At 67.8% G+C, this 43,236-nt stretch carries 40 protein-coding genes; 19 read left to right on the top strand and 21 right to left on the bottom strand.

Annotated features, from left to right (window positions below; genetic code table 11):
• Positions 1-129: 129 nt before the first annotated feature.
• Positions 130-753 (top strand): 2OG-Fe(II) oxygenase, encoded by a 624-nt coding sequence (locus tag DMX10_RS24345; protein ID WP_111263510.1) that lies wholly within the window; start codon positions 130-132, stop codon positions 751-753.
• A gap of 12 nt (positions 754-765) precedes the next feature.
• Here the strand turns inward: DMX10_RS24345 and DMX10_RS24340 are convergent, their stop codons facing one another.
• On the bottom strand, positions 766-1,323 hold the full coding sequence (locus DMX10_RS24340) for a DUF6160 family protein (protein ID WP_111263509.1): 558 nt from the start codon (positions 1,321-1,323) through the stop codon (positions 766-768).
• 192 nt (positions 1,324-1,515) lie between these two features.
• On the opposite strand from DMX10_RS24340, the gene DMX10_RS24335 reads away from it, so the two are divergent.
• Positions 1,516-2,016 carry a DUF523 domain-containing protein gene (locus tag DMX10_RS24335; RefSeq protein WP_111263508.1) on the top strand — a complete coding sequence of 167 codons (501 nt, stop codon included), beginning with the start codon at positions 1,516-1,518 and terminating at the stop codon, positions 2,014-2,016.
• On the opposite strand, the gene DMX10_RS24330 is transcribed toward DMX10_RS24335, so the two are convergent.
• The gene (locus tag DMX10_RS24330; protein WP_158545626.1) at positions 2,013-2,681 is read right to left on the bottom strand and encodes a transporter substrate-binding domain-containing protein; all 669 of its coding nucleotides are present in this window, start codon (positions 2,679-2,681) and stop codon (positions 2,013-2,015) included. The genes DMX10_RS24335 and DMX10_RS24330 overlap by 4 nt on opposite strands.
• Before the next feature lie 136 nt (positions 2,682-2,817).
• Between DMX10_RS24330 and DMX10_RS24325 the strand changes: the two genes are divergently transcribed.
• Entirely contained in the window at positions 2,818-3,252 is a 435-nt protein-coding gene (locus DMX10_RS24325; protein WP_111263506.1) for a DUF4399 domain-containing protein, read from the top strand.
• Positions 3,253-3,853: 601 nt separating this feature from the next.
• Here DMX10_RS24325 and serA read toward each other — a convergent pair.
• The gene (gene serA, locus DMX10_RS24320) at positions 3,854-5,083 is read right to left on the bottom strand and encodes a phosphoglycerate dehydrogenase (protein ID WP_111263505.1); all 1,230 of its coding nucleotides are present in this window, start codon (positions 5,081-5,083) and stop codon (positions 3,854-3,856) included.
• Positions 5,084-5,260: 177 nt separating this feature from the next.
• On the opposite strand from serA, the gene DMX10_RS24315 reads away from it, so the two are divergent.
• From DMX10_RS24315 to DMX10_RS24300, 4 genes are all read left to right on the top strand, one after another.
• The gene (locus DMX10_RS24315) at positions 5,261-6,652 is read left to right on the top strand and encodes an FAD-binding oxidoreductase (protein ID WP_111263504.1); all 1,392 of its coding nucleotides are present in this window, start codon (positions 5,261-5,263) and stop codon (positions 6,650-6,652) included.
• Between the two features lie 52 nt (positions 6,653-6,704).
• On the top strand, positions 6,705-7,370 hold the full coding sequence (locus tag DMX10_RS24310; protein WP_111263503.1) for a fumarylacetoacetate hydrolase family protein: 666 nt from the start codon (positions 6,705-6,707) through the stop codon (positions 7,368-7,370).
• A gap of 63 nt (positions 7,371-7,433) precedes the next feature.
• Positions 7,434-8,357: an SdiA-regulated domain-containing protein gene (locus DMX10_RS24305; protein WP_371921726.1), complete on the top strand. Its 924-nt coding sequence runs from the start codon at positions 7,434-7,436 to the stop codon at positions 8,355-8,357.
• Positions 8,358-8,448: 91 nt separating this feature from the next.
• Positions 8,449-8,796, top strand: a complete 348-nt coding sequence (locus DMX10_RS24300) for a NirD/YgiW/YdeI family stress tolerance protein (RefSeq protein ID WP_111263502.1) — start codon at positions 8,449-8,451, stop codon at positions 8,794-8,796.
• Positions 8,797-8,973: 177 nt separating this feature from the next.
• Here DMX10_RS24300 and DMX10_RS24295 read toward each other — a convergent pair whose 3' ends face one another.
• From DMX10_RS24295 to DMX10_RS24265, 7 genes are all read right to left on the bottom strand, one after another.
• Entirely contained in the window at positions 8,974-10,005 is a 1,032-nt protein-coding gene (locus DMX10_RS24295) for a histone deacetylase family protein (protein ID WP_111263501.1), read from the bottom strand.
• Between the two features lie 38 nt (positions 10,006-10,043).
• Positions 10,044-11,402, bottom strand: a complete 1,359-nt coding sequence (locus DMX10_RS24290) for an APC family permease (protein WP_111263500.1) — start codon at positions 11,400-11,402, stop codon at positions 10,044-10,046.
• A gap of 274 nt (positions 11,403-11,676) precedes the next feature.
• Positions 11,677-12,720, bottom strand: coding sequence for an extracellular solute-binding protein (locus DMX10_RS24285; protein ID WP_111263499.1), 1,044 nt, complete (start codon positions 12,718-12,720; stop codon positions 11,677-11,679).
• Positions 12,721-12,737: 17 nt separating this feature from the next.
• The gene (locus DMX10_RS24280; RefSeq protein ID WP_111263498.1) at positions 12,738-13,526 is read right to left on the bottom strand and encodes an ABC transporter permease; all 789 of its coding nucleotides are present in this window, start codon (positions 13,524-13,526) and stop codon (positions 12,738-12,740) included.
• Positions 13,523-14,437, bottom strand: coding sequence for an ABC transporter permease (locus DMX10_RS24275; protein WP_111263497.1), 915 nt, complete (start codon positions 14,435-14,437; stop codon positions 13,523-13,525). The genes DMX10_RS24280 and DMX10_RS24275 overlap by 4 nt, the downstream gene beginning before the upstream one ends.
• Positions 14,434-15,483 (bottom strand): ABC transporter ATP-binding protein, encoded by a 1,050-nt coding sequence (locus tag DMX10_RS24270; RefSeq protein WP_111263496.1) that lies wholly within the window; start codon positions 15,481-15,483, stop codon positions 14,434-14,436. The genes DMX10_RS24275 and DMX10_RS24270 overlap by 4 nt, the downstream gene beginning before the upstream one ends.
• 345 nt (positions 15,484-15,828) lie before the next feature.
• Entirely contained in the window at positions 15,829-16,809 is a 981-nt protein-coding gene (locus DMX10_RS24265; RefSeq protein ID WP_236205513.1) for an AraC family transcriptional regulator, read from the bottom strand.
• 160 nt (positions 16,810-16,969) lie between these two features.
• Between DMX10_RS24265 and DMX10_RS24260 the strand changes: the two genes are divergently transcribed.
• Positions 16,970-17,893: an SdiA-regulated domain-containing protein gene (locus tag DMX10_RS24260; protein ID WP_111263494.1), complete on the top strand. Its 924-nt coding sequence runs from the start codon at positions 16,970-16,972 to the stop codon at positions 17,891-17,893.
• Positions 17,894-17,945: 52 nt separating this feature from the next.
• Here DMX10_RS24260 and DMX10_RS24255 read toward each other — a convergent pair whose 3' ends face one another.
• A complete protein-coding gene (locus DMX10_RS24255; RefSeq protein WP_111263493.1) occupies positions 17,946-19,187 on the bottom strand; it encodes a tetratricopeptide repeat protein in 1,242 nt (413 codons plus the stop codon).
• A gap of 145 nt (positions 19,188-19,332) precedes the next feature.
• Positions 19,333-20,004: a ribose-5-phosphate isomerase RpiA gene (rpiA, locus tag DMX10_RS24250; RefSeq protein ID WP_043245808.1), complete on the bottom strand. Its 672-nt coding sequence runs from the start codon at positions 20,002-20,004 to the stop codon at positions 19,333-19,335.
• A 113-nt stretch (positions 20,005-20,117) separates the two neighbouring features.
• On the opposite strand from rpiA, the gene ilvA reads away from it, so the two are divergent.
• The 4 genes from ilvA to DMX10_RS24230 are packed head-to-tail and all read left to right on the top strand — an operon-like array spanning position 20,118 to position 23,885.
• Positions 20,118-21,662, top strand: a complete 1,545-nt coding sequence (gene ilvA / locus DMX10_RS24245; RefSeq protein ID WP_256604855.1) for a threonine ammonia-lyase, biosynthetic — start codon at positions 20,118-20,120, stop codon at positions 21,660-21,662.
• Between the two features lie 50 nt (positions 21,663-21,712).
• Positions 21,713-22,156 (top strand): DUF2269 family protein, encoded by a 444-nt coding sequence (locus DMX10_RS24240; protein WP_158545625.1) that lies wholly within the window; start codon positions 21,713-21,715, stop codon positions 22,154-22,156.
• Between the two features lie 2 nt (positions 22,157-22,158).
• Positions 22,159-23,415 (top strand): SDR family oxidoreductase, encoded by a 1,257-nt coding sequence (locus DMX10_RS24235; RefSeq protein WP_111263490.1) that lies wholly within the window; start codon positions 22,159-22,161, stop codon positions 23,413-23,415.
• Positions 23,412-23,885 carry a DUF2269 domain-containing protein gene (locus DMX10_RS24230; RefSeq protein ID WP_111263489.1) on the top strand — a complete coding sequence of 158 codons (474 nt, stop codon included), beginning with the start codon at positions 23,412-23,414 and terminating at the stop codon, positions 23,883-23,885. Before DMX10_RS24235 ends, DMX10_RS24230 begins: the two co-directional genes overlap by 4 nt.
• A gap of 6 nt (positions 23,886-23,891) precedes the next feature.
• Here DMX10_RS24230 and DMX10_RS24225 read toward each other — a convergent pair whose 3' ends face one another.
• A complete protein-coding gene (locus tag DMX10_RS24225) occupies positions 23,892-24,545 on the bottom strand; it encodes an HAD family phosphatase (RefSeq protein ID WP_111263488.1) in 654 nt (217 codons plus the stop codon).
• Positions 24,546-24,689: 144 nt separating this feature from the next.
• Here DMX10_RS24225 and DMX10_RS24220 point away from each other — a divergent pair, with 144 nt between their 5' ends.
• The 3 genes from DMX10_RS24220 (at position 24,690) to DMX10_RS24210 (ending at position 28,579) form a co-directional block, all read left to right on the top strand.
• Entirely contained in the window at positions 24,690-25,169 is a 480-nt protein-coding gene (locus DMX10_RS24220) for an RNA pyrophosphohydrolase (protein WP_111263513.1), read from the top strand.
• A gap of 22 nt (positions 25,170-25,191) precedes the next feature.
• Entirely contained in the window at positions 25,192-27,471 is a 2,280-nt protein-coding gene (ptsP, locus tag DMX10_RS24215) for a phosphoenolpyruvate--protein phosphotransferase (protein WP_111263487.1), read from the top strand.
• 73 nt (positions 27,472-27,544) lie between these two features.
• Positions 27,545-28,579: a sensor domain-containing diguanylate cyclase gene (locus DMX10_RS24210; RefSeq protein WP_111263486.1), complete on the top strand. Its 1,035-nt coding sequence runs from the start codon at positions 27,545-27,547 to the stop codon at positions 28,577-28,579.
• Here the strand turns inward: DMX10_RS24210 and DMX10_RS24205 are convergent.
• Positions 28,576-29,322 carry an NRDE family protein gene (locus tag DMX10_RS24205; RefSeq protein WP_111263485.1) on the bottom strand — a complete coding sequence of 249 codons (747 nt, stop codon included), beginning with the start codon at positions 29,320-29,322 and terminating at the stop codon, positions 28,576-28,578. The genes DMX10_RS24210 and DMX10_RS24205 overlap by 4 nt on opposite strands.
• A 118-nt stretch (positions 29,323-29,440) precedes the next feature.
• Between DMX10_RS24205 and DMX10_RS24200 the strand changes: the two genes are divergently transcribed.
• Genes DMX10_RS24200 through DMX10_RS24190 form a run of 3 tightly spaced genes read left to right on the top strand, consistent with a single transcriptional unit; the run spans position 29,441 to position 31,824 of the window.
• On the top strand, positions 29,441-30,223 hold the full coding sequence (locus tag DMX10_RS24200) for a sulfite exporter TauE/SafE family protein (protein ID WP_111263512.1): 783 nt from the start codon (positions 29,441-29,443) through the stop codon (positions 30,221-30,223).
• Between the two features lie 9 nt (positions 30,224-30,232).
• Positions 30,233-31,033, top strand: coding sequence for a prolipoprotein diacylglyceryl transferase (lgt, locus tag DMX10_RS24195; protein ID WP_111263484.1), 801 nt, complete (start codon positions 30,233-30,235; stop codon positions 31,031-31,033).
• Positions 31,030-31,824 (top strand): thymidylate synthase, encoded by a 795-nt coding sequence (locus DMX10_RS24190; RefSeq protein WP_111263483.1) that lies wholly within the window; start codon positions 31,030-31,032, stop codon positions 31,822-31,824. The genes lgt and DMX10_RS24190 overlap by 4 nt, the downstream gene beginning before the upstream one ends.
• A gap of 205 nt (positions 31,825-32,029) precedes the next feature.
• Here the strand turns inward: DMX10_RS24190 and DMX10_RS24185 are convergent, their stop codons facing one another.
• The 3 genes from DMX10_RS24185 to DMX10_RS24175 form a co-directional block, all read right to left on the bottom strand.
• On the bottom strand, positions 32,030-33,397 hold the full coding sequence (locus DMX10_RS24185; protein ID WP_111263482.1) for a GTPase/DUF3482 domain-containing protein: 1,368 nt from the start codon (positions 33,395-33,397) through the stop codon (positions 32,030-32,032).
• Positions 33,390-34,778, bottom strand: a complete 1,389-nt coding sequence (locus DMX10_RS24180) for a DUF2868 domain-containing protein (protein WP_111263481.1) — start codon at positions 34,776-34,778, stop codon at positions 33,390-33,392. The genes DMX10_RS24185 and DMX10_RS24180 overlap by 8 nt, the downstream gene beginning before the upstream one ends.
• A 98-nt stretch (positions 34,779-34,876) precedes the next feature.
• Entirely contained in the window at positions 34,877-36,028 is a 1,152-nt protein-coding gene (locus DMX10_RS24175; RefSeq protein WP_111263480.1) for a glycerophosphodiester phosphodiesterase, read from the bottom strand.
• 157 nt (positions 36,029-36,185) lie between these two features.
• On the opposite strand from DMX10_RS24175, the gene DMX10_RS24170 reads away from it, so the two are divergent.
• On the top strand, positions 36,186-36,698 hold the full coding sequence (locus DMX10_RS24170) for a dihydrofolate reductase (RefSeq protein ID WP_111263479.1): 513 nt from the start codon (positions 36,186-36,188) through the stop codon (positions 36,696-36,698).
• Between the two features lie 88 nt (positions 36,699-36,786).
• Here the strand turns inward: DMX10_RS24170 and DMX10_RS24165 are convergent, their stop codons facing one another.
• From DMX10_RS24165 to DMX10_RS24150, 4 genes are all read right to left on the bottom strand, one after another.
• The gene (locus tag DMX10_RS24165; RefSeq protein WP_111263511.1) at positions 36,787-37,245 is read right to left on the bottom strand and encodes a metallophosphoesterase family protein; all 459 of its coding nucleotides are present in this window, start codon (positions 37,243-37,245) and stop codon (positions 36,787-36,789) included.
• Between the two features lie 43 nt (positions 37,246-37,288).
• Entirely contained in the window at positions 37,289-38,668 is a 1,380-nt protein-coding gene (locus DMX10_RS24160; RefSeq protein WP_111263478.1) for a nucleobase:cation symporter-2 family protein, read from the bottom strand.
• A 339-nt stretch (positions 38,669-39,007) separates the two neighbouring features.
• The gene (gene ilvD, locus DMX10_RS24155) at positions 39,008-40,849 is read right to left on the bottom strand and encodes a dihydroxy-acid dehydratase (protein WP_111263477.1); all 1,842 of its coding nucleotides are present in this window, start codon (positions 40,847-40,849) and stop codon (positions 39,008-39,010) included.
• Positions 40,850-41,093: 244 nt separating this feature from the next.
• Complete coding sequence (locus DMX10_RS24150; RefSeq protein ID WP_111263476.1) at positions 41,094-43,124, bottom strand: hemopexin repeat-containing protein; 2,031 nt, start codon at positions 43,122-43,124, stop codon at positions 41,094-41,096.
• Positions 43,125-43,236: the final 112 nt, after the last annotated feature.

Below are 43,236 nucleotides of genomic sequence, written 5' to 3'. Positions count from 1 at the left end.
GGCCATGATGGCGCGGGGGCTATTCTCCGTGCTGCTGCCGGGGCTTGTCGAGGCGCGCAGGGGGTGGAGTCAGAAATTTATCAGAACGCTGTAGGCGGCGTTCTGTGGCCTGATTAGAATGCGCCGACCATGCCCAATCCCCACGTTTTCATCCCCTTCGAGCCCACCAGTGACGACATCGCCCAGCGCGGCTGGTCGCTGCAGCGTGGCGCCATCGACGCCGAACTGGTCGCCGCCCTGGCCCGTGAATGCCGTGCCAGGGCGGCGGCGGGCGAGCTGAGCCCGGCGGGGATCGGCCGTGGCGACGGCCAGCAGGTGCGCGAAGGCATCCGTGGCGACCGCATCGACTGGCTGGAGCCCGGCCAGGCCGAGCCCTGTGATTGCTACCTGGCGCTGATGGACGAGCTGCGCCTGCGGCTGAACCGCGAGCTGTTCCTGGGGCTGGAGGATTTCGAGGCGCACTTCGCCCTCTACCCGCCGGGCGCCTTCTACCGGAAGCACCTGGATCGCTTCCGCGACGATGATCGCCGCGCGGTTTCGGCGGTGCTCTACCTCAATCCCGAGTGGCTGCCCGGCGAGGGCGGCGAGCTGCGCCTGTACCTGGGCGACGGCTCGACCCACGACGTGCTGCCCGAAGCCGGCACCCTGGTGGTGTTCCTCTCCGGCGAGCTGCCCCACGAGGTGCTGCCGGCCAGCCGCGAGCGCCTCTCGCTCACCGGCTGGTTCCGCCGCCGCGGTGACGGCCCGCTCTGACGTGCACGGGGCTCAGTGGCCCCAGACCTTGATGGTGCCGCGCAGGTCGACGATGTCGCGGATCTCGATACTGCCCAGGCTGCTGTCGCCCACGTACATGTCGGCCCCGACCCGCATGCGGATGCGCTGGGCGGGCAGGCCCGACTGAATCAGCTGGTCGTTGATGGTGGTCAGGTCCGGCAGGGTGAGCACCAGCTGGTCCTTGCCGCTGGCGTTCTTGACCACGTCGATCATCAGGGTCGGCTGGTCGACGCCGAAGATCGGCAGGGTCAGGCCGAGCTGCGCCGGCCCCAGGGCGAAGCTGCCGCCGGCGCCATTGGGGCAGGCGCTGGGGCTGTCGCAGCCGTTGTCGATGCGGATGTTGCGCAGCGAGGCGCTGTTGCCGCTGTCCGTCCAGCTCAGTTTGTCGATGCGTGCCATCACGTCCAGGCGGATGCTGATGCCGGCCTGGCCGGTGACGTCGGCCATCTGCTGGTTGTCGAGGGATTCCATGGCGGCCTGGCCGGTGGTGCACAACAGCAGGGCGGAGCAGGCGAGGAGCGGGTGCAGGATCGTTCTTGTTATGGGCATGACGGCTGTCCTTCGCGGGTTGGCCGGCGCAGTCTGGTGAGGCGCCTGCCGCTGCGCCAGTGCCCGCCGGCGCTTCCCGCCTAAGGATGGGCCAGCCAAAGGCTGGCGTCGGCCCGCGCAGCCGGTGGGTGTTACGTGCGGTGACCGTCGCGGCGCGGCGCGCTAGGCTGGCGCCCCTCGAGGAGTGATTTCATGCAGAAGATTCTGGTCAGCCGCTGCCTGCTGGGACAGCGGGTGCGATATGACGGCGGCGCCCACGGGCCCTTCGATTTGCTGCAGCGCTGGCAGGACGAGGGGCGCATCGTGCCGGTGTGCCCGGAAGTCGCCGGCGGCCTGCCGACGCCGCGTGCGCCGGCCGAAGTGCCCGGCGGGCAGGGGGCGCAGGTGCTGGAGGGGCGGGTGCCGGTGCTGACCGACGGCGGCGAGGACGTCACCGCCGAGTTCGTCGCCGGGGCGCGCATCGCCCTGGAGCTGGTGCGCCGCCACGGCATCGGTGTCGCGGTGCTCAAGGCGCGCAGCCCCTCCTGCGGCAACGAGGAGGCCTATGACGGCACCTTCAGCGGCACCCGCGTGCCCGGCGAAGGCGTGACGGCGGCGCTGCTGCGCGCCGAAGGCGTGCGGGTGTTCAACGAAACGCAGCTTGAGGCCGCAGCCGCCTGGCTGGCGGCGCGGGAAGCCGCAGCAGCCGGCTAGGGCTGCTCGGGGTCCGCTTCGGGCTTGGATTCGGGCTGGGGCGACGGCTGCGGTTTCTCGCCCTCCGACGCCGCCTGGGAAGGCGCCTGGCCCTCCAGCCATTTGCGCGACAGTTCGTCCAGGCGCCCGCTGCTCTTGAGCTTGTTCAGGGCATTGTTGAGGGCACTGCGGAACGCCGGGTTCTCCTTGAGGAAGGGGATCGCCTGCTCCTGCGGGCCCTTCTCGCTGCCCTCCGCGCTCTTGTCCTGGGCCTGGCTGGGCGCCAGCGACTGGGTCAGCCCGCCGCTGTCGGTGCCGCCGGCGATCTGCTGGCCGCCACCGACGCCATAGGGCTCGCTGAACTCCAGTTGCTGATCATCACGGGCGGCCTGGGCCTCGCGGCTGAGCACGATGTCTACACTGCCACTGCGCAGGCCATCGAGCAGCTTGTCGCGCGGCACGGGGATGAAGTCCGCCTTGACGTTGAGCTCATCGGCCAGGGCGTGACCAAGCTCCACCTCGTAGCCGGTGAGCTTGTCGTCCTGGCGGAAGCTGTAGGGCGGCGCGTCGTCAACCAGGGCAATCCGCAGGCTGCCACGCTCCCAGACATCGTCGATCAGGTCGGCCCGGGCCAGCGGCGCGGCGACCAGGGGAATGAGGGCGAGCAGGCAGTGCAACAGGCGCATTTCAGGTAAACCTCTGGTTCTTCTTGATCGATGACCCGGGACGGTGGGTTCAGCGTAGACACAACCGGCAACGTGGGCCGCTGAACCTAACCCCCCATGCAGGGTCTGTGTGTTGCTTACCAACAAGGAGTCAGTCATGAAGCTTGCGTACGCTCCCCTGGGCCTTGCGGCCCTGCTGGCGGTGGTTTCCACCGCGACGTTCGCCGAGATGCCGCGCACACCGGCGCCCGAAGGCGCGAAGGTCTATTTCATCGAGCCCGCCGACGGCGCCACTGTGGACAAGACGTTCAGCGTCAAGTTCGGTTTGCAGGGCATGGGCGTCGCCCCGGCCGGGGTCGATTCGCCTGCCACGGGCCACCACCACCTGCTGATCGATGTCGACAAGGAACCGGCGATGAACATGCCGCTGCCGATGACCGACAACCTCAAGCACTTCGGCAAGGGCCAGACGGAAACCCAGGTCACCCTGCCGCCGGGCAAGCACACCCTGCAGCTGCTGGTGGGCGACAAGAACCACGTGCCGCTGGACCCGCCGGTCATCTCCGAGAAGATCACCGTCACCGTGAAATGATCGTGAAATCGCGGGCATGAAGAAGGGAGGCCAAGGCCTCCCTTTTTTGTCCAGCTCCGTCGCCAGGGCTCGCGAGCTGGAGCTAGACAAGGCGGGAATGGTCGAGAAGCGCGGAGTTTACGACTGTAAATGAGCACTTCGAGGCCGTTCCCAACGCCGTATCGCCGACGCGCAAGGCACGAACCTCAGATCGAGTCGTTCAGATGAACCTGAAATCCCACGCATGGAAAAGGGAGGCCAAGGCCTCCCTTTTTTGTCCAGCTCCGTCGTCAGGGCTCGCGAGCTGGAGCGAGACAAGGCGGGAATGGCCGAGAAGCGCGGAGTTTACGACTGTAAATGAGCACTTCGAGGCCGTTCCCAACGCCGTATCGCCGACGCGCAAGGCACGAACCTCAGATCGAATCGTTCAGATGAACCTGAAATCCCGCGCATGAAAAAGGGAGGCCGAGGCCTCCCTTTTTACTGTCCAGCGCCATCGTCAGGGCTCGCGAGCTAGAGCGAGACAAGGCGGGAATGGCCGAGAAGCGCGGAGTTTACGACTGTAAATGAGCACTTCGAGGCCGTTCCCAACGCCGTATCGCCGACGCGCAGCAGCCCTGGGTTAGAAGAGGACGCGGCTGCGAATGGTGCCGTTGACGTGCTGCAGCTTCTCCAGCGCCAGGTCCGAGTACTCGGCGTCGACGTCGATCACCACGTAGCCGACCTTGGCGTTGGTCTGCAGGTACTGGCCGGAGATGTTGATGCCATTGTCGGCGAACACCTTGTTGATCTCGCTCATCACGCCGGGAACGTTGGCGTGGATGTGCAGCAGGCGGTGCTTGCCGGGGTGCGACGGCAGGGCCACTTCTGGGAAGTTGACCGAGGACACGGAGGTGCCGTTGTCGCTGTACTTGACCAGCTTCTCGGCCACTTCAAGGCCGATGTTGGCCTGGGCCTCGGCGGTGGAACCCCCGATGTGCGGGGTGAGGATCACGCGATCCAGGCCACGCAGCGGGCTTTCGAACTCTTCGTCGTTGGACTTGGGCTCGACCGGGAACACGTCGATGGCGGCGCCGATCAGGTGCTCGTCCTTGATGGCGGCGGCCAGGTGGTCCAGCTCGACCACGGTGCCGCGCGCGGCGTTGATCAGGATGCCGCCCTTCTTGATGGCGCGGATTTCCTTCTCGCCGATCATCCACTGGGTGGAGGGCAGCTCGGGAACGTGCAGGGAGACGATGTCGCTCATGCCCAGCAGCTCGTGCAGGTCGCCGATCTGCGTGGCGTTGCCCAGCGGCAGCTTGGTCAGGGTGTCGTAGAAGAACACCTGCATGCCCAGGGCTTCGGCCAACACCGAGAGCTGGGTGCCGATGGAGCCGTAGCCGACGATGCCGAGCTTCTTGCCGCGGATCTCGAAGGAGTTGGCCGCCGACTTGATCCAGCCGCCACGGTGGCAGGAGGCGTTCTTCTCCGGGATGCCGCGCAGCAGCAGGATGGCTTCGGCCAGGACCAGCTCGGCGACCGAGCGGGTGTTGGAATAGGGGGCGTTGAACACGGCGATGCCACGTTCGCGGGCGGCGTTCAGGTCGACCTGGTTGGTACCGATACAGAAGCAGCCCACGGCGATCAGCTTCTTGGCGCAGTCGAACACTTCCTCGGTCAGCTGGGTGCGGGAGCGGATGCCGATGAAGTGGGCATCGGCGATCTTTTCCTTCAGCTCGTCATCCGAGAGCGCGCCCTTGAGGTACTCGATGTTGCTGTAGCCGGCGGCCTTCAGGGTGTCCACGGCGTTCTGGTGGACGCCTTCGAGGAGAAGGAACTTGATCTTGCTCTTGTCGAGGGAGGTCTTGCTCATCTGCGTACCTATTTGTCCCGGTAGAAAAGTTCAGAAGGCTGTGCGGCAGCTACCCCGGAAAAGGCCTGTAAGGCATGATTCGCGGGGTGCGTATGCTAGCATGTTCTCCTTTTTCCTTGCTCGGTTGCGACCTGAAACGTTCTCAGGGCGACCATGAATGATTCGAGAGTTCCCTTGATGACCAACGTTGCCCTGATCGAAGAGCTGAAGACCCTGGTTGAGCCTGGCAAGGTGCTGACCGACGCCGATTCCCTGAACACCTACGGCAAGGACTGGACCAAGCATTTCGCCCCGGCGCCCTCCGCCATCGTCTTCCCCAAGACCATCGAGCAGGTGCAGGCCATCGTCCGCTGGGCCAACCAGCACAAGGTCGCCCTGGTGCCTTCGGGCGGCCGTACCGGCCTTTCCGCCGCCGCCGTCGCCGCCAATGGCGAGGTGGTCGTGGCCTTCGACTACATGAACCAGATCCTCGAGTTCAACGAATTCGACCGCACCGCCGTATGCCAGCCGGGTGTCGTCACCGCGCAGCTGCAGAGCTTCGCCGAGGACAAGGGCCTGTACTACCCGGTGGACTTCGCGTCTGCCGGTTCCAGCCAGATTGGCGGCAATATCGGTACCAATGCCGGCGGGATCAAGGTCATTCGCTACGGCATGACCCGTAACTGGGTGGCCGGCCTCAAGGTCGTCACCGGCACCGGCGAGCTGCTGGAGCTGAACCGCGACCTGATCAAGAACGCCACCGGCTATGACCTGCGCCAGCTGTTCATCGGCGCCGAAGGCACCCTGGGCTTCGTGGTCGAGGCCACCATGCGCCTGGATCGTGCACCGAAGAACCTCACCGCGATGGTCCTCGGCACCCCGGACTTCGACTCGATCATGCCGGTGCTGCACGCCTTCCAGAGCAAGCTCGACCTCACCGCCTTCGAATTCTTCTCCGACAAGGCCCTGGCCAAGATCATGGCCCGTGGCGACGTGCCGGCGGCCTTCGAGACCGAATGCCCCTTCTATGCGCTGCTGGAGTTCGAGGCCACCACCGAGGAAGTGGCCAACGACGCCCTGGCCACCTTCGAGCACTGCGTCGAGCAGGGCTGGGTGCTGGACGGCGTGATGAGCCAGAGCGAGCAGCAACTGCAGAACCTGTGGAAGCTGCGCGAGTACATCTCCGAGACCATCTCCCACTGGACGCCCTACAAGAACGACATCTCGGTGACCGTTTCCAAGGTGCCGGCCTTCCTCAAGGACATCGACACCATCGTCGAAGCCAACTACCCCGATTTCGAAGTGGTCTGGTTCGGCCATATCGGCGACGGCAACCTGCACCTGAACATCCTCAAGCCGGACGCCCTGTCCAAGGACGAGTTCTTCGCCAAGTGCGCGACCGTGAACAAGTGGGTGTTCGAGACCGTGCAGAAGTACAACGGCTCGATCTCCGCCGAACACGGCGTGGGCATGACCAAGCGCGACTACCTCACCTACAGCCGCTCGGAGCCCGAGATCGCCGTGATGAAGGCCATCAAGGCGGTGTTCGATCCCAACGGGATCATGAACCCCGGCAAGATTTTCAACTGAAAGCTACTGCGCTCGTGACGCTTTCAGGTCCGTATTCTCAAGGAGTCGGTAAATGAGCTACCAGCACCAGTACGTCGACGGCACCCGCATCCACTTCCCCCTCGGCAAGGTCGTGTGCATCGGCCGCAACTACGCCGAGCACGCCAAGGAACTGAACAACCCGGTGCCCACCGAGCCGCTGCTGTTCATCAAGCCGGCGTCCAGCGTGGTGGCCATCGAGGGCGGTTTCTCCATTCCCGAGGACCGCGGCGTGGTGCACTACGAGGCTGAGATCGCCGTGCTGATCGGCAAGCCGCTGTCGCGCAACCCCAGCCTGGAAGAGGCCCGAGACGCCATCTCCGGCTTCGCCCCGGCCCTGGACCTGACCCTGCGCGACGTGCAGGCCAGGCTCAAGGAGAAGGGCTGGCCCTGGGAGGTCGCCAAGGCCTTCGACGGCGCCTGCGTGCTGGCCCCCTTCGTGCCGGGCGATGCGATCGAGGATCTGAGCGACATCGGCATCCGCCTGACCATCAATGGCGACGTGCGCCAGGACGGCAACAGCCGCGACATGCTCAACCCGGTGCTGCCGCTGCTCCAGGCCATCAGCCAGCACTTCAGCCTGCAGCCGGGCGACGTGGTGCTGACCGGCACCCCCGTCGGCGTCGGTCCGCTGAACAAGGGCGATGCCCTGACCCTGGAACTGGTCGGTCACTCCTCGTTCGACAGCGGCGTCATCTGAGGGCCACCAGGGAACTTCGGCGGTGGCTGGCGATCTGACTGCCACCAGCCGAAGTCGTAGCCAATGGCCATGTCCTTTCCCCGCCCCAATTTTCGCACCTGCACCCTTCTGGTGCTGTTCGCGGCCTGCGTCGCCGCCATCCGCTACCTGCACCTCGATGACCGCGCCTCCCTGTGGCTCAGCGAGCGCAACCTGAGCAAGGGCGAGCGCGCCGCCAGCATCTGGCTGCCGGGCTACAAGGCGGTGCTGCAGGGCAAGCCCCTGGCCGGCCTGGAGAACGACGAGACCTCCGATCTCGCCTACAACCCGGTCACCGGGACCCTGTTCACCGTCACCGGCAAGGTGCCGCAACTGGTGGAGCTGACCCGCGACGGCGACGTGCTGCGGCGCATCCCGCTCAAGGGCTTCTCAAACCCCGAGGGCGTGGCGGTGCTGGAGAACGGCAACGTCGCGGTCACCGACGAGCGCCGCCGCAGCCTGTCGATCTTCCACCTCGACCCGTTGACCCGTGAACTGGACGTGAGCCAGGGCGACGAGTTCGACCTGGGCTTCCCGGATTCCGGCAACAAGGGTTTCGAAGGCATCGCCTGGGACCCCGCCCAGGGCCGCCTGCTGCTGGGCAAGGAACGCACGCCGGAGATGTTCAGCCTCAACAGCGATGGCAGCCGTCGCCTGGAAGGCGCCCTGCGGCCGCTGCCGGGCTACGGCCTGGGCATGCGCAATCTGTCGGCCCTCAGCATCGACCCGCGCACCGGCCACCTGCTGGTGCTCTCGGCGCAATCGAACCTGCTGCTGGAGCTGGACGAGACCGGCGAGCCGGTGAGCTTCATCAGCCTCCTGGGCGGGCTCAATGGCCTGGCCAGGCGCATCCCCCGTGCCGAAGGCGTGGCCATGGACGAGCGCGGCGACATCTACATGGTCAGCGAGCCCAACCTCTTCTACGTATTCCGCAAGGCCGACACCGCCGATGCAGCCGAACGCGGCTGACGCGTTCAGCTTCGCTTAAGGCTGTTTTAAGCCTGGCTTCAGCGCCGCGCCCTAGCCTGATCCCGTCAACCACATCGAACGGGATCACCCCATGAACACCAAATACCTCGCCCTGCTCCTCGCCCCGCTGTTCTCCACTGCCGCCCTGGCCTCCAGCTACACCGGCCCGGGTTCCACGCCCCAGGTCACCACCGTGGCCGCCGCCATGGAAGCCGCCGACGACGCCGCCGTGGTGCTCCAGGGCCAGATCGTCAAACGCATCAAGGGCGATATCTACGAATTCAAGGACGCCACCGGCACCATCAAGGTCGAGATCGACGACGAAAACTGGCCGCCCCATGCCATCGACGACAAGGCCCAGGTCAAGCTCACCGGTGAAGTGGACCGCGACCTGATGGGCCGCGAGATCGACGTCGAGTTCGTCGAGCGGGTCAACTGATCCAGTCCCCGCCCACCAAACGGCCCCATTGCGGGGCCGTTTTTCGTTGGGGATTTGCTGTTGCGAAAGAGAGGAGGCGCATGCCGGTAGGGCCCAACGTGCCTGTGCATGATGGGTTTCGCTTCGCTCTACGCCATCCTACGGAAGCGGTCATCCGGGGCCCTAGCCGCGACGACCTCACGCCACCCCATCGAACCCCTGCAGCACATTGATCGCGTTGATGCCGATTTCCTCCACCGCGTATCCCCCCTCCATCACGAACAGGGTCTGCAGGCCGAGCTGGCCGATGATCTCGCCCATGCGCAGGTAGTCCGGGCTGTCGAGCTTGAACTGCGAGATGGGGTCTTCCTTGAAGGTGTCCACGCCCAGCGACACCACCAGTGCGTCCGGGGCGAAGGCGGCGATCTGCCGGCAGGCATCGGCCAGGGCCTGGCTCCATACCGCCCAGTCGCTGCCCTCGGCCAGCGGGTAGTTGAAGTTGAAGCCCCTGCCCGCGCCCTCGCCCTTCTCGTCGGCGAAGCCGAGGAAGTAGGGGTACTCGAAGCGCGGGTCGCCGTGGATCGAGGTGAAGAGCACGTCGGCGCGATCGTAGAAGATGTCCTGGGTGCCGTTGCCGTGGTGGTAGTCGACGTCGAGCACCGCCACGCGCTTGGCGCCCCTGTCCAGCAAGGCCTGCACGGCGATGGCGGCGTTGTTCAGGTAGCAATAGCCGCCCATGTAGTCGGCGGCGGCGTGGTGGCCCGGCGGGCGGCACAGGGAGAACACCCCGCGTGCGCCCTTGGCCAGTTCGGCCTGGCCGCTGAGGGCGACGTTGGCCGAGCTGATGATGGCCTGCCAGGTGCCGGCGGTGATGGGCGCACCGGCGTCGAAGGAGTAGTAGCCCAGGCGGCCGTCGATGTCGGTGGGCTCCACCTGGCGCAGGCGCCGGGTCGGCCAGGCGATGGGCAGCATGTCGTGGCTGCGGCCCTTGGCCTGCCAGTCGGCCCAGGCGTTCTGCAGAAAGCGCACGAAGCCTTCGCCGTGTACCCGCAGGATCGGCGCCAGGCCGAAGTCCTGCGGCGCCTGGATGGCGCCGAGCTGCACGGCCTTGGCACGGTCCAGGACCATGTCGGCGCGGCTGGGCTTCTCGAAGCAGGGGGTGAACTGGCCGCCGATGAGTTCGTGCTTGCCGTGGTGCAGGTGGTGGTCGTCGCTGTAGAGGGTCAGCATGTCCGGCTCCTTGCGGGTTGGGTGGTGGGTCGGTTCGATCAGTGTTCGGAGAACTGCACCTGGGGCGCCGGCCGCCTGAAACCGCCGGTGTGCCACGCCAGGTAGAGGAAGCCTGTGGCGAACCAGGCCAGGCCGATGCCCAGGGTCAGCGCGGAGAGGCTGGTCCACAGCCAGGCGATCAGGCCGAAACCGATCAGTGGCAGCAGCCCATAGCGCAGCCTGTCACCGAGGCCGTGGGGCTGGCCGTCCAGCAGGTGGCTGCGGATCACCGCCAGGTTCACCACCGAGAAGGCCACCAGGGCGCCGAAGCTGATCATCGACGCCAGGGTGGTGAGGTCGATGACGATGGCCAGCAGCGAAACCAGGGACACCAGCAGGATCGACAGGGTGGGCGTCCGGTAGCGTGGCGAGAGGCGACCGAAGAGGCGGCGCGGGAGGATGCCGTCGCGGCCCATGCTGAACAGGATGCGCGACACCGAGGCCTGGGACGCCAGGGCGGACCCGGCGGCGCCGGCCACGTAGGCGGCGGTGAAGAAGGCCTCCAGCAGGCCGCCACCGGCCTTGAGCATCACCTCGGTGGCCGCGGCGTCCGGGTCCTTGAAGGCGCTGCCGGGGAACACCAGTTGCGCCACCAGGGCCAGGAGGATGAACAGCAGCCCGGCGGTGATGGTGGTCATGACGATGGCGCGGGGGATGTCGCGGCGCGGGTCGCGGGCCTCCTCGGCCAGGGTGGACACCGCATCGAAACCGAGGAAGGACAGGCACAGCACCGCCGCGCCGGCCATCAGCGGCGCCAGGCCCGGCTGGGTGCCATCGCCCAGCAACGGCGCCATGAGGTCCACCTCGCCGCCGCCCAGGCTGCGCATGGACATCGCCAGGAACACCACGACGAACACCAGCTGCGCGCCGACGATGGCGTTGCTCATGCCCGACACCGAGCCGATACCGCGCAGGTTGAGCAGGGTGACCAGGGCCACCGCCGCCACCACGAAGGCCCAGGCGGGCACGGCGGGGAAGGCGATATTGAGGAACAGGCCGATCACCAGGTAGTTGATCATCGGCAGGAACAGGTAATCGAGCAGCAGCGACCAGCCGGCGAGGAAGCCCACCGCCGGGCCGAAGCTCAGGCTGGCGTAGGAGTACGCCGAGCCTGCCACCGGGTACTTGCGCACCATGAAGCTGTAGGAGAAGGCGGTGAAGAGCATCGCCGCCAGGGTCGCGACATAGGCCAGCGCGGTGCGCCCGCCGGTCATCTCGGTGACCACGCCGTAGGTGGTGAACACCGTCAGCGGCACCATGTACACCAGGCCGAAGAACACCAGGGCCGGCAGGCCGAGGATGCGCCGCAGGTGGGTGCCCTGGGCGCTGTGGGTGAAGTCGTCGAAGGCTTTGCTCATGGAAATACCTCGCGGGCACCTGCCGGGCAGGCGCTGGGGTGGATCGTCGGGCGCGTCGTGCGTCGATGGGCGGGCCGTGATGGCCCAGGGTCAGCTGGCGGGCAGTCGGCCGCTGTGGGGGATGGCGCTAAGGCAGGTGGTGCGGGGCATGGCGGTCAGTCTCTTGTTCTTGTGCATGGGCGCCGGAGGGCGCGGGTGGCCGGCGCATCGCTCCCGTCGACGCGCCTGCTGGCTCGGGGTGGTCCGGCCCGCCGTGCGGCGGGCCGGAAGCCGGTCATTTCTTCAGCTTGGTCCATACCTTGCTGCGCAGGTTCAGGGCCTTGGGCGAGCAGAGCTTGAAGCTCTTCAGGCGGTCCAGCTTGTCCTGCGGGGTGTTGATCGCCGGGTCGTCGAACAGCTCCTTCTCCATGAACTTCTCGGAGCCTTCGATGGCGTTGTTGTACTTGGCGAAGTTGGAGGCGGCGGCGATGTTCTCCGGCAGCATCATCCAGTTGATGAAGGCGTGGGCCTCCGCGACGTTGGCCGCGTCCTTGGGGATCACGAAGTTGTCGATGAACAGGTGGATGCCTTCCTTCGGATAGACGTACACCAGGCTGTCGCGCTGGGCGTGGGCGCGGTGGTAGGCGCCGTTCCACTGCATGTGCATGGCCACTTCGCCTGCGGCCATGCGCTCGATGGTGCCGTCGCTGTTGTACATGGCCAGCAGCGGTTTCTGCGCCAGCAGCAGGTCCTGGATCTTCTTCGCGTCCTTCGGGTCCTCGGTGCACTGGTCGATGTCCAGGTAGTGGGACGCGGCGATGTACAGGTCTTCGATGGAGTTGAGCGCCACCACCTTGCCCTTGAGCTCGGCCGGCGGCTCGAAGAAGGGTTTCCAGCTCTCCTCCAGGGCCCCGCCTGGCACCTGCTTGCTGTCGTAGCTGTAGCCGGTGGTGCCCCACAGGTAGGGCACGCTGTAGTCGTGGCCGGGGTCGAAGTCGAGGCTCTGGAAGTTGGCCTTGAGGTTCTTCAGGTTGGGCAGCTGGGCCTTGTCGAACTTCTGCAGCAGGCCGTCGGTGGCCATGATCTGGATGAAGCTGTCCGAGGGCACCACCACGTCGTAGGCGCCGCCGCCGGCCTTGAGCTTGGCCAGCAGGGTCTCGTTGCTGTCGTAGGCGTCCAGGGTGGCCTTGATGCCGGTGTCCTTCTCGAACTTCTTCAGCAGCTCCGGTGGGAAGTAGTCCGACCAGTTGGCCAGGTGCAGGGTGCCGGCCGCCTGGGCGGTGCCGGACAGGCCCAGGGCGAGCAGCAGGGAGAGCGCGAGCGGTGTGGTGCGGGTCATGACGGGCTCCTTTGGGCTCAGCGCTTGCGCTGGCCGATGTAGTAGGACAACGCAACGAACGCTATGGAAATCACCAGGATGATCGAGGAAATCGCGTTTATCTTCGGCGATATGCCCATCCTGATGGAGCTGAAGATGTACACCGGCAGGGTGGTGGCCCCGGCCCCGGCGACGAAGTAGGTGATGACGAAATCGTCCATGGAGATGATGAAGGCGAGCATCGCCCCCGAAAGGATGCCGGGCGTCAGCAGCGGGAAGGTGATCTTCCAGAAGGCCTTCCAGGGCGAGGCGTAGAGATCGGCGGCGGCTTCGGCCAGGCGCGGGTCCATGCCCTCCAGCCGTGCGCGGATCGGCAGGTAGGCGAAGGGGATGCAGAACACCACGTGGGCGATGAGGATGGTGAACAGCGAAAGCTTCAGGCCGACGAAGGCGAAGAACATCAGCGTCGCCACGGCGGTGACGATCTCCGGCACCAGCAGCGGCAGGCCGAGCACGCCGCTCATGGCGGTCTGCCCACGGAAGGCGCGGCCGCGCATGCCCAGGGCCGCGAGGGTGGCCAGGGTGGTGGCGATCAGGGTGGCGAAAGTGGCCACCAGCAGCGAGTTCTTCGCCGCGCGGACGATCTCCGGGTCGTTGGCCACCACCGCGTACCACTTGAGGCTGAAGCTCTCCCAGATGGTCGCCGACTGGCCGCCGTTGAAGCTCAGCGCCACCAGCACCAGGATCGGCACGTAGAGGAAGGCGAAGAACAGCCAGGCAGTGGGGCGCACGCCGGTGAAGCGCCAGAGCGGGCCTTGCAGGTTCATGGGTGGCCTCCGGCGGTGCCCGGCTTGAAGCGCAGGCTGTAGAGCAGCATCGCCAGCAGCACGAAGCCGAGCAGGGCGAAGGACAGCGCCGCGCCCAGCGGCCAGTTGTGCGAGGCGCCGAACTGCAGCTGGATGAGGTTGCCGATCATCAGCGACTTACCGCCCCCCAGCAGCTCGGGAATGATGTAGTTGCCGAGCGAGGGGATGAACACCAGGATCACCCCGGCCATCACCCCCGGCATCGCCAGCGGCAGGATGATCCGCTTCAGGGCCTGGAAGCGGTTGGCGCCCAGGTCGAAGGCCGCCTCCACCAGGCGCCAGTCGAGTTTCTCCAGGCTGGTGTAGATGGGCAGCACCATGAACGGCAGGAAGGTATAGAGCAGGCCGATGATCACCGCGCCGTCGGTATAGAGGATGCCCAGCGCCTTGTCGGAGAGCCCCAGCCCGTGCAGGGAGCTGTCCACCAGCCCGCCGTTGCGCAGTAGCAGGATCCAGGCGTAGACCCGCACCAGCAGGTTGGTCCAGAACGGCACCGTGACCAGGAACAGCAGCAGGTTGCGCTTGCGCTCGTTCTGCAGCGCCAGGTAGAGCGCGGTGGGGAAGCCGATCAGCAGGCAGCCGGCGGTGGTCATCACCGACAGCCAGAACGAGCGCTGGAAGATCTGCAGGTAGTCGGTGTTGAACACCAGGCTGTCGTCCAGGTCCCGCTCGTAGAGGAAGTTGACGTAGGCCTCCAGCGAGTACTCGCCCCACTTCACGCCGCCGTAGTCGCCCGGTTGCAGCAGTGACACCAGCAGCATGATGCCCAGGGGCAACAGCAGGAACAGGCCCAGGGTGAACATGGCCGGCGCGGCCAGCAGCAGGCGCCGGCGCAGCTGGCGGGCCTCGGCCTGGGCGCGCAGGCTGCTCATCGCGGCAGCACCCGCACCGCGCTGGCGGGCACCTGCAGGCGCACGCGGGTGCCGGCCTCCAGGCAGCCCCCGGCGCCGTCGCGGTTCTGCCGGCGCACGCGGAAGCCGCTCTGCCCGGCCACGCGCAGCAGGTAGAGGGTGTCGGTGCCGACGTAGACCACCGTCTCCACCTCCCCTTCGAGGTTGCCGTCCGGGTCGATGGCGATGCGCTCCGGGCGGATGGCCAGGGTCACCGGGCCACGGCGCTCGCCGGGGGCATCGAGCACCTGCCCGTCGGCCAGGCGCACGCCGGTGTCCAGCGCCTCGGCATCGAGGAAGTTGGTCTCGCCGATGAAGTCGGCCACGGTGCGGTCCACCGGCGCTTCGTAGATCTCGGTCGGGCTGCCGACCTGGAGGATGCGCCCCTTGTGCATCACCGCGATGCGGTCGGACATGGTCAGGGCTTCTTCCTGGTCGTGGGTGACGAAGATGAAGGTGATGCCGGTCTCGTGCTGCAGGCGCTTGAGCTCGATCTGCATGTCCTTGCGCAGCTTCTGGTCCAGCGCCGAGAGGGACTCGTCCAGCAGCAGCACCTTGGGCCGGCTGGCCAGGGCGCGGGCCAGGGCGATGCGCTGTTGCTGGCCGCCGGAGAGCTGGTCGGCGCGGCGCCGGCCGACGTCCGGCAGCTTCACCAGCTCCAGCATGCGCTGCACCGTGGCTTCGATCTCGGCCTTGGGGCGGCCCTGCATCTCCAGGCCGAAGCCGATGTTCTGCGCCACCGTCATGTGCGGGAACAGTGCGTAGCTCTGGAATACGGTGTTGACCGGTCGGCGGAAGGGCGGCAAGCCCTGCATCTCCTCGCCATAGAGGCGGATGGCACCGGCGCTGGGCTGTTCGAACCCCGCGATCAGGCGCAGGAGGGTGGTCTTGCCGCAGCCGGAAGGGCCGAGGAGGGTGAAGAACTCGTTGGCGCGGATCTCCAGGGAAACCTCGTCCAGGGCGCGGACGCCCTGCCCCGGATCGCCGAACTCCATGCAGACACGGTCGATGCTGATCGCACTGGACATGCTTATCGCAAGCTCTAAGGGATTGTTCTTATTGGGCTTTTTCGCATGACGCAAAGGCCCCTGGCGCCTTTGATTCTGTCAGCGGCGTGCGGGGCGCAGAACGATAGAAACGGTCAAAAGGGGATAATTTCGGACAATTTGCTGGCGGGTGCCAGTGGGAAGGATCGAGGCTCGGACTTTTTGGGTGGGGCCCTGCGTTCGCGGGGATGACGACGGGCGGAGGCACCCCGCGGCAGGCGTTTCCGCAAGCGCGGGTATCCGCCGGATCGCACCGACAGGAGACGTAGCCCGGGCTTCGGCCCGGGAATGCCCGGAGTGGGTGGCGCCGGCGAATGCGGCGCCGGATCAGCGCCGGTACTGGCTCGGCGGCTGGCCGCTCCAGCGCTGGAAGGCGTGGCGGAAGCTGGCGGTCTCGGCGTAGCCGAGCTGCTCGGCGATCAGGTAGATCGGCAGGTCGGTCTGCAACAGCAGCTGGCGTGCCTTGTCGTAGCGCACTTCATCCAGCAGCCGCTGGTAGCTGGTGTTGAGGCGCTGCAGGTGGCGGCGCAGGGTGCGTTCGGAGCGGTGCAGGCTGCGGGCGACGCGGTCCAGGTTGCTGGCTTCGCTGAGGTGGCCGGCCAGGTGCTCGCGGATCTGGTCGAGCACGTCGTGGCGGCTGGTGAGCTGGGCGTCGAGCTTCTGGCACTGCTGCAGGCCGTGGTGGCAGGTCACCGGGTCGGCCAGGGGCAGGGTGCGGTCGAGCAGCGCGGCGTTGAAGCAAAGTGCTGTGCGCGAATCGCCGAAGTCCACCGGGCAGCCGAGCTTCTCCGTGTAGGCGGCCGCATGCAGCGGCGGGCGGTAGGGCAGGCGCACCCGGCGCGGGCGCACGGCTTCGCCCAGCAGGTCCTGGATCACCGTGAGCAGCGAGGTCAGGCACAGCTCGCTGTTGAACACCATGAGCTCCGGCGCATAGCGGTAGCCGGTGGCGACCAGGCGGGCCTCGGTGCCGTCTTCCTCCAGGGTCAGGGTGAAGTAGCTGCCCAGCAGCGAGGCGTTGGCCAGGGCGATGTTCAGTGCATCGCGCAGGGTGCGGCTGGCGAGCATGGTGTAGCCGAGGATGCCGTAGGCCGAGACGTGCATGCGCAGGCCTAGGGAAAGGCCCAGCGCCGGGTCGCGCGTGCTGCTCAGGGCGTTGGCGAAGACCCGCAACTCCTGGGCGTGGGTGATCAGCTTGTCGGGGGTGTCGAGGTCGCTGCAGGCGACGCCGCTGCCTTCGAGCAGGCGCGGGCGCGGCACTTCCTCGGCGAGGGTCTCCACCGCCAGGGCGATGGTGTGCAGGGTGGTCATGACCCGTTCGGGTAGCAATGGCGCCGCCATGTTTCGTCCCCTTTGGTAACGGTGGGGTGCCGGGAGGGTGCATGGGCCTGTGCATTAAGTTTCGGTTCAGGCATCACAATGGCGCACTCTTGTATCCTCGGCGCGCCCCTGAACCCTAGAGTTTGTCCCGATGCGATCCTTCCTGACTCCCCGTTGGCTGGTTTCCGGCCTGTTGTTCTGTGTGTTGCTGGTGCTCGGCATCGCCGCCCAGGAGTTTCGCCTGTTCGAGCGCGGCTGGTTCATCGTGCAAGAATGGCGCCACGCTTCGGAGTGGCGCGAGCGCTCGATCTGGCTGCCGGACTACCGGGTGACCATCGAGGCGCAGCCCATCGAGGGGCTGGACGACGATGTCTCCGCGCTTACCTACGACCCGGACCGCCATAGCCTGCTGACGGTCACCAACCAGCGCCCGCAGATCATCGAGCTGTCCCTGGACGGCCACATCATCCGGCGCATCGACCTGGAGGGCTTCGGCGATCCGGAGGCCATCGAGTACATCAGCAAGGGCGTCTACGTCATCACCGACGAGCGCCTGCAACGCCTGGTCAAGGTGCGCCTGGACGAGGACACCACCCGCCTGGACGCCAGCGAGTCGCAGCAGCTCTCCCTGGGCATCGGCCTCAACGGCAACAAGGGCTTCGAGGGCCTGGCCTACGACCCCGCCGGGCAGCGCCTGTTCGTGGCCAAGGAGCGCGACCCGGTGCGCATCTACGAGGTCCATGGCTTCCCCCACACCAACCCGGACAAACCCTTCGCGGTGCACGTGGTGGACGACCCCAAGCGCGACGCCGGGCTCTTCGTCCGCGACCTTTCCAGCCTGCAATACGACGACCTCAGCGGCCACCTGCTGGCGCTGTCCGATGAATCGCGGCTGGTGCTGGAGATCAACGCCGACGGCAAGCCCATCAGCAGCCTGTCGCTGCTGCGCGGCATGCACGGCCTGACCCGCGGCGTGCCGCAGGCGGAGGGCGTGGCGATGGATAACGAAGGGAACCTGTACCTGGTCAGCGAGCCGAACCTGTTCTACAGGTTCAGCAAGCCGGCGGGGGAGTGACGCTCGATGTTCCACGAGGCGCTTCGCAAGCGACGCGCCCCGTGGCCTGGAATCAATACCAGGGACGCTCTACCTGGGGCAGGCTGAGGGTCTTGTCGCGGTAGTTGGCCTGGGCGGCCTTGATGTCGGTGCGCAGGGCTTTTGCTTCCCGCAGCAGGTCGTTCACCTCGGCTTCCGGGGGGTTGAACCCGGCCCCTGCGAGCCGCGTGATTACCAGAGTGCCGTCACGGTTACCTTCCACCAGGGCGATGGTCGCCCAGATGAACGCCTGCTTGTACTCACCCTTGAGCAGGTTGAGCGCGGCGACAGTGCTCTGGCCGAACGGTTCGCCCTTCCGGGCCTCGGCGTCGCACCAGGCGAGCACTTGCTGGGCCTGGGCAGGATCGCCGGCGCCATTGGCGCGTATCAGGCCCGGCGCGAAGATGCGGCAACCCAGGCTCGATGCCAGGCGATCGCCCTTGGCGGACGCGTCGGCGAGCAGCTTGCGGTAGTCCGCCTCGCTGATGAGCGCACCCTCACCCTCGCCAAAGGCCCCGGCGAGATAAAGCATCTTCACCTGGGCGTTGCTCTGGCCGTATTGCTCGTAGACCGCCTTGCGCCGGGCCGGATCCTCCAGTGTGGGGATGTGGCCGTCGAACAGCCCCATCAGCACCGACGGGTAGCCGGAAGGGCCGTGCTGCGCCAGGTATTCGTAGGCTTTCACGACCTTTTCCTGGTCGAGCTTGCCCAGGGTGGCGTCGCCATACAGGGTGGCCAGGCCCTGCTGGGCATGCAGGCGATGGCCCTCGACGGTGGCTTTCTCGGCGACTTCCTGCAGCAGGCTCTCCGCCTTGTCGAGGTCCTGCTGGAAGGGCGCGTTGCCGTTGAGCAGGGCCAGGCCCAGCAGCAGCTTGGCGGTGTAGGAGCCTTGGGCGGCGCCTTTCTCCAGGAAGCCCTTCGACTGCTGCAGGTCGACCTTCTGGCCGAACTGCTCGTCTTCCAGGTAACGGCTCAGCATGTAGGAGGCATCACCGTTGCCGTTGAGGGACGACTGGGTGTAGAGCTCGAAGGCCTTGTTGAAATCCTGTGCGACGCCGTCGCCGCGTTCGTACATCTTGGCCAGCATGTACTGGGCGCGGGGCTCCTTTTCCTCGGCAGCGCTTTGCAGCAGCTCGTGGGCTTCCTGCATCTGCTGCGGTGCGGTGGTCTCGGGGCGGTACAGGCCGATGGCCTTGTCGGTCTTCTCGACAGGGGTTTCGAAGCAGCCACTGAGCAGCAGGCACAGCGACAGCGTGATGAAGGCTTCCTTCTTCATGGCATTCCTTGATGGGGGGAGGGTATTTCGCGGCGCAGAGCCTACCAGAGGCGAATGCCTGATGGCATTTTGATGCTGAAATGCCGGGGAGCGGTGGGTTGTCGCATGACAGGAGCCCGGCACATTGCATGCCGGGCTCGGTTTCTTACGCCTTCAGCGTCTTCACGCCTTCGGCTGTGCCAAGCAGCAGCAGGTCGGCGGGGCGGGCGGCGAAGAGGCCGTTGGTGACCACGCCGACGATGGCGTTGATCTGCGCTTCCAGGGTCACCGGGTCGGTGATCGAGAGGTTGTACACATCGAGGATGATGTTGCCGTTATCGGTGACCACGCCTTCGCGGTAGACCGGATCGCCGCCCAGCTTCACCAGCTGGCGTGCCACGTGGCTGCGGGCCATGGGGATGACTTCCACCGGCAGGGGGAAGGCGCCGAGCACCGGCACCAGCTTGCTGCCGTCGGCGATGCAGATGAAGGTGCGCGCCACGGCGGCGACGATCTTCTCGCGGGTCAGGGCGGCGCCGCCGCCCTTGATCAGGTTCAGGTGCGCGTCGCTCTCGTCGGCGCCGTCCACGTAGAACTCCAGGGCGTCCACGGCGTTCAGGTCGTAGACCGGGATGCCGTGGCCCTTCAGGCGCTGGGCGGTGGCTTCGGAGCTGGCGACCGCGCCGTCGAAGGCCATCTTGTGCTGAGCCAGGGCGTCGATGAAGAAGTTGGCGGTCGATCCGGTGCCGACGCCGACGACGCTCTTGCTGTCGAGCAGCGGGAGGATATGGTCGACTGCGGCCTGGGCGACTGCCTGCTTGAGCTGGTCCTGGGTCATGCTGGTGGTCCACGTTGTGAAGGGAATGCGAGGGCGCGGATTATAGCCGGTCGGCGCGGCAAAACCCCGCATTCTCTGTGGTCGGGCGACGAAGCCCTGGGGTAGACTCGCCCATCCCCGCATGCCCCGCCAGTGAAGCCGTGATGCTCGAAGACTACGTGAAGAAGACCCTCACCTCGCGCGTTTATGACGTGGCGGTGGAAACCCCCCTGCAACCCGCGCTGCGCCTGTCCGAACGCCTCGGCAACCAGGTGCTGCTCAAGCGCGAGGACCTGCAGCCGGTGTTCTCCTTCAAGATTCGCGGCGCCTACAACAAACTGGCGCAGCTCAGCGCCGAGGAGCTGGCCCGTGGCGTGGTCACCGCCTCGGCCGGCAACCACGCCCAGGGCCTGGCCCTGGCGGCCCGCGAGCTGGGCATCAAGGCGACCATCGTGATGCCGCGCACCACCCCCGAGCTCAAGGTCCAGGGCGTGCGTGCCCGGGGCGGCAAGGTGGTGCTGCACGGCGATGCCTTCCCCGAGGCGCTGGCCTATTCGCTGAAGCTGGTGGACGAGAAGGGCTACGTCTACATCCACCCCTACGACGACCCGCACGTGATCGCCGGGCAGGGCACCGTGGCGATGGAGATCCTTCGCCAGCACCCCGGCCGCCTGGATGCCATCTTCGTGCCGGTGGGCGGCGGCGGCCTGATCGCCGGCATCGCCGCCTACGTGAAGTACCTGCGCCCCGAGGTGAAGGTGATCGGCGTCGAGCCGGACGACTCCAACTGCCTGCAGGCCGCCATGGCTGCCGGCGAACGCGTGGTGCTGGGCCAGGTCGGGCTGTTCGCCGATGGCGTGGCCGTGGCGCAGATCGGCCAGCACACCTTCGAGATCTGCCGCGAGCACGTGGACGAGGTGATCACCGTCAGCACCGACGAGATCTGCGCGGCGATCAAGGACATCTACGACGACACCCGCTCCATCACCGAGCCGGCCGGCGCCCTGGCCGTGGCCGGGATCAAGAAGTACGTGGAGCGCGAAGGCGGCACGGGGCAGACCCTGGTGGCCATCGACTCGGGCGCCAACATCAACTTCGACCGCCTGCGCCACGTGGCCGAGCGCGCCGAACTGGGCGAGAAGCGCGAGGCGATCATCGCCGTGACCATCCCCGAGCGCCCGGGCAGCTTCAAGGCCTTCTGCGAGGCCATCGGCAAGCGCCAGATCACCGAGTTCAACTACCGCTACAACACCGAGGCCGAGGCGCACATCTTCGTCGGCGTGCAGACCCACCCGGAGAACGACCCGCGCGAGGTGCTGGTGCAGAGCCTGCGTGACCAGGGCTTCCCGGTGCTGGACCTGACCGACAACGAACTGGCCAAGCTGCACATCCGCCACATGGTCGGCGGCCATGCGGCGCGGGTGGAGGACGAGTCGGTCTTCCGCTTCGAATTCCCCGAGCGTCCCGGCGCGCTGTTCAACTTCCTCAACAAGCTGGGCGGGCGCTGGAACATCACCCTGTTCCACTACCGCAACCACGGCGCCGCCGACGGCCGCGTGGTGGCCGGGCTGCAGGTGCCGGCGGACGAGCGCCACCTGATTCCCGCGGCGCTGGAAGAGATCGGCTACCCCTATTGGGACGAGAGCGACAACCCGGCCTACCGGCTGTTCCTCGGCTGAGGGCGGCGGCCATCTACACTTTGCTCGTCGCCCGGATGGAGTGAATGACAATGGATGACTACCTGATGCTGCAGATACTGCACGGCGTGCTGACCTTCCTGCTGTTCGCCGTCGCCGGCGGCCTGCTGTGGGGCGTGCTGCGAGCTTGGCACGGCGGCCTGGGGGGCTGGGCACCGAACCTGCGCCAGTCCGTGCTGTTCGGCGTACCGGCGTTGCTGGCCCTGGGCGTGGCCCTGCCGATCACCGGCTGGTGGCTGCTGGCCCTGGCCGAGATTCCCTTCGGCCTGACCTGGGTGCTGGGCAGCTCCATCCTCTACCTGCTGGCCGGCATCGCCTGGCTGGCCTTCACCCGGCGCCTGCTGGTGCTGCACGCCGGTGACGCGCCGAGTGCCGCCCCGCGCAGCCGTTTCCTCGGCTTCAGCCTGGGTTACGGCGCGGCCGGCTTCCTGTTGCTGCTGGCGATCCTCGTGCTGACCCTGGCCAAGCCGGCCTGAGCTTGGCCAGGCGCATCCTGCTGGTCGGTGCCAGCGGCTTCATCGGTCGTCATCTTCTGCGAGCCCTGTCTGCCGACGGCCACAGCCTGGTCGCCACCTCCCGCTCGGGCACTGGGCCGCAGTGGCCCGGCGTCGTCTGGCAGCCGCTGGACCTGGAGCATCTGGCCGAGAACCCCGAGCACTTTCCCTGGCCCGATGGCATCGACCTGGTGATCAACGCTGCCGGCGCGCTGGACCGCGACCTGGCGCGCCAAACCCGTATTCAGGCCGACGGCGCCTGCGCCCTGTTCGATCTTGCCGCCCGTCATGGCGCGGCGGTGCTGCAGCTTTCCGCCCTCGGGGCCGGGGATTGCGAGGTGCCCTTCCTCGCCAGCAAGGCACGGGCGGACGCTCACCTGCTGGCCCTGGGCAGTCCCGCCGTGGTGCTGCGACCCTCCCTGGTGCTGGGCGAAGGCGGGGCCAGCAGCGCCTGGTTGGAGCGACTCGCGCCCCTGCCGCTGGCGCCCCTGCTGGACACTCGCGCGCGAAGCATGCCGCTGCATGTGGACGACCTGGTCGGTGCGGTGCTGGCGTTGCTGCGGCGCTGGCCGGAACAGCCGCAGGTGCTGGAGCTGGTCGGGCCCGAGGCGCTGACCCAGGGCGAGTTGCTCGACCGCCTGCGCGCGGGCCTGGGCTGGGGCCCGGCGCGCTACCTCCAGCTACCGGGAGCGCTGGCGGGCGTCGCCGCGCGCCTGCACCTGCTCGATCCGCAATTGCTGGAGCTGGCACAGCGGGACAACCTGGGCGACGCCGCGCCGCTGGAGCGGCTCGGCGGCTATCGCCCGGCGCGGCTCGACCAGCGCCTGGATTCGACCTGGCCGCAGAAGGCCCGTGCCGTGAACGGCTGGCTGCACCCCTCGATGATCATCGTCCTGGCCTTGATCTGGCTGGGCACCGCGCTGGTCTGCCTCGGCCCCGGTTTCGACTGGGGGCTGAGGATCATGGCGGAAATGGGCGTGCACGGCCTGCTGGCCAAGCTGGCAGTGGTCGGGGGCGCGCTGCTGGATGGGCTGCTGGGCATCGGCATGCTGCTGCGTCGCTGGCGCCGCCACGCGCTGCTCGCGCAGCTCGGCCTGATGCTGGCCTATACGGCGCTGATCAGCCTGCTGCTTCCGCACTACTGGGCCGACCCTTATGCTGCGGTCGGCAAGAACCTCGTGCTCATGGTCGCCACCCTCTGGGTGCTGTGGCTGGAGCCCTCGCAACGGAAAACCGGATGAGCCTGTACCTGCTGCTGAAGACCCTGCACATCATGTCCTCGACCCTGCTGTTCGGCACCGGGCTGGGCTCGGCCTACTACGCCCTGCGCGCCTGGCGCAGCCAGCGGCTGGAAGTGATCGCCGTGACCTTCCGCCACCTGGTCACCGCCGACTGGCTGTTCATCGCGACCACTGCGGTGTTCCAGCCGCTGAGCGGCCTGGCCCTGGCCAAGCTGGCGGGCTGGCCGCTGAACCAGGTGTGGCTGCTGTGGAGCGTGGGGTTGTACGTGTTCGCCGGGCTCTGCTGGCTGCCGGTGGTGTGGCTGCAGATCCGCGTGCGCGACATGGCGCGCGATGCGCTGGCCGGGGGCCAGGAGCTGCCGGCCAGGGCCCACCTTTATATGAAGGTCTGGTTCGCCCTGGGCTGGCCGGCCTTCATCGCCTTCGTCGGCATCTTCTTCCTGATGGTGATCAAGCCGCTCTCGTTCTGAGGCGGCTCAGCGCAGGGAAATCACCGGCCAGCCGCGACGCTCGGCCTCGGCGCGCAGCTTGGGGTCGGGGTCGACCGCCACCGGGCGGGTCACCCGCTCTAGCAGCGGCAGGTCGTTGAGCGAGTCGCTGTAGAAGCTGGCGCCTTCCAGGCTCAGGCCGGTCTCGGCGAGCCAGCGCTCGAGGCGGGTCACCTTGCCTTCGCGGAAGCAGGGCACGTCGGTGGTGCGCCCGGTGTAGCGGCCGTCCGCCATCTCGCATTCGGTGGCCAGCAGGGTCTCCACCCCCAGGCGCGCGGCGATGGGGCCGGTGACGAAGCGATTGGTGGCGGTGATGATCACCAGCTTGTCGCCTGCCGCACGGTGCTCGGCCAGCAATGCCTCGCCCTTGGCCAGGATGATCGGCTCGACGCAGTCACGCATGAACTCGCGGTGCCACTGCTCCAGCTGGGCCATCTCGGTGCGGCCGAGGATCTCCAGGCTGAAGTTCAGGTAGTCGGTGATGTTCAGGCGGCCGGCCAGGTAGTCCTGGTAGAACGCGTCGTTGCGGGACTTGTAGGCATCGCCGTCGAGGATGCCGCGTTCGCACAGGTAGTCGCCCCAGGCGTGGTCGCTGTCGCCGCCGAGGAGGGTGTTGTCGAGATCGAAAAGGGCCAGGCGCACGTCAATTACCTTGGATCGAAACTACGGAGGGCGGCCAGAATAACCACTTTTCCCCGGCCTGCCCATTGCGCGAAAAGCCCGCATTGCCGCGTTTACGGGCTTTGTGGAACAATGCCGGAACATGCGTATGCGAGGTTGTTCGTCGTGATCGATCCCGATGGTTTCCGCCCCAATGTCGGCATCATTCTCGCCAATGATGCCGGGCAGGTGCTTTGGGCTCGGCGTATCAACCAGGATGCCTGGCAGTTCCCCCAGGGCGGCATCAACCCCCGCGAGACGCCGGAAGAGGCGCTGTTCCGCGAGCTGAACGAGGAAGTCGGGCTCGAGGAGCGGGATGTGAAAATACTTGCATGCACCCGGGGCTGGTTGCGCTATCGTCTGCCGCAGCGTCTGGTGCGGACCCACAGCCAACCCCTGTGCATCGGGCAGAAACAGAAATGGTTCCTGCTGCGCCTGCAGTCGGATGAGAACCGGGTACGCATGGACCTGACCGGCAAACCCGAGTTCGATGGCTGGCGTTGGGTCAGCTACTGGTATCCGCTGGGGCAGGTCGTGACCTTCAAGCGAGAAGTCTACCGCCGTGCCCTCAAGGAATTAGCCCCGCGCCTGCTGGCGCAAGACTGACCCGGAGAAAGGCTACAAGGCCATGCTCAATACGCTGCGCAAGATCGTCCAGGAAGTGAACGCCGCCAAGGATCTGAAGGCGGCGTTGGCGATCATCGTGCTGCGGGTCAAGGAGGCCATGGGTAGCCAGGTCTGTTCCGTCTACCTGCTGGACCCCGAATCCAACCGTTTCGTGCTGATGGCCACCGAGGGCCTGAACAAGCGCTCCATCGGCAAGGTCAGCATGGCCCCCAACGAGGGCCTGGTCGGCCTGGTCGGCACCCGCGAGGAGCCGCTCAACCTCGAGCACGCCGCCGACCACCCCCGCTACCGCTACTTCGCCGAGACCGGCGAGGAACGCTATGCCTCCTTCCTCGGCGCGCCGATCATCCACCACCGGCGGGTGATGGGCGTACTGGTCGTGCAGCAGAAGGAGCGCCGCCAGTTCGACGAGGGCGAGGAAGCCTTCCTCGTCACCATGAGCGCCCAGCTCGCGGGCGTCATCGCCCATGCCGAGGCCACCGGCTCGATCCGTGGCCTGGGCCGCCAGGGCAAGGGCATCCAGGAAGCCAAGTTCGTCGGTGTGCCGGGCGCGCCGGGCGCTGCCGTGGGCACTGCCGTGGTGGTGCTGCCGCCGGCCGACCTGGAAGTGGTGCCCGACCGCGCCGTCGATGACATCGAGGCCGAGGTCGAGCGCTTCAAGCAGGCCCTGGAGTCGGTGCGCGAGGACATGCGTCGCCTGTCGAGCAAGCTGGCCACCCAGCTGCGCCCCGAGGAGCGGGCGCTGTTCGACGTCTACCTGATGATGCTCGACGACGCTTCCATCGGCCTGGAAGTGAAGAAGGTCATCCGCTCCGGCCAGTGGGCCCAGGGTGCCCTGCGCCAGGTGGTGATGGAGCACGTCAAGCGCTTCGAGCTGATGGACGACGCCTACCTGCGCGAGCGCGCCTCCGACGTCAAGGACCTCGGTCGCCGCCTGCTCGCCTACCTGCAGGAAGAACGCAAGCAGAACCTGGTGTACCAGGACAACACCATCCTGGTCAGCGAGGAGCTGTCCCCGGCCATGCTGGGCGAAGTGCCCGAAGGCAAGCTGGTGGGCCTGATCTCCGTGCTCGGCTCCGGCAACTCCCACGTCGCCATCCTCGCCCGCGCCATGGGTATTCCCACGGTCATGGGCGTGGTCGACCTGCCTTACTCGAAGGTCGATGGCATCGAGCTGATCGTCGACGGCTACCACGGCGAAGTCTTCACCAACCCCTCCGCCGAGCTGCGCAAGCAGTACAGCGAAGTGGTCGAGGAGGAGCGCCAGCTGGTCAAGGGCCTCGACGCCCTGCGCAGCCTGCCGTGCGAGACCCTCGACGGCCACCGCATGCCGCTGTGGGTGAACACCGGCCTGCTGGCCGACGTGACCCGTGCCCAGGAGCGCGGCGCCGAAGGCGTCGGCCTGTACCGCACCGAAGTGCCGTTCATGATCAACGAGCGCTTCCCCAGCGAGAAGGAGCAGCTCGCCATCTACCGCGAGCAGCTCGCCGCCTTCCACCCGCTGCCGGTGACCATGCGCACCCTGGACATCGGTGGCGACAAGGCGCTCTCCTACTTCCCGATCAAGGAAAGCAACCCCTTCCTGGGCTGGCGCGGCATCCGCGTCACCCTCGACCACCCGGAAATCTTCCTGGTGCAGGTGCGCGCCATGCTCAAGGCCAGCGAAGGCCTGAACAACCTGCGCATCCTGCTGCCGATGATCTCCGGCGTGCAGGAGCTTGAAGAATCCCTGCACCTGATCCACCGCGCCTGGGGCGAGGTGCGCGACGAGGGCGTCGACATCCCCATGCCGCCGGTCGGCGTGATGATCGAGATCCCCGCCGCCGTGTACCAGACCCGCGAGCTGGCGCGCCAGGTCGACTTCCTCTCGGTCGGCTCCAACGACCTGACCCAGTACCTGCTGGCCGTGGATCGCAACAACCCGCGCGTCGCCGACCTCTATGACTACCTCCACCCGGCGGTGCTGCAGGCGCTGGTCAAGGTGGTCAACGACGCTCACACCGAAGGCAAGCCGGTGAGCATCTGCGGCGAGATGGCCGGTGATCCCGCCGCCGCCGTCCTGTTGCTGGCCATGGGCTTCGACAGCCTGTCGATGAACGCCACCAACCTGCCCAAGGTGAAGTGGCTGCTGCGCCAGGTCAGCCTGAGCAAGGCGCGCGAGCTCCTCGACCAGCTGATGGGCATCGACAACCCGCAGGTCATCCATAGTTCCCTGCACCTGGCCCTGCGCAACCTGGGCCTGGGCCGCGTGATCAACCCGGCCGCGACCATCCAGGCCTGAGCCCCCGCCGGCGGTCGCGTCCAGCCCAACCAGATGCCATGGGCCTGCGCTGGCATCGCCGGAAAGGTGGCTTATGGACGAGCTTGCATCCGAAGAACATCCCTACGGCACGACCCGCGAAGAAATAGAGCGGACCCTTCGCCACGCCCTGGATATCGTCAGCGACGGCATCTGGGACTGGAACATGATCACCCACCATGTGCACCGCAGCCCCGGCTGGTACGCCATGCTCGGCTTCCCCCGCGACGGCCTGCCGGAGGACGTGGACACCTGGAAGAGCGTGATCCATCCCGATGACTTCGATGGCGTGATGCGGGGCTTCCAGGCCTACCTCGATGGCCACCGCGCCGAATACGCCGAGGAGTACCGTTGCCTCTGCCAGGACGGCAGCTACCTGTGGATAAGCGATCACGGCCGTTTCGTCGAGTTCGACGACCAGGGCCGGCCGACGCGGATGATCGGCGCCCATCGCAACATCCACGAGCGCAAGCGTGCCGAGCTGGCGCTGCAGCAGCGCAACGAGGAGCTGCAGCGCATCAACCGTGATCTCGAGGCCCTGATCGAGCTGCGCACCGAAGCCCTGGCCGAGGCCAATCGTGCGCTCGCGGACCAGGTCAGGGCCGCGGTGCAACTGGCCGAGACCGATCCGCTCACCTCGGTGTTCAACCGTCGCAAGTTCCAGGCCTGCCTGGAGCACGAGTGGCAGCGCTTCGTGCGCCATGGTCACCCCACCGGCCTGCTGATGTTCGACCTCGACCACTTCAAGCGCGTCAACGACAGCCTGGGCCATGCCGTCGGCGACCAGGTGCTGGTGGCGGTGACCGCCTGCCTGGGCGCGGTGCTGCGCGAAGAGGATTGCCTGGCCCGCTGGGGCGGCGAGGAATTCATCGTGCTGTTGCCGGACACCGGCCCCGACGCCCTGTTGCTGCTGGCCCAGCGGCTGCACGCACGGGTGCCGGAAGCCTGCCCGCAGCTGCCCTGGCGGCTCACGGCCAGTTTCGCGGTGGCCGGCATGCAGCCGGGGGAGAGCGTCGAGGCGCTGTTGCGGCGCCTCGACGAAGGGCTCTACCGCGCCAAGGAACGGCGCGACTGCATCGAGCGCTGCTAGAGCTGAAGCGCCACATCCCCCAGGTGCCCGCCGTGGGGTCCGTAGCTGCGCTCCACCAGCTCGCGGCGCCCATCGGCATGGACGATCAGCGCGGTGCTGGCGCGGGTGCCGTAGGTGCGGGTGGCGATGAACACCGGTGAAAGCATGCGCTCGGTGTTCAGGCCCACGCCGGTGTCGGGGAGGATCGCGTCCGGCGCTGCCTCGGGGTCGTGCATCAGGTTGAGCAGGGTGTCGGTGTTGACCTGCTCCAGGCATTCGGCGAGCGCCGCCTTGGCGCGCTCGACCTTCGGCCACGGCGTATCCAGGTCGGCGTTGGACAGCCCATAGATGCCGGCGGCCAGTTTCCTCGGGCCGCCGCTGCGGGGGTTGAGGAAGCACAGCTCGCGGGCATCGCCCACCAGCAGGTTGAAGCCGGCGTAGTCACCGGCGCGGCGCTGGGCGTCGGCGAGGAACTCGCCCGGGCCCATCCTGCCGCTGAGGAACTGCACGCACAGCTCGCCACGGGAACGGCCCACCGGGGGCAGGCGCGGGTCGCGGATATTGGTCAGCGCGGCGAAGCGGCCATCCGGGCCGAGGCCCAGCCAGGTCCCCCCGGCTTCGAGGTCGCGTCCTGCATACAGCCCCGGCGCGTCTTTCCATGCGGCCAGTGGCTGGGTGGGGCGGGCGTAGAACTCATCACGGTTTGCGGCGAGCACCAGGGGAGTCTGGTGACCCGGTCGCCAGGCGAATGCGATCAGGCACATCTGGAGTGGTCTCCTTGTTTGTCGGCGAGTCTAGCAGCCCGCTGCAGGACATCCATCGTCCCGATTGGAGCGCGACGCGGGCTTCCGTTACCATGCCGCTTTGCTCTCGGGGGTGTCGATGGAATTCCTGCTGTACCTGGTACTCGGCGCCTGCGCCGGTGTGCTCGCGGGGCTGTTCGGCGTCGGTGGCGGCATGATCATCGTGCCGGTTCTGGTGCTCAGCTTCACCGCCCAGGGATTCGACCCCAGCGTCCTCACCCACCTCGCCGTGGGCACCTCCCTGGCGACCATCATCTTCACGTCGGTCAACGCCGTACGCGAGCACCATCGCAAGGGCGCCGTGCGCTGGCCCATCTTCGCCTGGATGACCCTCGGCATCCTCCTCGGCGCCGCGCTGGGTTCGCTCACCGCCAAGGCGATCCAGGGCCCCATGCTGCAGAAGATCATCGGCTGCTTCGCCATCCTGGTTTCCATCCAGATGGCCCTGGACCTGAGGCCCAGGGCCAGCCGCGAGGTGCCTGGCAGACCCGGGCTGACCGGCGCCGGCGTCTTCATCGGCTGGGCCTCGGCGATCTTCGGCATCGGCGGTGGCTCGCTGACCGTGCCCTTCCTCACCTGGCGCAGCGTGCCCATGCAGCAGGCGGTGGCGACCTCCTCCGCCTGCGGGCTGCCCATCGCCCTGGCCAGCGCCCTGTCGTTCATGGTGCTGGGCTGGAACGAGCCGCACCTGCCGCCGTGGAGCCTCGGCTTCGTCTATCTCCCCGCGCTGGCCGGCATTGCGCTGACCAGCATGTTCTTCGCCCGCTTCGGCGCGCGCCTGGCCCATCGCCTGTCGCCGCGTCTGCTCAAGCGCCTGTTCGCCCTGCTGCTGCTCTCGGTCGGGCTGAGTTTTCTGATCTAAGGAGTCGTGATGCTGGCTTATCCCCAGATCGATCCGGTGGCCCTGAGCCTCGGACCCCTGAAAATCCACTGGTACGGGTTGATGTACCTGATCGGCATCGGCGGTGCCTGGTGGCTGGCCTCGCGCCGGCTCAAGGCCTTCGACCCGACCTGGACCCGCGAGAAGCTCTCCGACCTGGTGTTCTGGGTCGCCCTCGGCGTGATCGCCGGCGGGCGCCTGGGCTACGTGCTGTTCTACGACCTGCCGGCCTACCTCGCCAACCCGCTGCTGATCCTCGAGGTGTGGAAGGGCGGCATGTCGTTCCACGGCGGCCTGATCGGCGTGATGCTGGCGACCCTGTGGTTCGGCCGGCGCAACGGCAAGAGCTTCTTCCAGCTGATGGACTTCATCGCCCCGCTGGTGCCGATCGGCCTGGGCGCCGGGCGCATCGGCAACTTCATCAACTCCGAGCTCTGGGGCAAGGTCACCGACGTGCCCTGGGCGATGATCTTCCCCAACGGCGGCCCGCTGCCGCGCCACCCGTCGCAGCTGTACCAGTTCGCCCTGGAGGGCGTGGCGCTGTTCGCCATCCTCTGGTTCTACTCGCGCAAGCCGCGCCCGACCATGGCCGTGTCCGGCATGTTCGCGCTGTGCTACGGCATCTTCCGCTTCATCGTCGAGTTCGTCCGCGTGCCGGACGCCCAGCTCGGCTACCTCGCCTTCGGCTGGCTGACCATGGGCCAGGTCCTCTGCGTGCCGATGATCCTCGGCGGCATCGGCCTGATCGTCTGGGCCTACCGCCGCCAGCCCGTCCAAGGAGTCGCTTCGTGAAACAGTACCTCGACCTCATGCGCCTGGTGCGCGAGACCGGCACCTTCAAGAGTGACCGCACCGGGACCGGCACCTACAGCGTCTTCGGCCACCAGATGCGCTTCGACCTGGCCGACGGCTTCCCCCTGGTGACCACCAAGAAGTGCCACCTGAAGTCCATCATCCACGAGCTGCTGTGGTTCCTCCAGGGCGACACCAACATCCGCTACCTGAAGGAAAACGGCGTCTCCATCTGGGACGAATGGGCCGACGAGAATGGCGACCTGGGCCCGGTCTACGGCTACCAGTGGCGCAGCTGGCCGGCGCCCAACGGCGAGTCGATCGACCAGATCACCAAGCTGATCGAGATGATCCGCAAGAACCCGGATTCGCGCCGCCTGATCGTCTCCGCCTGGAACCCGGCCCTGGTGGACCAGATGGCCCTGCCGCCCTGCCACGCTCTGTTCCAGTTCTACGTGGCCGACGGCAAGCTCAGCTGCCAGCTGTACCAGCGCTCGGCGGACATCTTCCTGGGCGTGCCCTTCAACATCGCCAGCTACGCCCTGCTGACGCTGATGGTGGCGCAGGTCTGCGGCCTGAGGCCCGGCGACTTCGTCTGGACCGGCGGTGACTGCCACCTCTACGCCAACCACATCGAGCAGGCCGACCTGCAGCTCACCCGCGAGCCGCTGCCCCTGCCGACCATGAAGCTCAACCCCGAGGTGAAGGACCTGCTGGCCTTCAAGTTCGAGGACTTCGAGCTGGTGGGCTACCAGGCGCACCCGCACATCAAGGCACCGGTCGCGGTCTGACCCGCTCCGGCTCCCACAGGCGCGGCCCCAGGAATCCACCTGTGGGCGCCTGCCGGGTGGGGGCGAATTCATTCGCGAATCTGCCCCGATCCCCGGGCTGAAGCCCGGGCTACGCGCTGCGTGGCGACCGCTTTCGTAGGATGGGTAGAGCTACGCGAAACCCATCACGCGGAGCCTCAGGCATTCTTCGCCGTGCCTGCCCAAATCACCCCAACTCCGCCGCCAGCGCCTTAACCTGCTCCTGCCGCTCCGCCTGCTCCAACTCCGCGCCGGGGTTGAGCGACGACCATTCCGGGTGCGCCCGCGCCTTGCCTAATGCCGGTGGCAGTTTGCCCTGGCGCCATTGCTTCTCCTCCGGCGCCGTCATGCGGATGGCGTCGATGGCGGCATGCCCCCGTGCATCCAGGGCCTGCAGCAGCTGGCGCTGGCGCAGGGCGAGCAGGCGCAGGATGGCGTCGTCCACGGTCAGCTCGCGCTGGCCACGGATCTTGCCCAGCAGGCGTTCGCCGTAGTGGCCGACGGTCTGCCAGGCGCCGCCGGCGATGGCGCCCAGGGCTGCCGCGGCGCCCAGGGTCAGGCCGCCCACCAGCAGGTCGACGCCGGCCCCGGCGGCGGCACCGGCCGCCATGCCGCTGCCCAGGCGCACGCCGAGCTGCTTGAGGGTTTCGGGGTTGAACAGGTCATCGCCCCAGCGCCCGTCAAGCAAAGGCAGGTCACCGGTGGCGGCATCTTCCGGGCGGAAGGCGTGCAGGCGCAGCAGGGCATCCACGCAGGCCTGTTCGCGGGCGCGCACCTGCTGGCGCAGGGCCTCGGTGGCCCGGGCCAGGCTGGCCTCGTCGGCCGGCACGCTGCGGCGGCAGGCGGCGACATCCAGCAGCAGTTCGGCGATCAGTCGCGCCCCGGCCCGCCGGCGCAGGCCGCGCTGGGCCTCGTGGTCCTCGATCAGCCGTTGCAGTTGCGGGCGTGCCCGTTCCAGCAGCAGGGCCAGGCTCTCGTAGAGGCGGCGCTCGCCATCCAGCGGCGGCGCCACGCTGTCGAAGCGCACCAGCGCGTGCAGGCCCAGGCGTGCCAGGGCCTCGCGCCATTCGGCCTCGCGGTGGTCGTTGACCGCGACGAAGTTCAGCACCGGCAGCAGCGGCCGGCCGCACATGGCCAGCACCGCCAGCTCGTCGCGGTACTTGGCCAGCACCGGCTCGCGGGCGTCGATCACATAGAGGCCGGCATCGGAGGCCAGCAACTGGCGCAGCACCTTGGCCTCCTGCTCGAAGCGCTGGCGCGCCTCGCTGCCGTCGAGAAAGCGCGCCAGCCGTGCCGGGCCGTCCAGGCGCTCGCCGGGGCGTTCGAGGCGCTCCAGGTAGTCGAGCAGGGCGATGGCGTCTTCCAGGCCGGGGGTGTCGTAGAGCTCCAGCAGCGGCTGACCGTCCACCGACAGGCGCGCGCCCTCGACATGGCGGGTGGTGCTGGGGCGGTGGGACACCTCGCCAAAGCCGCGATCACGCAGCAGGGTGCGCAGCAGCGAGGTCTTGCCGACGTTGGTGTGGCCGACCACGGCCAGTTTCAGTGCGTCAGTCATGGCCCTTCTCCAGCCAGGCGAGGGGCGAGCTGTCGGCGTGTTCCAGCTCCAGGCGCGACAGGGCCTGGTGCCATTCGCCCAGGCGCAGGCTGTCCAGCGCCGCGCCCGGTGGGGCCGGCAGCAGCCAGATGCGCGTGGCGGCGGCGCAGCGCGCCAGTTCGCCGATCAGCGCCAGGGTGCCGCGGTCCGGCGAGCGGCGTGGGTCGCAGGCAATCGCCAGGCGTTGCGGCGGGAAGCGGGTGAGCTGCTCCAGCAGGCGCTGGCGCTGCTCGCGGCTGTCGAGGATGCCGGCATCGCCCACGCCGCGTGGCAGGGTCGGTGGCCAGGGACGGCTGTCGTCCAGTTCGATGGCCACCAGCAAGGCACCGCTGCCGCTGTCGGGGTGGGCCTGGGCGGCGTCGGCCGGGGCCAGGCCGGGGTCGGCGTCCAGCACGCCGAGGCGTTCGCTGGCCGGTTGCAGGCGCTCGCGCAGCAGGCCGTAGCCGGGCAGGGCGAGGTCCAGGTCGAGCCGTTCGCGGCCGCTGCGCCAGCGCCACAGGCACAGCGCCGTCAGCAGCAGGCGCGGCAGCAGACCGTAGACCAGGGTCACCCCCAGCAGCCAGCCGGACCAGGCCTGGCGCGCATCGGCGGCGGCCACTACGTCGCTGCTGGCGCGGATGGTGTCGGCGTCCGGCAGGGCGAAGCCGAGCAGGGCGGGCAGGGCGCCCAGGGCCTGGGTCAGGGCGACGAAGGTGTCGCTGCCGAGGATGGTGGTTTCCCAGACGAAGCCGTAGCGCCGGGTGGCCAGCAGCGCCAGCAGGTACAGCAGCGCGGTGCCCAGGCTGAGGCTCCAGAGCCCGTTGACCAGTGCGCCCAGGCCCCAGCGGGCGAGGCGGCGGCGTTGCAGCAGCACCAGCAGCGCCGGGCCCAGCTGCGCGGCGGCGGCGTCCCGGGCGAGCTTGCCGCTGAGCCACCACCAGAGGCGGCCGAGGACGCTGGCGTGGCCACCGAAGGCCAGGCCCAGCAGCCAGCCGAGCAGCATCAGCAGGTGCAGGCCGAGCAGGCTGCCCAGGGCCCAGAACACGTTGACCGGGCGCTGGCCGTCGCCCAGGGCGGCTACCGCCAGCGTGGCGCCGGTGGCCAGGGCCACCAGCAACAGCGCGGCGAATGCCAGGCGCGCACCCTGCAACCAGTGCAGCAGGGCGGCCAGTTGGCCGTCGCGTTCGGCGAGCCACAGGGCACGGGTCTGGATGCGCTGCGGGAGGTCACCGCCAGCGGCATTGGCGCGGCGGTTGGCTTCGCCGTCTTCCAGCGGGCCGGCGTGTTCTTCGCGCAGGCGCACGGCTTCGGTCAGCCAGAGGCGCTGCAGGGGAGTGAGGTTCGGCGGCGGGCTCTCGGTCACGCGGGTTCTCTTCCGGTGGGACGAGGCAGAAGCATAACCGCTGAACGGCGGGAAGGTGGAACCCCGGCCGTCTGGGCCGGGGTGTCGCGGCGTGCGGGTCAGTGGGCGGCCCGCTGCTCCCTGACGCGCACGGCGATGTCCGGCTGGTCGATGAACAGGCCGTCGATGCCGGCGTCGAGGAAGGCGTTGATCTCCGCCTCGATGTCGCCGCGCACCTGCGGGTCGGCACCGTTGCGCAGGTTGGTGGGGAGGAAGGCGTTCTCCGCGCGGAAGGTGTAGGGGTGCACCTTGAGCCCGGCGGCGTGGGCGTCGGCGACGAAGCGGGTGGGCTGGCCCAGGTTGCCGGCGGCATCGCGGGGGATGATGTAGGCCTTGTCCGGGCCGACGCCGGCGGCATAGCGGGCGACGGCCTTGAGGCCGGCGGCGCTGGCCATCTTCGCGTAGGTCAGGCCGGTGTCCAGCACCTGCTGGTCATAGGGCTGGCCGGCGCCGTAGAGCTGGATCAGGCGGATGCTGCTCTGCCGGGCGATGCGCTGCAGGTTGTCCACTTCGAAGGACTGGATGTACACCGCCGAGCGGCGGTCGGTGTAGCCGTTGCGCTGCAGGGTGCGCAGCAGCGGCTTCTCCATGGCCAGGCCGAGCTGCTGGAAATGGGTGGGGTGCTTGGTCTCGATGTACAGGCCGATGCGCCGCTGCTGGCTGAGCTGCAGGCTCTTCACCAGGTCGATGATCTCCTGCAGCGTGGGGATCTCGAAGGCGCCGTCCAGCCGCGCATTGCCCGGGCGCACCAGGGGGATGCGCTCGATGGTCTTGAGGGTCTTCAGCTCGGCCAGGGTGAAATCCTCGCTGAACCAGCCGGTGAGCGCCACGCCGTCGATGTTCTGGGTGCGCTTGCGGTCGGCGAACTCGGGGTGCTTGCCGACATCGGTGGTCAGCCCCAGCTCGTTGTCATGGCGAGCCACCAGTTGGCCGTCGCGGGTCATCACCAGGTCCGGCTCGACGAAGTCGGCGCCTTGCAAGGCGGCCAGGGCGTAGGAGGCCAGGGTGTGTTCCGGCACGTAGCCGCTGGCGCCGCGATGGCCGACCACCAGCGGCTTGCCCTCGCCCTGGGCATGGCCCTTGGCGGCGCGGGGCTGCTGGGCGGCCCAGTCGATGGCCGATTGCACCGGGTCCGGTGCGGCGAATGAACAGAGGGGCAACGTCAGGCTGCAGACCGCCAGCCAATGCCGCAGGGGGGAAATGGATGCCATGGGGCGTCTCCTTGCGGTAGGGGAAGCGCAAGCCTGCCGCAGGATAGATGACGGTTTATGGTGCGCCGCGCGGCAAGTGTTGCGAGGCGTGACCGGCCCGACGGACAGAAAGAAAGGCCGGCTGGCCTGGCCGCTTCGCTCTGGTATTCTCGCCGCCATGAAAAAGACCCTGCCCCTCGCCCTCATCGCCGCCCTCGCGCAGAATCGCGTGATCGGCCGTGACAACCAACTGCCCTGGCACCTGCCGGCTGACCTCAAGCACTTCAAGGCCCTGACCCTGGGCAAGCCCATCATCATGGGCCGCAAGACCTGGGATTCCCTGGGTCGCCCGCTGCCGGGGCGCCTCAACCTGGTGGTCAGCCGCCAGGCCGGCCTGCAGTTGGAAGGCGCCGAGGTGTTCGCCAGCCTGGAAGAGGCCGTGGTGCGCGCCGAAGCCTGGGCCCGTGAGGAGGATGCCGAGGAAGTGATGCTGATCGGCGGTGCCCAGCTCTATACCCAGGGCCTGGCGCACGGCGACCGCCTCTACCTGACCCGCGTCGAGCTGGCTCCGGAAGGCGACGCCTTCTTCCCCGAAGTACCGGATGCCGATTGGCACCTGGCCTCCAGCATCGAGCACGAGGCCAGCGACACCACGCCCGCCTATGCCTTCCAGGTGTGGGAGCGGCGCTGAGCCGGCTGCAACATCGTTGGTGGACGTAAGAAGCGCCGTCCACCCTACGCCCGGATCAACCCGGTAGGGGCTCCGGGCGGCCCCCCGCTCAAACCTCCAGCTCGCGCAATTCCGCGCGCACCCGCTCGTTTTCGATCAGCAGGAATCCCACCGATATCGGCAGCTTGAAGCGCCGAGGCCCGGCGCTGCCCGGGTTGATGTGGAGGATGCCGTCGCGGCGGGTGATCAGCGGCTTGTGGGAATGACCGGTGATGATGGCGTCGACGCCGCGCGTGGCGAGGTCGGCTGGGATTTCCGCCTGGTCGTGGATCAGGTAGAGACAGGTGCCGCCGGAGCGCAGGGTGGCGTCGTGAGGGATGCGTTGCGCCCAGTGCTCGGTGTCGTTGTTGCCGCGCACCACGGTCAGGGGGGCCAGGCGGCGAAGCGTGTCGAGGATCTCGGGCTTGCCGATGTCGCCGGCATGCAGGATGTGGTCGCAGCCTTGCAGGGCCGCCAGGGCCTGGGGCCGCAGGAGGCCGTGGGTGTCGGCGATCAGGCCGATGCGCAGGGTCATGGAAGGGGCCTCGTTGGAATGCGAGGCCCATTCTGCCTCACCGGGGTGTGCGCGGGGATTCCGGCAGGAACCAGTTCAGCAGCAGGGCGCAGATGCCGCCGGTGGCGACACCGGACTCCAGCACGTTGCGCAGCGCCGCCGGCATGTGCGCGAGGAACTCGGGCACCTGCGACACGCCCAGGCCCAGGGCCAGGGACACGGCGATGATCAGCAGCGCGCGGCGGTCCAGCTCGATGCCGGCGAGGATGTTGATGCCCGAGGCGGCCACCGCGCCGAACATCACCATGGCCGCGCCGCCGAGCACCGGCTCGGGCACCGCCTGGATCACGCCGGCCACCGCCGGGAACAGGCCGAGGATCACCAGCACCACGGCGATCCACAGGCCGACGTGGCGGCTGGCGATGCCGGTCAGCTGGATCACGCCGTTGTTCTGCGCGAACACCGAGCTGGGGAAGGTGTTGAACACGCCGGCCAGCAGCGAGTTGGCGCCGTTCACCAGCACGCCGCCCTTGATCCGCTGCATCCACAGCGGGCCCTCCACCGGCTGGCGCGAGACCTTGCTGGTGGCGGTGACGTCGCCGATGGCTTCCAGCGCGGTGACCAGGTAGATGACCAGCATCGGGATGAACAGGCTCCAGGAGAAGCCCAGGCCGAAGTGCAGCGGCATCGGCACCTGGAACAGCTCGGCCTGGTGCATGCCGGTGAAATCCAGGCGGCCCAGGTAGCCGGCCAGGGCATAGCCCACGGCCAGGGCGATGACGATGGCGCAGCTGCGCATCCACACCACGGGAATGCGGTTGAGCACGACGATGATCGCCAGCACGGTGCCGGACAGCAGCAGGTTCTCGCCGTTGGCGAAGGTGCCGTTGGCCATGGCGCCGAAGCCTCCGCCCATGCTGATCAGGCCGACCTTGATCAGGGTCAGGCCGATCATCAGCACCACGATGCCGGTCACCAGCGGGGTGATCAGGCGTTTGACGAAGGGCAGGATGCGCGAGATGCCCATCTCCACGAAGGAGCCGGCAATGACCACGCCGAAGATGGCGGCCATCACCGCTTCCACCGGGGTGCCCTGCTTGACCATCAGTGCGCCGCCGGCGATCAGCGGGCCGACGAAGTTGAAGCTGGTGCCCTGGACGATCAGCAGCCCGGCGCCGAACGGGCCGAAGCGCTTGCACTGGACGAAGGTGGCGATGCCGGAGATCACCAGCGACATGGAGACGATCAGGTTGGTGTCGCGCGCCGAGACGCCGATGGCCTGGCAGATCAGCAGGCCGGGCGTGACGATGGGCACGATGATCGCCAGCAGGTGCTGCAGGGCGGCGAGCAGCGCCACCAGCGGGCGCGGCTTGTCGTCGAGGCCATAGACCAGCTCGTTGCGGGAGGTGGAAGTGGCCGGGTTTTCCAGTGAACTCATGGCGATGGTCCGCAAAAAAGCGGCGATTCTACCTGAATGGCCGGGGGCGGCGGGGGGCGCCGGTCAGCTGTGTGGCGGGTGCTGGAACGTAGGGACAGGAACGCGGTCTGCTCGCGAAGATCCCGCTGCGAACGCGTTTGTGTCGGTGGGTAGAGGGTATGTAGTGGGTGATGGGTTTCGCTGCGCTCTACGCCATCCTACGGGGCGTGCCGGGTGGGCTGCTGAGTTGCCCGGGCTGTAGGGTGGATGACGCTCTTTTCATCCACCAATCGATGCCACCGAAAAGCGGCCAATGAAAAGCCCGGCACGAGGCCGGGCTTTTCCGTTCGCAGGCGGCGCTTACAGGTCTTCCAGCATCGCCTTGTTGCGCACGGCGCCCTTGTCGGCGCTGGTGGCGAGCAGGGCGTAGGCCTTGAGGGCGGTTGTCACCTTGCGCGCGCGCGGGGCGGCGGGTTTCCAGCCTTTCTTGTCCTGCGCGGCGCGGCGGGTGGCCAGTTCTTCATCGGACACCAGCAGGTTGATGCTGCGGTTGGGGATGTCGATCAGCACCTTGTCGCCGTCCTGCACCAAGCCGATGGCGCCACCGGCGGCGGCTTCCGGGGACGCGTGGCCGATGGACAGGCCCGAGGTGCCGCCGGAGAAGCGGCCGTCGGTGAGCAGGGCGCATTGCTTGCCCAGGCCCTTGGACTTCAGGTAGCTGGTGGGGTACAGCATCTCCTGCATGCCCGGCCCGCCTTTCGGGCCTTCGTAGCGGATGATGACGATGTCGCCGGGTTTCACTTCGTCGGCGAGGATGCCCTTCACGGCGCTGTCCTGGCTTTCGAAGATCTTCGCGGTGCCTTCGAACACGTGGATGGACTCGTCCACGCCGGCGGTCTTCACCACGCAGCCGTCCAGGGCGATGTTGCCGTAGAGCACGGCCAGGCCGCCTTCCTGGGAGTAGGCGTGCTCGACGCTGCGGATGCAGCCTTCGGCGCGGTCGTCGTCCAGGGTGTCCCAGCGGGTGCTCTGGCTGAAGGCGACCTGGGTCGGGATGCCGGCCGGGCCTGCCTTGAAGAAGGTGTGCACGGCTTCGTCGTCGGTCTGGGTGATGTCCCACTGGGCGATGGCGTCGCTCATGCTCGGGCTGTGCACGGTGGGCACGTCGGTGTGCAGCAGGCCGCCACGGGCCAGCTCGCCGAGGATGCTGAAGATGCCGCCGGCGCGGTGCACGTCTTCCATGTGGTACTTCTGGATGTTCGGCGCCACCTTGCACAGCTGCGGCACCTTGCGCGACAGGCGATCGATGTCGCGCAGGTCGAAGGCGATCTCCGCCTCCTGGGCGGCGGCCAGCAGGTGCAGGATGGTGTTGGTGGAACCGCCCATGGCGATGTCCAGGGTCATGGCGTTCTCGAACGCCTTGAAGCTGGCGACGTTGCGCGGCAGCACGGACTCGTCGCCTTCGCCGTAGTAGCGCTGGCACAGCTCGACGGCCAGGCGGCCGGCGCGCAGGAACAGCTGCTCGCGGTCCGAGTGGGTGGCCAGGGTGGAGCCGTTGCCCGGCAGGCCGAGGCCCAGGGCTTCGACCAGGCAGTTCATCGAGTTGGCGGTGAACATGCCGGAGCAGGAACCGCAGGTGGGGCAGGCGCTGCGCTCGTACTCGGCGACCTTCTCGTCGGAGCAGGAGTCGTCGGCGGCCACCACCATGGCGTCCACCAGGTCCAGGCCGTGGTTGGCCAGCTTGGTCTTGCCGGCTTCCATCGGGCCGCCGGAGACGAACACCACGGGGATGTTCAGGCGCAGGGCGGCCATCAGCATGCCGGGGGTGATCTTGTCGCAATTGCTGATGCAGACGATGGCGTCGGCGCAGTGGGCATTGACCATGTATTCCACGGAGTCGGCGATGATCTCGCGGCTCGGCAAGGAATAGAGCATGCCGTCGTGGCCCATGGCGATGCCGTCGTCCACGGCGATGGTGTTGAATTCCTTGGCCACGCCACCGTTCTTTTCGATCTCGCGGGCGACCAGCTGGCCCAGGTCCTTCAGGTGCACGTGGCCGGGCACGAACTGGGTGAAGGAGTTGGCAATGGCGATGATCGGCTTCTTGAAGTCTTCGTCCTTCATCCCGGTGGCGCGCCAGAGGGCGCGGGCGCCGGCCATGTTGCGGCCGTGGGTGGAGGTCTTCGAGCGGTAATCGGGCATGTCTGATGTCCTGCAGGCTGATCAGGTTATAGGTCGTATCGTGAGCGCGGTGGGTGCCGTTGGCAAACGGATGTGGTCGTTGCGTCCGGGGTGGCGTGAGGGCATCGCGGGATCACCGCGCGCTCGGCCGGGGCTCACTGGCCCGCCTGAGGGTGTGGCAGGGAAGCGGGGATTCTAATCCCAGGTGCGCTCCGGGCGGAAGGCCGGGGGCCGAGCGGTCGGCGCGCACCTGGATGACCGGGGGTCAGTCGACGCGGAAGTTCAGCTCATCGGCGAAGGGGAAACCGGCGCCGCTGCCCTTCTCGAAGCGCAGCTCGACCTCCACCGAGGTGGCCCCGGCCGGCACCGTGCCATAGAGGTTGCGGGCCAGGGGCTGGCCGTTGCGCTCGGCGGCGGTCAGGGCGGGCGTGGCGAAGGCGGTGCCCGCTTCGACGAACCCTGCCAGGCCCGGCCAGGTGGCGCCGTCCACGGGGCGCGGGTAGCCGCTCTCGGCCTTGTCGGTGATCAGGTTGTAGCGCACGTACTCGCCGCCGTTGAACAGGTAGGCGATGGAGCTGTTGCGCTTGACTGCCGCCTCCAGGCCCAGGGGCCACTGCTGCACGCCGGCCCAGGTGGCGCCGGAGACGTCCAGCGGGTAGTTCTTGTCCGCCTTGTCGCCGGTGGTCAGGTTGTAGCGGATGTACTGGCTGCCCTTGAAGAAGTACAGCCTGGAGCCGTTGACCTCGAGCACGTCGTCGATGTCGCGGGCGCCGCCGGTGAAGCGCTCCAGGCCCGACCAGTTGCCGGCGATGGGCTTGGGATAGCCGGGGTCGACGCGGTCGCTGGCGATGTCGAAGCGCACGTACTGGGTGCCCTTGAAGAAGTACGCCTTGCCGTTGCCGGCGTTGAAGCCGGCGTCGATGTCCCGCGCGCCGCCCTCGAAGCCCTCGAAGCCGATCCAGTTGCCGGCGATGGGTTGTGGATAACCGGCGTCGACCTTGTCGTCGCGGTAGTTGTAGCGGTAGTAGCGATCGCCGGCGAAGAAGTAGCCGGTGTCGTCGTTCCAGTACACCGCGCTGCGTTTCTCGGCGGCGTGGAAGCGCACCAGCACGCGGGCGTCATGGCTGCTGCCGGCGCTGGCGCCGAGCAGGGCGTCGAGCTGGAAGGGCCGGCCGGCGGCCTCCGGCGGCAGCTCGATGCGCTGGGTCAGGGAACCCTTGCCCTGGCCGACGAAGAGCTGGCCCTGGCCGGCGGGCAGTTCGCTGCGGGCGCCGTAGCGCATCACCGTCTGCAGGCCGCCCTTGGTCCAGCCGGCGATGTCCGGGTCGTAGGCCAGGTCGGAGTGGGCCGCGCCATATTCGGCGCCGGGGTTGGCCAAGAGGTTCTGGCCGAAGGCGAAGGTGCGCGGCACAAGGTGCAGGCGCGAGCGGCCGTCCAGGGCCAGGCCCTGGGTGGAGACGCCCAGGTGCTCGAACAGCGTCGGCACCACGTCCACCTGGCGCAACGGGGTGGCCAGGCGGTTGCGGCCGAGGGCGGGAATGCCGGCGCCGCTGAGCACCACCGCCACCTTGCGGTGTTCGGGGCGGTTGGCGCCGTGGCCGGTGCTGCTGCCGCCGTGGTCGGTGCTGACCACGATCAGCCAGTTTTCCTGGGTGTAGGTGGGGCGCGACTTGATCGCCTGCAGCAGGCGGCCGAGGGCGGCGTCGGCCTGGCCCATGGCCTGGACGTATTGCGGGGTGTCGGAGTGGAAGCCGTGGCTGTGGCCGGCTTCGTCGACGCCGTAGTAGTAGGCGCTGAGCACGTCGAGGTCGGCGCGGTTGCGCAGCCAGTCCTCGGCCTGGGCGATCAGCACCGGGTCATTGGCTTCCGGGCCGTCGAACCTGAGGTCGGCCTGGGGCTTCATCTGCGCGTAGAGCGGCGACCAGTTGTAGGCGTAGGCGGTCACCAGCTGGGGCTTGCGCTGTTCCAGCAGGGTGAGGAAGTGCGGGTACTGGGCGTAGTTCTGCCCGGTGAAGCTGTTGTCGCGCACGCCGTGCTTGTCGCGCTCGACGCCCATGAACAGGGTCGACCAGCCGGGGCCGCTCATGGAGGTGTCCGGCGACCAGCCGCCGTCGGTGTAGACGCCGCTGGCGATCAGTTGCTCGAGGTTGACCATGTTGCCGGCGGGAATGGCATCGGCCTTGAAGCCGTCGATACCGAAGAACAGCACCTTGTTGGCACCGGCCTGGGCCTGCAAGGCGAGCAGCGAGGCGGTTGCGAGGGCCAGCAGGCGCCCCGCGCGTTTCATCGTTGTCATGACGCATCCTTGATTGTTGTGGTTGCTGCGATGCGATGCAGACGGCTGGCTTGCCTCGCGGTGGTCTATACCAGCGTGGCCGGATTGCGGGGGAATGACAGCGGGGCGGGAG

Origin of the sequence: Pseudomonas sp. 57B-090624, assembly GCF_003234055.1 — a bacterium.
In the GTDB taxonomy this organism is placed as follows: Bacteria; Pseudomonadota; Gammaproteobacteria; order Pseudomonadales; family Pseudomonadaceae; genus Metapseudomonas; species Metapseudomonas tohonis.
Note: the sequence above shows the minus strand (reverse complement) of the source record. Positions and strands in the feature narration are given on the sequence as shown.

Excerpts from the sequence above, each read along its gene's own strand:
- DMX10_RS24345 (WP_111263510.1), top strand. The coding sequence starts at position 130 with ATGCCCAATCCCCACGTTTTCATCCCCTTCGAGCCCACCAGTGACGAC.
- DMX10_RS24340 (WP_111263509.1), bottom strand. The coding sequence starts at position 1,323 with ATGCCCATAACAAGAACGATCCTGCACCCGCTCCTCGCCTGCTCCGCC.
- DMX10_RS24335 (WP_111263508.1), top strand. The coding sequence starts at position 1,516 with ATGCAGAAGATTCTGGTCAGCCGCTGCCTGCTGGGACAGCGGGTGCGA.
- DMX10_RS24330 (WP_158545626.1), bottom strand. The coding sequence starts at position 2,681 with ATGCGCCTGTTGCACTGCCTGCTCGCCCTCATTCCCCTGGTCGCCGCG.
- DMX10_RS24325 (WP_111263506.1), top strand. The coding sequence starts at position 2,818 with ATGAAGCTTGCGTACGCTCCCCTGGGCCTTGCGGCCCTGCTGGCGGTG.
- serA (WP_111263505.1), bottom strand. The coding sequence starts at position 5,083 with ATGAGCAAGACCTCCCTCGACAAGAGCAAGATCAAGTTCCTTCTCCTC.
- DMX10_RS24315 (WP_111263504.1), top strand. The coding sequence starts at position 5,261 with ATGACCAACGTTGCCCTGATCGAAGAGCTGAAGACCCTGGTTGAGCCT.
- DMX10_RS24310 (WP_111263503.1), top strand. The coding sequence starts at position 6,705 with ATGAGCTACCAGCACCAGTACGTCGACGGCACCCGCATCCACTTCCCC.
- DMX10_RS24305 (WP_371921726.1), top strand. The coding sequence starts at position 7,434 with ATGGCCATGTCCTTTCCCCGCCCCAATTTTCGCACCTGCACCCTTCTG.
- DMX10_RS24300 (WP_111263502.1), top strand. The coding sequence starts at position 8,449 with ATGAACACCAAATACCTCGCCCTGCTCCTCGCCCCGCTGTTCTCCACT.
- DMX10_RS24295 (WP_111263501.1), bottom strand. The coding sequence starts at position 10,005 with ATGCTGACCCTCTACAGCGACGACCACCACCTGCACCACGGCAAGCAC.
- DMX10_RS24290 (WP_111263500.1), bottom strand. The coding sequence starts at position 11,402 with ATGAGCAAAGCCTTCGACGACTTCACCCACAGCGCCCAGGGCACCCAC.
- DMX10_RS24285 (WP_111263499.1), bottom strand. The coding sequence starts at position 12,720 with ATGACCCGCACCACACCGCTCGCGCTCTCCCTGCTGCTCGCCCTGGGC.
- DMX10_RS24280 (WP_111263498.1), bottom strand. The coding sequence starts at position 13,526 with ATGAACCTGCAAGGCCCGCTCTGGCGCTTCACCGGCGTGCGCCCCACT.
- DMX10_RS24275 (WP_111263497.1), bottom strand. The coding sequence starts at position 14,437 with ATGAGCAGCCTGCGCGCCCAGGCCGAGGCCCGCCAGCTGCGCCGGCGC.
- DMX10_RS24270 (WP_111263496.1), bottom strand. The coding sequence starts at position 15,483 with ATGTCCAGTGCGATCAGCATCGACCGTGTCTGCATGGAGTTCGGCGAT.
- DMX10_RS24265 (WP_236205513.1), bottom strand. The coding sequence starts at position 16,809 with ATGACCACCCTGCACACCATCGCCCTGGCGGTGGAGACCCTCGCCGAG.
- DMX10_RS24260 (WP_111263494.1), top strand. The coding sequence starts at position 16,970 with ATGCGATCCTTCCTGACTCCCCGTTGGCTGGTTTCCGGCCTGTTGTTC.
- DMX10_RS24255 (WP_111263493.1), bottom strand. The coding sequence starts at position 19,187 with ATGAAGAAGGAAGCCTTCATCACGCTGTCGCTGTGCCTGCTGCTCAGT.
- rpiA (WP_043245808.1), bottom strand. The coding sequence starts at position 20,004 with ATGACCCAGGACCAGCTCAAGCAGGCAGTCGCCCAGGCCGCAGTCGAC.
- DMX10_RS24240 (WP_158545625.1), top strand. The coding sequence starts at position 21,713 with ATGGATGACTACCTGATGCTGCAGATACTGCACGGCGTGCTGACCTTC.
- DMX10_RS24230 (WP_111263489.1), top strand. The coding sequence starts at position 23,412 with ATGAGCCTGTACCTGCTGCTGAAGACCCTGCACATCATGTCCTCGACC.
- ptsP (WP_111263487.1), top strand. The coding sequence starts at position 25,192 with ATGCTCAATACGCTGCGCAAGATCGTCCAGGAAGTGAACGCCGCCAAG.
- DMX10_RS24210 (WP_111263486.1), top strand. The coding sequence starts at position 27,545 with ATGGACGAGCTTGCATCCGAAGAACATCCCTACGGCACGACCCGCGAA.
- DMX10_RS24205 (WP_111263485.1), bottom strand. The coding sequence starts at position 29,322 with ATGTGCCTGATCGCATTCGCCTGGCGACCGGGTCACCAGACTCCCCTG.
- DMX10_RS24200 (WP_111263512.1), top strand. The coding sequence starts at position 29,441 with ATGGAATTCCTGCTGTACCTGGTACTCGGCGCCTGCGCCGGTGTGCTC.
- lgt (WP_111263484.1), top strand. The coding sequence starts at position 30,233 with ATGCTGGCTTATCCCCAGATCGATCCGGTGGCCCTGAGCCTCGGACCC.
- DMX10_RS24185 (WP_111263482.1), bottom strand. The coding sequence starts at position 33,397 with ATGACTGACGCACTGAAACTGGCCGTGGTCGGCCACACCAACGTCGGC.
- DMX10_RS24175 (WP_111263480.1), bottom strand. The coding sequence starts at position 36,028 with ATGGCATCCATTTCCCCCCTGCGGCATTGGCTGGCGGTCTGCAGCCTG.
- DMX10_RS24170 (WP_111263479.1), top strand. The coding sequence starts at position 36,186 with ATGAAAAAGACCCTGCCCCTCGCCCTCATCGCCGCCCTCGCGCAGAAT.
- DMX10_RS24160 (WP_111263478.1), bottom strand. The coding sequence starts at position 38,668 with ATGAGTTCACTGGAAAACCCGGCCACTTCCACCTCCCGCAACGAGCTG.
- ilvD (WP_111263477.1), bottom strand. The coding sequence starts at position 40,849 with ATGCCCGATTACCGCTCGAAGACCTCCACCCACGGCCGCAACATGGCC.
- DMX10_RS24150 (WP_111263476.1), bottom strand. The coding sequence starts at position 43,124 with ATGACAACGATGAAACGCGCGGGGCGCCTGCTGGCCCTCGCAACCGCC.